At 53.1% G+C, this 57671-nt stretch carries 53 protein-coding genes and 2 pseudogenes (1 of these 55 running past the window's edge); 45 read left to right on the forward strand and 10 right to left on the reverse strand.

Annotated features, from left to right (window positions below; genetic code table 11):
• Positions 1-295, reverse strand: a pseudogene (locus tag IT084_RS13715) (CO dehydrogenase/CO-methylating acetyl-CoA synthase complex subunit beta); the annotation flags it as partial.
• 27 nt (positions 296-322) lie between these two features.
• Positions 323-2344, reverse strand: coding sequence for an anaerobic carbon-monoxide dehydrogenase catalytic subunit (gene cooS, locus IT084_RS13720; protein ID WP_195713468.1), 2022 nt, complete (start codon positions 2342-2344; stop codon positions 323-325).
• Between the two features lie 316 nt (positions 2345-2660).
• Between cooS and mtaB the strand changes: the two genes are divergently transcribed.
• Positions 2661-4088: a tRNA (N(6)-L-threonylcarbamoyladenosine(37)-C(2))-methylthiotransferase MtaB gene (mtaB, locus tag IT084_RS13725; RefSeq protein WP_195713469.1), complete on the forward strand. Its 1428-nt coding sequence runs from the start codon at positions 2661-2663 to the stop codon at positions 4086-4088.
• A gap of 66 nt (positions 4089-4154) precedes the next feature.
• The gene (locus IT084_RS13730) at positions 4155-4505 is read left to right on the forward strand and encodes a hypothetical protein (protein ID WP_195713470.1); all 351 of its coding nucleotides are present in this window, start codon (positions 4155-4157) and stop codon (positions 4503-4505) included.
• A 67-nt stretch (positions 4506-4572) separates the two neighbouring features.
• On the opposite strand, the gene yyaC is transcribed toward IT084_RS13730, so the two are convergent.
• Complete coding sequence (gene yyaC, locus IT084_RS13735) at positions 4573-5172, reverse strand: spore protease YyaC (RefSeq protein WP_195713471.1); 600 nt, start codon at positions 5170-5172, stop codon at positions 4573-4575.
• Between the two features lie 281 nt (positions 5173-5453).
• Here yyaC and IT084_RS13740 point away from each other — a divergent pair, with 281 nt between their 5' ends.
• Positions 5454-5735 carry a DUF503 domain-containing protein gene (locus tag IT084_RS13740; protein ID WP_195713472.1) on the forward strand — a complete coding sequence of 94 codons (282 nt, stop codon included), beginning with the start codon at positions 5454-5456 and terminating at the stop codon, positions 5733-5735.
• A 169-nt stretch (positions 5736-5904) separates the two neighbouring features.
• Here IT084_RS13740 and IT084_RS13745 read toward each other — a convergent pair whose 3' ends face one another.
• Entirely contained in the window at positions 5905-6807 is a 903-nt protein-coding gene (locus IT084_RS13745) for a DMT family transporter (protein ID WP_195713473.1), read from the reverse strand.
• 267 nt (positions 6808-7074) lie between these two features.
• On the opposite strand from IT084_RS13745, the gene IT084_RS13750 reads away from it, so the two are divergent.
• The 3 genes and pseudogenes from IT084_RS13750 (at position 7075) to IT084_RS13760 (ending at position 9193) form a co-directional block, all read left to right on the forward strand.
• Positions 7075-7917 carry a basic amino acid ABC transporter substrate-binding protein gene (locus IT084_RS13750; RefSeq protein ID WP_195713474.1) on the forward strand — a complete coding sequence of 281 codons (843 nt, stop codon included), beginning with the start codon at positions 7075-7077 and terminating at the stop codon, positions 7915-7917.
• A gap of 80 nt (positions 7918-7997) precedes the next feature.
• Positions 7998-8478 (forward strand): annotated as a pseudogene (locus tag IT084_RS13755) (amino acid ABC transporter permease).
• Positions 8471-9193, forward strand: a complete 723-nt coding sequence (locus IT084_RS13760) for an amino acid ABC transporter ATP-binding protein (protein ID WP_195713475.1) — start codon at positions 8471-8473, stop codon at positions 9191-9193. Before IT084_RS13755 ends, IT084_RS13760 begins: the two are co-directional and overlap by 8 nt.
• Positions 9194-9323: 130 nt before the next feature.
• On the opposite strand, the gene IT084_RS13765 is transcribed toward IT084_RS13760, so the two are convergent.
• Both IT084_RS13765 and IT084_RS13770 read right to left on the reverse strand, forming a co-directional pair.
• A complete protein-coding gene (locus IT084_RS13765) occupies positions 9324-9947 on the reverse strand; it encodes a GNAT family N-acetyltransferase (protein ID WP_195713476.1) in 624 nt (207 codons plus the stop codon).
• A gap of 148 nt (positions 9948-10095) precedes the next feature.
• A complete protein-coding gene (locus IT084_RS13770) occupies positions 10096-10473 on the reverse strand; it encodes a hypothetical protein (protein ID WP_195713477.1) in 378 nt (125 codons plus the stop codon).
• Positions 10474-10991: 518 nt separating this feature from the next.
• Between IT084_RS13770 and IT084_RS13775 the strand changes: the two genes are divergently transcribed.
• Positions 10992-11837, forward strand: coding sequence for a YkgJ family cysteine cluster protein (locus IT084_RS13775; protein WP_313885488.1), 846 nt, complete (start codon positions 10992-10994; stop codon positions 11835-11837).
• Between the two features lie 3 nt (positions 11838-11840).
• Here IT084_RS13775 and IT084_RS13780 read toward each other — a convergent pair whose 3' ends face one another.
• A complete protein-coding gene (locus tag IT084_RS13780) occupies positions 11841-12953 on the reverse strand; it encodes a hypothetical protein (RefSeq protein WP_195713479.1) in 1113 nt (370 codons plus the stop codon).
• Positions 12954-13137: 184 nt separating this feature from the next.
• Here IT084_RS13780 and IT084_RS13785 point away from each other — a divergent pair, with 184 nt between their 5' ends.
• On the forward strand, positions 13138-13461 hold the full coding sequence (locus IT084_RS13785) for a MoaD/ThiS family protein (protein ID WP_195713480.1): 324 nt from the start codon (positions 13138-13140) through the stop codon (positions 13459-13461).
• A gap of 21 nt (positions 13462-13482) precedes the next feature.
• Here the strand turns inward: IT084_RS13785 and hemZ are convergent, their stop codons facing one another.
• On the reverse strand, positions 13483-14964 hold the full coding sequence (gene hemZ, locus IT084_RS13790; RefSeq protein ID WP_195713481.1) for a coproporphyrinogen dehydrogenase HemZ: 1482 nt from the start codon (positions 14962-14964) through the stop codon (positions 13483-13485).
• Positions 14965-15163: 199 nt separating this feature from the next.
• Here hemZ and IT084_RS13795 point away from each other — a divergent pair, with 199 nt between their 5' ends.
• The 3 genes from IT084_RS13795 (at position 15164) to IT084_RS13805 (ending at position 18609) form a co-directional block, all read left to right on the forward strand.
• Positions 15164-15343: a hypothetical protein gene (locus tag IT084_RS13795; RefSeq protein ID WP_195713482.1), complete on the forward strand. Its 180-nt coding sequence runs from the start codon at positions 15164-15166 to the stop codon at positions 15341-15343.
• 11 nt (positions 15344-15354) lie between these two features.
• A complete protein-coding gene (glp, locus tag IT084_RS13800; protein ID WP_195713483.1) occupies positions 15355-16590 on the forward strand; it encodes a gephyrin-like molybdotransferase Glp in 1236 nt (411 codons plus the stop codon).
• A gap of 90 nt (positions 16591-16680) precedes the next feature.
• Positions 16681-18609, forward strand: coding sequence for a molybdopterin biosynthesis protein (locus IT084_RS13805; protein ID WP_195713484.1), 1929 nt, complete (start codon positions 16681-16683; stop codon positions 18607-18609).
• A 74-nt stretch (positions 18610-18683) separates the two neighbouring features.
• On the opposite strand, the gene fdhD is transcribed toward IT084_RS13805, so the two are convergent.
• Positions 18684-19475, reverse strand: a complete 792-nt coding sequence (gene fdhD / locus IT084_RS13810) for a formate dehydrogenase accessory sulfurtransferase FdhD (RefSeq protein ID WP_195713485.1) — start codon at positions 19473-19475, stop codon at positions 18684-18686.
• A gap of 134 nt (positions 19476-19609) precedes the next feature.
• On the opposite strand from fdhD, the gene IT084_RS13815 reads away from it, so the two are divergent.
• The 28 genes from IT084_RS13815 (at position 19610) to IT084_RS13950 (ending at position 51717) form a co-directional block, all read left to right on the forward strand.
• Positions 19610-20095, forward strand: a complete 486-nt coding sequence (locus IT084_RS13815) for a molybdenum cofactor biosynthesis protein B (RefSeq protein ID WP_195713519.1) — start codon at positions 19610-19612, stop codon at positions 20093-20095.
• Positions 20096-20381: 286 nt separating this feature from the next.
• The gene (gene groES / locus IT084_RS13820) at positions 20382-20666 is read left to right on the forward strand and encodes a co-chaperone GroES (protein WP_195713486.1); all 285 of its coding nucleotides are present in this window, start codon (positions 20382-20384) and stop codon (positions 20664-20666) included.
• A 38-nt stretch (positions 20667-20704) separates the two neighbouring features.
• Positions 20705-22336: a chaperonin GroEL gene (groL, locus tag IT084_RS13825; protein WP_195713487.1), complete on the forward strand. Its 1632-nt coding sequence runs from the start codon at positions 20705-20707 to the stop codon at positions 22334-22336.
• Between the two features lie 125 nt (positions 22337-22461).
• Positions 22462-23397: a cysteine synthase A gene (gene cysK / locus IT084_RS13830; RefSeq protein ID WP_195713488.1), complete on the forward strand. Its 936-nt coding sequence runs from the start codon at positions 22462-22464 to the stop codon at positions 23395-23397.
• Positions 23398-23607: 210 nt separating this feature from the next.
• Positions 23608-24624: an alpha-hydroxy-acid oxidizing protein gene (locus tag IT084_RS13835; protein ID WP_195713489.1), complete on the forward strand. Its 1017-nt coding sequence runs from the start codon at positions 23608-23610 to the stop codon at positions 24622-24624.
• Positions 24625-24857: 233 nt separating this feature from the next.
• A complete protein-coding gene (locus IT084_RS13840) occupies positions 24858-26540 on the forward strand; it encodes an L-lactate permease (RefSeq protein ID WP_195713490.1) in 1683 nt (560 codons plus the stop codon).
• Between the two features lie 90 nt (positions 26541-26630).
• A complete protein-coding gene (locus IT084_RS13845; protein WP_195713491.1) occupies positions 26631-27203 on the forward strand; it encodes a lactate utilization protein in 573 nt (190 codons plus the stop codon).
• A complete protein-coding gene (gene ldhH, locus IT084_RS13850) occupies positions 27196-29388 on the forward strand; it encodes an L-lactate dehydrogenase (quinone) large subunit LdhH (RefSeq protein WP_195713492.1) in 2193 nt (730 codons plus the stop codon). The genes IT084_RS13845 and ldhH overlap by 8 nt, the downstream gene beginning before the upstream one ends.
• Positions 29389-29583: 195 nt before the next feature.
• Positions 29584-30297, forward strand: a complete 714-nt coding sequence (locus IT084_RS13855; RefSeq protein WP_195713493.1) for a FadR/GntR family transcriptional regulator — start codon at positions 29584-29586, stop codon at positions 30295-30297.
• Between the two features lie 129 nt (positions 30298-30426).
• Positions 30427-31215 (forward strand): electron transfer flavoprotein subunit beta/FixA family protein, encoded by a 789-nt coding sequence (locus IT084_RS13860; protein WP_195713494.1) that lies wholly within the window; start codon positions 30427-30429, stop codon positions 31213-31215.
• 12 nt (positions 31216-31227) lie between these two features.
• A complete protein-coding gene (locus tag IT084_RS13865; protein WP_195713495.1) occupies positions 31228-32235 on the forward strand; it encodes an electron transfer flavoprotein subunit alpha/FixB family protein in 1008 nt (335 codons plus the stop codon).
• A 17-nt stretch (positions 32236-32252) separates the two neighbouring features.
• Positions 32253-33668 (forward strand): FAD-binding oxidoreductase, encoded by a 1416-nt coding sequence (locus IT084_RS13870; RefSeq protein ID WP_195713496.1) that lies wholly within the window; start codon positions 32253-32255, stop codon positions 33666-33668.
• Positions 33669-34040: 372 nt separating this feature from the next.
• A complete protein-coding gene (locus IT084_RS13875; protein WP_195713497.1) occupies positions 34041-34475 on the forward strand; it encodes a DUF3842 family protein in 435 nt (144 codons plus the stop codon).
• A gap of 361 nt (positions 34476-34836) precedes the next feature.
• On the forward strand, positions 34837-35790 hold the full coding sequence (locus tag IT084_RS13880; RefSeq protein ID WP_195713498.1) for an FmdE family protein: 954 nt from the start codon (positions 34837-34839) through the stop codon (positions 35788-35790).
• Positions 35791-36097: 307 nt separating this feature from the next.
• Positions 36098-36850: a DUF4198 domain-containing protein gene (locus tag IT084_RS13885; protein WP_195713499.1), complete on the forward strand. Its 753-nt coding sequence runs from the start codon at positions 36098-36100 to the stop codon at positions 36848-36850.
• A 960-nt stretch (positions 36851-37810) separates the two neighbouring features.
• Complete coding sequence (locus tag IT084_RS13890; protein ID WP_195713500.1) at positions 37811-38620, forward strand: IclR family transcriptional regulator; 810 nt, start codon at positions 37811-37813, stop codon at positions 38618-38620.
• A 90-nt stretch (positions 38621-38710) separates the two neighbouring features.
• On the forward strand, positions 38711-39559 hold the full coding sequence (gene panB, locus IT084_RS13895; protein WP_195713501.1) for a 3-methyl-2-oxobutanoate hydroxymethyltransferase: 849 nt from the start codon (positions 38711-38713) through the stop codon (positions 39557-39559).
• A gap of 22 nt (positions 39560-39581) precedes the next feature.
• Positions 39582-40613: a TRAP transporter substrate-binding protein gene (locus IT084_RS13900; RefSeq protein ID WP_243276980.1), complete on the forward strand. Its 1032-nt coding sequence runs from the start codon at positions 39582-39584 to the stop codon at positions 40611-40613.
• 193 nt (positions 40614-40806) lie between these two features.
• Positions 40807-41202 carry a TRAP transporter small permease gene (locus IT084_RS13905; RefSeq protein ID WP_195713503.1) on the forward strand — a complete coding sequence of 132 codons (396 nt, stop codon included), beginning with the start codon at positions 40807-40809 and terminating at the stop codon, positions 41200-41202.
• A gap of 23 nt (positions 41203-41225) precedes the next feature.
• A complete protein-coding gene (locus IT084_RS13910) occupies positions 41226-42506 on the forward strand; it encodes a TRAP transporter large permease (RefSeq protein WP_195713504.1) in 1281 nt (426 codons plus the stop codon).
• Positions 42507-42539: 33 nt separating this feature from the next.
• Positions 42540-43940 carry an FAD-binding oxidoreductase gene (locus IT084_RS13915; protein ID WP_195713505.1) on the forward strand — a complete coding sequence of 467 codons (1401 nt, stop codon included), beginning with the start codon at positions 42540-42542 and terminating at the stop codon, positions 43938-43940.
• A gap of 33 nt (positions 43941-43973) precedes the next feature.
• Entirely contained in the window at positions 43974-45062 is a 1089-nt protein-coding gene (locus tag IT084_RS13920) for an FAD-binding oxidoreductase (protein ID WP_195713506.1), read from the forward strand.
• Positions 45055-46284 (forward strand): (Fe-S)-binding protein, encoded by a 1230-nt coding sequence (locus IT084_RS13925; RefSeq protein ID WP_195713507.1) that lies wholly within the window; start codon positions 45055-45057, stop codon positions 46282-46284. The genes IT084_RS13920 and IT084_RS13925 overlap by 8 nt, the downstream gene beginning before the upstream one ends.
• Entirely contained in the window at positions 46281-47525 is a 1245-nt protein-coding gene (locus tag IT084_RS13930; protein WP_195713508.1) for a DUF2088 domain-containing protein, read from the forward strand. Before IT084_RS13925 ends, IT084_RS13930 begins: the two co-directional genes overlap by 4 nt.
• Positions 47526-47567: 42 nt before the next feature.
• Positions 47568-49268: a dihydroxy-acid dehydratase gene (ilvD, locus tag IT084_RS13935; protein ID WP_195713520.1), complete on the forward strand. Its 1701-nt coding sequence runs from the start codon at positions 47568-47570 to the stop codon at positions 49266-49268.
• A gap of 56 nt (positions 49269-49324) precedes the next feature.
• The gene (locus IT084_RS13940; protein ID WP_195713509.1) at positions 49325-49633 is read left to right on the forward strand and encodes a UxaA family hydrolase; all 309 of its coding nucleotides are present in this window, start codon (positions 49325-49327) and stop codon (positions 49631-49633) included.
• Positions 49623-50780 carry a UxaA family hydrolase gene (locus tag IT084_RS13945; protein ID WP_195713510.1) on the forward strand — a complete coding sequence of 386 codons (1158 nt, stop codon included), beginning with the start codon at positions 49623-49625 and terminating at the stop codon, positions 50778-50780. Before IT084_RS13940 ends, IT084_RS13945 begins: the two co-directional genes overlap by 11 nt.
• 634 nt (positions 50781-51414) lie before the next feature.
• On the forward strand, positions 51415-51717 hold the full coding sequence (locus IT084_RS13950) for a hypothetical protein (protein WP_195713511.1): 303 nt from the start codon (positions 51415-51417) through the stop codon (positions 51715-51717).
• 64 nt (positions 51718-51781) lie between these two features.
• Here the strand turns inward: IT084_RS13950 and IT084_RS13955 are convergent, their stop codons facing one another.
• Positions 51782-51925, reverse strand: a complete 144-nt coding sequence (locus IT084_RS13955) for a Mu transposase C-terminal domain-containing protein (protein ID WP_207744600.1) — start codon at positions 51923-51925, stop codon at positions 51782-51784.
• A 256-nt stretch (positions 51926-52181) separates the two neighbouring features.
• On the opposite strand from IT084_RS13955, the gene IT084_RS13960 reads away from it, so the two are divergent.
• From IT084_RS13960 to IT084_RS13985, 6 genes are all read left to right on the forward strand, one after another.
• Complete coding sequence (locus IT084_RS13960) at positions 52182-52769, forward strand: FmdE family protein (protein WP_195713512.1); 588 nt, start codon at positions 52182-52184, stop codon at positions 52767-52769.
• A gap of 25 nt (positions 52770-52794) precedes the next feature.
• Positions 52795-53739 carry a nickel ABC transporter permease gene (gene nikB / locus IT084_RS13965; protein ID WP_195713513.1) on the forward strand — a complete coding sequence of 315 codons (945 nt, stop codon included), beginning with the start codon at positions 52795-52797 and terminating at the stop codon, positions 53737-53739.
• Positions 53740-53813: 74 nt separating this feature from the next.
• Positions 53814-54686, forward strand: coding sequence for a nickel ABC transporter permease subunit NikC (gene nikC / locus IT084_RS13970; RefSeq protein ID WP_195713514.1), 873 nt, complete (start codon positions 53814-53816; stop codon positions 54684-54686).
• Positions 54687-54696: 10 nt separating this feature from the next.
• Positions 54697-55755, forward strand: a complete 1059-nt coding sequence (locus IT084_RS13975; protein WP_243276981.1) for an ABC transporter ATP-binding protein — start codon at positions 54697-54699, stop codon at positions 55753-55755.
• Complete coding sequence (locus tag IT084_RS13980; protein WP_195713515.1) at positions 55742-56707, forward strand: ABC transporter ATP-binding protein; 966 nt, start codon at positions 55742-55744, stop codon at positions 56705-56707. Before IT084_RS13975 ends, IT084_RS13980 begins: the two co-directional genes overlap by 14 nt.
• A 71-nt stretch (positions 56708-56778) precedes the next feature.
• Positions 56779-57671, forward strand: the 5' portion of a protein-coding gene (locus tag IT084_RS13985; protein ID WP_195713516.1) for a methyltransferase domain-containing protein. It continues 43 nt past the right edge of the window; the window shows 893 of its 936 coding nt (coding positions 1-893); its start codon is at positions 56779-56781; the stop codon falls past the right edge of the window.

Consider the following 57671-nt stretch of genomic DNA (forward strand, 5'->3'; position numbering starts at 1 on the left):
AGGTTTTCTCTTCCTTGACGGCATTGCGGGCGCGGTTCAATACCGGCACCATGTCGCCCAGGGTCTTAATCTCTTCGCCGCTCAAGCAGCGGATGACCGGCAGGTAGTAGGCGGTGTCGGGGTAGCCTACGGGGTGGTTCTTGCCGTACCTGCGGATGGCCTGGTTCAGCAGTATTTCCGCGTAGCTCAGGGCGGTGATGGTTCCTTCGTAGGCTTCCTTGAACAGTTTCTTGGGCTCCCGGCCCGGTTCTATGGCGCCTTCGAAAATTTGATCAAAGTTGATCTGTTCGGTCAAGATTTTTCCCTCCCTTCCTCCGGTGGTTTACCAGTTCTGGCACAGCGCGGTTTCCAGGTCTTCGGCCACCCGGCGATGTACACCCAGTTTCCAGGTCCTGTATTCCAGGGCATTCAGCAATTTTTGAATGGCTGTATCAATGTCCGGTTCCAGGATGAAGTAGCCGCCGAAGACGTCTCCGGCAATCTGGGTGAGGATGCTGTAAATCAGGTCGCAGCCCTCAACCGGGGGCATGGTGCCGACATGGGTGGGCAGTCCGATGGTCACGGCCCATGTGCCGATACTGGTGGCCTTGCCGCTCATAGCTTCCGGGGCGGAGGCGACAAACGGCACTTTGGGGGTATCCACGCCGAGGTCGTCCGCCATCAGCATCAGCAGTTCGGCCGCCCGGGAGTTGTCTACGCAGGAACCGATATGGAACACCGGAGGCAGGCCGTACTTGAGGTTGGCCTTTTCGCTGATCCGCCGGTAGAATTTTTTCAATCCCTCGCCGCAGTATTCGTCCACCATGGCGGGGTCCATCAGGCCCATCTTGGCGCAGGCCTGGGCGTTGCAGCCTGTGGAAATTACGAAGACGTCGTTTTTCAGCATGGCCTTGGTGATTTCCAGGTGAGCCTGGTCCTGGAAGGTTTTCAGGTTATTGCAACCCGCCATTAGGATGACGCCTTTCAGCTCGCCGCTTAAAATGGCGTCGTTGAGCACTCGCACGGGGTTGTCCGGGTTGACGGTTTTGAACAGTTCGAAAATGGCTTCCAGGCTCCAGCCTGCCACCACCTTGTTCTTGACGTTGGGGATGTGCACCGGTCGGTTGCCGCGTTCCTTGTAGGCGGCAATGGCCTCGCGGATGACTTCCCTGGCGTTTTCCATGGCCGTTGCTTCCTGGTAGTCGATGTGCATGGTGCCGGGATTCTTGACGATGTCGGAAGTGGTGATCAGCCTGGTCCCGAAGCACTGGGCCACGGTATTCAGGGCAGGCATGATGCACTGCACGTCCACCACCATGCAGTCCACGGCGCCGGTGCAGATGGCCAGTTCCTGGGATGAGAAGGAAGTGACGATGGGTACGCCCTGGCGCATAAGCACTTCGTTGCCGGTGCAGCAGATGCCGGACAACTGGATGCCCTCGGCGCCGGCTGCTTTGGCTTCGCCTTCCAGCTCGCGGGCTGCGGCGACGATCATTTCGCTGAGCAGCGGGTTATGGCCATGCAGGATGATGTTGACCTTTTTGGGATCGAGCACTCCCATGTTGGCCTCACTGGCCACGGGCTGGGGGGTGCCGAAGATAATGTCGGACAGGTCGGTGGCGATCCACTTGCCGGCCAGGTCGGCCAGGCCGACGCGCACCGCGCTGAAGACCAGGTTGACGGGGTCATTGTCCATGCCCACATGGGCCTGGGTGACCAGGTCGGAAATGGTGGCATGGATACCGTGGGGCATGACATAGTGACTTCTATATTTCTCATTTCGGTCTTTAGTGACCATTTTAGTGATCCAGGTGGCTTCTCCCTCGCCCTTCAAGCGCTTGAAGTCTTCCAGGGCCAGTTCCGACAGCTCCCTGGCCAGGGTGTTATTGTCCTTGCCCTCGGTGTCAATGCCTACTTTCTTGCAGATTCGACGGAGTTTGTCGGGGTCTTTGATGGAGTAATCCGGTGCGTGGCCCTCGGAAACCATGTGCAGTACGTGGGCGATATGGTTGCCGTGCTGGGCGTGGGATGCGCAGCCGGTAAGAATCATCAGGCCGACGCTGCGGGCCACAATGGTCCAGGCGTTGGCGCCGCAAATACCCCTGCTGGCCGGTCCTTCGTCGGCTTTGATCCGGCAGGGGCCCATCATGCAGAAACGGCAGCAGATGCCCTTGTAACCGAACTGACACTGCGGCTGCTGGGCCAGCACCCGGTCAAAGGCGGTGGTTACGCCCTGTTCTTTGGCCACATCAATCATTTCCAGGACCGCGGGGTCAACCGAACGCTTAACGTTTTTGGGATCGATCACCCGGGGTGTTTTGGCGGATGGCCGGCAGGTCAGGTTTGGGTCTCTAAACCTTGGCATTAATTCGACCTCCTCAATTAATCAAATCTCATTTCCTGGTTGATCAACCGTTGTTTTTGGGGCATCACCTGCCTTATTTCCGGGTTAAAAAGATAACATGGCCAAGAATAATATCTTAAACTAATATACTAAATAATTACTATTATGATCAAATGTCTAAAACAAAGCAAAGAGAAGAAAACATGGCATCTTTTGTGGACAATCGTTCTAAACTGGATTTTTAAACATAATTTCATATCTTTCATATACTGGTTGCGGGAGCCATTGGCCTCGCTCCGTACTTTTGCGATAGATTAAAAACCTTGCCGGCCCATTGTTGAACAGGCGCAAAAATGGCATAATTATAAGGTACTCGATCATTTTTCAAAAGGGGTGTTTTTCGCTGGTTCCGCAAGCTGGTGAAAGCGGCAACGGGGAGCTGACCTTCAAGGTGATCACTTTTGGCTGCCCCGTCAACCAGTACGAAAGCGCGGCCATCGAATCGGCCATGTTGGAGCGGGGTTTTGTCAAAGCAAAGGGGCGGGCGCGCATCAATATTATTAACAGCTGCGTGGTTACAGGCGCCGCCGCTGCCGAGGCCCGGCGGGTGGCCAGGAAAATAAAACGGGACGACCCGCGGGCGCTGGTGGTGCTGTGCGGGTGTTATCCCCAGGTATATTACCGGGAACTACAACAAGAGCTGCCCGAAGTTGACATCATCACCGGCACCAGGGGCCGGTCGGCTCTGCCCGGGATTATCAGCCGTTATTTGAAAGATGAGGGAAGCGCACCTGAGGTGCTGGTTCAGGAGCACGGTAAAAACGGCGGTTTTGAAGAAATGCCGCCGGTGTCCGAATACGGCCGGGCCAGGCCGGTGGTCAAGATCCAGGAAGGCTGCAATGAATTTTGCACCTATTGCATTGTCAGGCAGGCCCGGGGAAAATCCAGGAGTTTGCCGGCGGCAAAGGTCCTGGATCAGGTGCGGCGGTTGCTGGAGGCCGGGTACAGGGAGATTGTGCTGGCGGGAAACCAGCTTGGCTTATACGGGTACGACTTGGGGGATCACGACCTGCCGTGGCTGATCGAGGAAATCAGCAATTTGCCCTACGATTTTCGCATCAGGTTAAATTACGTGGAGCCGGTGAATGTGACCGGGCGGCTTTTGGAAGTAGTGGCCGGCAATCCCAGGGTGTGCGATCACCTGTATATTCCCGTGCAAAGCTGTTCCGACCGGGTCTTGAAAAGGATGGGCAGGAGATACCGGGCGGCGGATTTTGCGGCAATCGTTAACCGGGCCAGGGAACTGGCCCCGGGCATTTCCATTTGGACCGATCTGATCGTAGGCTTTCCGGGGGAGGAAGAATCTGACCACGTGACCACCATGGAGATAATCCGGTCCCTGGAGTTGGCCCACCTGCACGTGTTTCCGTACTCGCCGCGGCCCGGTACGCCGGCGGCCCGGCTGGCGGACAGCGTACGCCCCGATGTGAAAAGGCGGCGGGCTGAAGAAATGCAGGAGCTGGACCGGCAGCTGGTATACAATTATAACCGGTCCATGCTGGGCAAAGAATTGAGGGTGCTGGTGGAAAAAGTGGAACTTGACGGGACTGACTGTTTCGGCGAGGGATACGCCGGCAACTACGTCAGGGTTAAAACGCTGCTGAAAAACAATTTGCCGGGCGGGGATCAACCCGGGGGGCATTTCGTGACGGTCATGGTGGATGCTGCGCACCCCCATGGGGTGGTTGGCAGGCAAATTTTATAAAATTGACTTATGTCACCGGGAATTGTAAAATAGTGATAAAAATCACATTTATTGCGGGTGGGATCCATGTTAAATAAAGTGTGTATTTTGTATAAAGACCACCTCCGCCTGACGTTGCTCGTGGCCGGGGGGGAGGCCAGAAAAACTTATATCTACTGGTTTAAGAAGCCCCCGGTGGAGATGAGGGATTACGAAAGCTTTGAAGGAAAGTGGGTGGAGGGAAGCGTAGACGAACCTGTAATTATGCTGGATAATTCCCCGTACGGCGGCGAAAAGATCAACCTGGCGCCGTACATCAATGATATCGAGGTGATTTACCAGGTTATCGCGGTTTCAAAATCGGGCAAATTAAGCTGGAAAAACGTTACGGAACAGGAATTTGACGAATTCATGAAAAGTTTGGATTATCAACTATAGACTTAAGGCGGTCGAAGGATGTGTTGACTTGCTGTAATATGCACGTTATATTCCGGTTGGTAGTGGTTTAGATCAATTTGCCGGTTCCGGGAAGCGGCCGGCCGCATGGATTGATGGATGAACATTTAGGCGCGCGCAGTTTGTTTCTTCTGTACGCAACAATGTTAATGGCCCGGGCCAACAAGTTGGAAGCTTGCCAAACCTTGTTTAAACTGGCGCAGCCCAGTACCCAAAAATTGGCAATTCCGTAAGGCGCTACGTTGAATACCACGGATGCATCCCCCACGGGCGGAAGTTTTCTGTCAAAAGCGGCGCCGGGCCGGACCGGCCCGTCAATAAAACTCAAAGTACCGACCTTTTTATAATGCCCCATGGTAGCGTCGATGGCTACGATGAAGTGTTCTTTGGGTAATTGCTGTAAACAGGCTTCAAGGTTTTTGGCGTGCACCGTGGCGTCCAGCGTGCCCACCACGTTTTGAAAGCCTGTTCTTTTTAACAGCGTTCCCGTCAGGGGCCCAAAACAGTCCCCGGTGCTGAGGTCGGAACCGATGCACAGGTATGTTGTTTCAACTTCGGGCCCCGGTAATATTCGCTCCAGGCAGGATACCGCTTTAATCAGGCCGTACCGGTCCGCAAAATGAACCTCGTTTGTAAATTCCTTATCCATAACAACCCCGCGTTTAAAACATTGATAGTTGGATATTACCAGATTTGCCGGTTTATACATAGTATGCGCAGGTAGTAAAAATGAACCAATTTATGAACGCATGCGGAGTTTAAATCATACTTCGGGATGAAAAAAGAGGATGTTACCTTGAATGGCATTGCCGGGATGATATACCTGCTAGAACAGTGTGTGCGGCAGTTCGGTGTATATTGCTCCGCCGGCGTTAATATGTTATTTTAACTGTGAAAAGCGCTGTTTTCTTTGGATAAGGGGGGAATACCATGGTGGTGGGAGTGTTGACCCTGGAACTTTTTCTGGGGGAGGCCGATTCGCTCAAGGGGAAGCGTAAAGTGTTGAAGAGCCTGCTGGAAAGGCTGAAACATCGCTTTAATATATCCGTGGCGGAAGTCGGCCGGCAGGATAGTTGGAAATATTCCACGGTTGGCATTTCCGCCGTCAGCGGCGACATGTCCCACATGGATCAAATACTTAGCACGGTGGTGCGTTTTGTGGAAAATCATAACGGGGTGGAGATAATCAATTTGCAGAAGGAGGTATATTAGGGCGCATCTGGAGTAACATTGCAAATAGAAAGGAGCGAAACCACCGGAGTGCCCTATAGACAACCATGCCGCGCCGGATCGCCGGATGCAAGTACCGGGTACTATTTTTCAAAAAATAGTATAAAAAGCCGGAAGGTGAATAAATATCCCTGCCGGCTAAATTTTTTGTTTATGATATTTCCGCGTTGAGGCTTTCCGGCGTTTCGGCACTGCCTTTTAGTTCCGCCACCAGCATTCCGGCCAAAATCAACGCGCACCCGGCAACCTGCGATAAAGTCAGGATTTCCCGCCCCAGAACGTGGGCGGTGACGGCTGCGAACACGGGCTCCATAGTAAAAATAATGGCGGTGTGGGTGGGCGAGGTATAGCGCTGCACCTTGTTTTGGATCAAAAAGGCCAGGGAGGTGGCGGGTATGGCCGTGATCAGAAATGCCACCCACACCGGGGTGGTCAAGTGCCCGGGCATTTTTTCCAATCCCAGGGCAAACAGGAAACTAACGGCGGAAACGGTGGCAATTTGGATGATGGCCAGCAAAACCGGGTCATGGTACCAGGCATAGCGGCCAACCATGATAATATGCAACCCGTAACAAACGGCGCATAGAAAAATGAGCAAATCCCCCGGGTTGATGCTGAACCTGCCGCCCTGCAGGGTCAGCAGCCCGAGGCCCAGCGTGGCGCAGGCAACGCCGGCCAGCACGTAAAAACCCTGCAGGCGGCGATAAATTGCGGCAGTCAAAAAAGGTACCAGCACCACGGCCAGCCCGGTGATAAAACCCGCCGTGGCCGGGCCGGTGTACTGTAGTCCCACCGTTTGAAACGCGTACCCGCCGAACAGGAACAGGCCGATAAAGGCGCCTGCCTGCAACGTGGCGCGGTTTAACCCCGCCAGGTGGCGCCAGTAAACAGCGGCCAGAAAGAGCAAGGCCAGCAGGAAACGCAGGGTGACAAAATAAAAAGGCCCGATGCCCGAAAGGGCGTCTTTTACCACCACAAAGGTAAGCCCCCAGGAAAAAGCGACAAATAACAGGGCCAGGTCGGCCTTAACCTGTCTTTTTTTAACCGCATCCATTGAAAATTTCCCTTCCGGTTACGCTCGTAATTGTGCGTGATGTACGAACGCTGTAATTGTCCCACGGGACGCCATCCTTGTCAAGCAGTGGAAAGGAAGATTAAATGGTATCGACGTAGTTCCGCCGAAAGTAAATTTAAATTGAAAATTTAGCAGGATTTTGGCGCCTGTAAGCGAGTTTCTACAATTCATTGAGATTCCAAAAGGATGTGCCGCAGGGAGGATTAGTGCTGTTTTAATCATGTAGATTTTTGATTAAAAGGAGGAATGGTTTTGAAAAAGTGGTTTAACATTGGTCTTGTGTTACTGACGGTCCTGGCATTCATGGTCGTGGTGGCCGGCTGCGGCGGCGGCGACCAGGCCAAAGAAACCGCCGGCGGGAGCGAACAGCAACAGGCTGCGGATGCGCCTCAAAAGCTGGTTTTCGGGTCGAATACGTCCTACGCGCCCTTTGAATTCTATAACGACAACGGTGAATTGGAAGGGTTTGATGTTGATTTAATCAAGGCGATCAATGAAGTGGCCAATGTGGATATTGAAATTAAAACATACGATTTTAAAGGCCTGATCCCGGCTTTGGAAACGGCCAGTATTGACGGCGCCATTTCGGCCATGACCATTACCGACGACCGGAAAAAGAAAGTGGATTTCTCCGTTCCCTACTACCTTTCCGAACAGAGCGTGGCCGTGCGCTCCAATAATGAAACCATCAAGGGTTTTGACGACCTGGAAGGCAAGAAGATCGGCGTGCAGACCGGCACAACCGGTGAGATTGAGGCCAACAAAGTGCCCAATGCCGAAGCAATCTCTTACGATACCATTGACGGCGCGTTCATGGACCTCAACAACGGGGCCATAGAAGCGGTTGTATGCGACTATCCCGTTGTCGCCTATTATATTAATCAGGGCAACAAAGGCGTGAAGATCGTTGGTGACATGACCACCAGTGAACACTATGGAATTGCCGTTCCCAAGCAAAAGCCCGAAGTGTTGAAGATGATCAACGACGCCCTGGCCACGCTGAAAGAAAACGGCAAGTATGCCGAAATTTATAAAAAATGGTTTGGCGTTGAACCTCCCGATTACCTCCCCGGTGAACCCCAGAGCTAGCACATGTTAACCAAATACCGGTCAGGAAATATGCGTAATGCCCCGGGTATTTACGCATATTTCCTGTGACGGTTGAGAGGGTGAAATTATTGGAAACAGCCATTCAGAGCCTCCCAAGGTTACTGGACGGGGCGCTCCTGACACTGTTGATTACAATAGGATCGGTAGCCATCGGCTGTGTACTCGGCCTGATCGCCGGGCTTTCCCGCCTTTCCGGGAACCGGGTATTGCGTATCCTGGCCACCGCTTATGTTGATTTCTTCCGCGGCACGCTCTCTTGGTATGACACACGCGCAAGCCATGCGGTACATCATCCTGCCCCAGGCGTTCAAAAGGGTTATTCCGCCCCTGGGAAATGAGTTCATTGCGATGCTCAAGGATACGTCCCTGCTTTCCGTTATCGGCATTATTGAATTAACCAAGAGCGGCATGCTGATTGTCGCCCGGACTTATGAAGCGTTTGCCATCTATATTACGGTTGCACTTTTCTATCTGGTCATAACCTTTAGCCTTTCACGCTATATTGATTACCTGGAGAGGAGGCTGAAAACCGGTGATTGAGGTAAGAAAGCTGTATAAAAATTTTGGCAAGTTGGAAGTGCTGAAGGATATCAATTGCCGGGTCGCCCTTCAGGAAGTGGTTTGCGTGATCGGGCCCAGCGGTTCGGGCAAAAGCACCTTTTTGCGCTGTTTAAATTTACTGGAACAACCGACTTCCGGGGAAATTTACATTGACGGGGTCAATTTGCTGGGAAAGGACACCAATATCAACAAGGTGCGCCAGGATGTGGGGATGGTGTTTCAGCGGTTTAACCTGTTCCCCCACAAGACGGCGCTGGAAAACGTTTCCCTGGCGCCGATGAAGGTTAGAAATCTCTCCCGGGAAGAGGCGGAAAAAATCGCCCGGGATCTGCTGAACAAGGTGGGCCTGTCGGACAAGGCCGGCGTTTACCCGGACCAGCTTTCCGGCGGTCAGCAACAGCGGGTGGCCATCGCCAGGGCGCTGGCCATGCGGCCGAAGGTGATGCTTTTTGACGAGCCCACTTCCGCCCTTGACCCCGAAATGGTGGGGGAAGTGCTGGCGGTGATGAAGGACCTGGCCCGGGAGGGCATGACCATGGTGGTGGTTACCCACGAGATGGGCTTTGCCCGCGAGGTTGGCGACCGGGTAATTTTTATGGATGAAGGGCGCCTGGTGGAGGAGGGTACACCGGAACAGGTTTTCGGCAACCCCCGTAACGAGCGTACTAGGGCATTCCTCAGCAAGATTTTATGAATAATGGAATAAAGTAGCAAAGGGGCGCGCTAAGAGAACAGATTTAAGCGCGCTTTTCTTGCTGGAAGCAATATAAAACCCCTCCATAGGGAGAGGTTGCCGGTTAAGTGCCTTAATAAACACTATATCGCTATAAAAAGTTAATGGCAGCACCGAATCGCTGGAATTTCAAACTTTCAAAAAGAGCCACGTCACTGGTGGACACGTTTTTACCGATGCGGGTCATTAACACGTTGGCCGGGTGCTCGATAATATCGGGGTCGTCGGTGGGAGTGCGTTCCATTCCCACGGATCCGAAAAGGTCCGTTAGAACCCGCTGGTAGGCCCAGATATCCAGCTTGGTGTTTCGGGTATCCCAGTGCCAGCACATTTCCATGGTGATGACGATATAGTCTTCAAAAACGGGGTTGCTAAAGCTTACTTGTAAAATTTTCTGGGCAATGCCGCACCTGCGCCAATCGGCGCTAATTTCTATCCCGCCCAGTTCCAGCACCTTTGGGTGTTTAATCCAGCGGGAACATTCATCGGGCGGGTGGAAAGTGACATAGCCCACTATTTCCTTCTCATGCCGGGCGATATACATCATCCCTTTCGGCATGTTTGCGATCATTATGAGTGCCTCTTTTTGCTTGTCCGGAGGGCGGAAGTTGGTCAGCTTTTCGTTCATTTCCAGTTTTGCCAGGTAATCACCGGGGCATGGACCTTCGATATGCACAACCCCTTTGGGTGTTTGGTGGGCAACCCGTTGCATCATGAACAAACATCACCTGCCGGTCCGAAATACGTGTTGTTGCCGTTTAACCCGGTTTTTTAACCGTTAAATTATTATAACTGCCGTTCAGCGTAATTTGCAATGGCTGGAAAACAAGTGTTTATATTAAAAATATTCAGTTCACGTTTTGCTATACCCAGTACTCGTAAAACCTGAGTTTCAGTTCTTTAAGTCTGATCGGCCGGGTGGAGATTTTATTCAATATCTTGGCGGCTGTGTCAAGGGCATAAACGCTTACCCCGATGCTCCGGGGATCAATTTCATCCAGGTCGAGTTCGTGGCCACCCCGGCCCGCCGAGCGAATTCGGCCCCACAGGCTTGGTAAAATGACGCCGACGTAAGGCCTGTCCACCGGCACCAGGATTACTTCGTAAACCTTTTTACGAACTCCTTCGAATTCGAATTCTTCTTTCATCACCGGATCCACCTTGGACTCATAATTATCCCAGTCGATAATATCGTCATAAACGAGCAGGCCAACACCGAAATGTCTTACCATTCCTACCATAGCCGGTCTCCTTTAATTTGTTTTATGTAATTGTAGCACACCCGGGGTGTTGTTTCTATAGAAGCTTTGTGAAAACCAGTTATAGTTTCCGCTGTTTTACGCGCGATCATTTACCTGGTTATTAAAAATTCGGCTTTTTTCCCGCTGAAAAAGACGCGGCTGATCAATTTCTGAACCTGGCAGGGTGCCGCGACTTGATTGGCAAGCTGGCCGGCATGGTGGGAAAAGACCGGACGGAACCGTCATAGCCCCGGAGCTTGACCCTGAAAGGGCGAAAAGTATTGCTCCAGTAAGGTTTTGCAAGCGTTAACAAGCAGTAACTTTAGCCACTACGAAGATAATTGCGAAGTGAGCGATTGATGCCACCGGATCGCCAGATACAAGTATAGGTTTTTGCGAAATTATTGGTGCCGCGTTGGTTGAAACGGATATTTTATGATTTTGCAAACAGTATGTCAACGAATGTGATAAAATAAGATGTAAAATTTTATAGCCTGCTGAATAAGGAGATGACAACCGTGGCTGATATAAAACCGTACGATCGGGCGGTTGCCCTTGGCGAAACGCCGGTGGCCTGTGATAATACCCTATACCGACGCCCGACGCCCGGCGACCGGCGACCAATTCAGGGCAGGCATACCGAGTTTGCAGGGGATCAAAAGTTCAGGTTCCTGTGCCATGAAAAACTGGAGTGTTTTAACCGCTGTTGCAGAGACATCAACATTTTTCTCTCCCCTTACGATGTTTTACGCTTGAGTAGAAAGCTGGGATTGAGTACCGAAGCGTTCCTGGAACGGTACACGGTCAGGCTGCAGCCCGGGGCGGCGCGGTTTCCCGTGCTTATAATCAAAATGAGGGATGACGCTGACCTCGTATGCCCCTTCGTCACCGGCCGGGGGTGTTCGGTATACGATGAGCGGCCCTGGTCTTGCCGCATGGCCCCGGTGGAAATCAGGGGCGAGAACAGGTACGGTTTCGCGTTTGATAGCGACCATTGCCACGGCTTGCTTGAAGACAGGGAGTGGACCGTGGCCGAATGGATGAAAAGCCAGGGCAACGAAAATTACGCGCAGTTGGAGCTGGGTTTCGATCAAATCCCCCAAAAACTTAAATTTACCGGTTTGCCCGCTTTGGACCGGCATATCCGGGACATGTTTTTTATGGCCTGTTACAATTTGGACAGGTTTCGCCGGTACGTCTTTGAAGGCGGCTTTTTTATGCGGGCTTTTGAAGTGCCGCGAAGCACGGCTGAAAAAATAAGGCATGACGATATTGCACTGTTGCAATTCGGTATTAACTGGCTGATCAACGATTTCGAACTGCGCAAATCCATGGAAATCAGGGACGAGGTGTTCGGGCGTTGAAGTTTATATGCTTTTTAGCGAAATGATCATTTTGCCGTCGCCTGTTACCAGCCTGGTTACTTTAAATTGAGATAAATTTTTAGCAATATCCCAGGACAAATGATTGCTGGTTGAGATATAATTTAAAACGTCGCCTTCCAGCGTGTAATCGTCAACGACAAAGCTGCCGGGCACAAAGATTATTTCCCTGCCTTCCGGCGCTATTTGAAAGTCACCTTTTACGGCAAAGGGAGTTCCCGTGTGCAGGGTTTTTCCTGAAATCGTTGTTTCGCCCGGCTTGATGCCGATACTGACTGTCCCGGTGAATTTGTTTTTTGTTTTCGAGATGGCACTGTTGATGGTTGTTTCCGAAAGCTCAACTTGCAACCCCTGCAGGCCCAAATTGACCCGGTCGGGCCTAAATGCGTCAGGCGGCAACGAGCTCAGTAACTCCAACGCTGAGACAATCGTGGAGTTTACTTCGGACCACCGATCCGCCATCAATGTTAACCGTGCTTCGAGGTCTGCGGATTGCTTTCTTAAACCGGCCAGAAATTGCGTGCGCTCGGCCTTGGCATTTTGCAGCCGGGCCAGGGTTGCGGCAATTTTAGCCCGGTCCGCTATAATTGATTCTTTAATCCGGTTGAGATTGTTTAAGCATGATTCCTTTTGGTTTTTCAGGGCAACGGCGTCGCTGATGATTTTCGCGTACCGTTCCACTAGGATTGACAGCAGAAAGGACCGGTATAGCAGGTCACTGAAATCCCCGGCGGACACCAGAGCGCCTATAAAACCTGTAAATCCGAAGCGATAAGCAAATGAAATGACTGGTCCCAATTTCCGGCGCTGTTCCTTTAATTTCTTTTCGGCCCGGGCCAGTTCTTGCCCCGCCTGTTTCGCCCGGCGGAGGTTTTCCTCCAGCTTCCGCTCCAGCTGTTGTTTTTCCCGGGCTGCGGCGTCAATTCGCAAGTTCAAGGTGATCAGTTCGGCGAGAATTTCCTTTTCTCTTGCTTGCAAATGTTCCCGGTCCTGGTACGCCGGTGCATCGCGGGCGCAAATTAATGGGCCGGACCCAAGTACGAATACAAAAACTAGCAGCAGGATCAGGCTCGCCGGCTGCTTCCGGGGATGGGCCATGAGTTTCACTCCACCATGGTATTTTAATGATATAATTTTATTCTGTTCCGGCTGTGTTTTTCCTTCCAGCGCGATATTACATTGTGGCCGGTGGTCGGGATGATTGCCATTGCTTTCGGCTATGTTATAATGTTGCCATGGAAACACTAACTTTGGCTTGTACTGCGGCAAATGGGGTGATCGATTGGCGGCGCAAAACGGCGAAGTGGAAGTCAGGGCATTTTCTTTTCTTAAACTGGAATTTGATCGACGCGGGTGGCCTTTTCCAATGACGGTGAAGCTTGAAAGGGAATGCACCGCCCTGGAGCTGGCGGAAAAGCTGGAATTGCCCCGGGATAAAATAGAGGCGGTGTTCATTAACGGTATTGCCGGGCCGCTTGACCGCGTTGTGCGCCCCGGCGACCGGGTAGCCTTCGTGCCTCCGGGCACTCCGGGGCCGTACCGCGTTATCCTGGGCATGGTGAATCCCTCCGGCGGCAAGGGGCCGGAGGAACCACGTAAAAAGTGATTAACCCATTGCCAGCGGGGACTAGGCCCGGTTCAGGGCGGCAATACCCCGTTTTTTCTTTTGGATGATCTCTTCCAGGCGCTCCACGTAAAGCCGGGGGTCTTTGGGGTTATAACGGTTGTACAGCATTCCGCCGGGCATGACATATTTGGATCCTGCCCCCGCGCCCAGCCCGATGATGGAGTGCCTTTCCTCCATGATCATGATGTTGTACAAGCATTCCCGCCCGGGCAGCGCGTATCCGATATTCTCCAGGTTGCCCAGCATATTCTTCTGGCGGTACATGTAGTAGGGCACCATGCCCATCAGTCCGGCCCGGCGGCGGGCTTCCTCCAGCATGGCGCCGGTGCTCCCGGGGGAAGGCAGCGGGTATTGGTCTATTTCCCGGCTCAGCCGGGCGGCCCTTTTCACCGCCAGCGTGTGCACACTAAGGTTTTCGGGCCGCAGCGCCGCAATTCTCCCCAGGGTGTCCCGCATGTCGCCCGCAGTTTCTCCGGGCAGCCCGGCGATGATGTCCATGTTGATGGTCTCCAGGCCGGCAGACCGGGCCCGCTCCATGGCGTCCATAACATCCCTGACGGTATGGTGGCGCCCGATGACCCGCAGGGTGCGCTCCTGCATGGTTTGGGGGTTGATGCTGAGCCTTGTCGCTCCGGCGGCGCGGATAATGTCAATTACCTCCGCGGACAGGGTTTCCGGGCGCCCCCCCTCCACGGTGAGTTCACGGTCCGCTGTAACGGGCAGGTTTTGGTTCAATGCTTCCAGTACCGCGGCCAGTTGGGCGGGTTCCAGGCACGTGGGGGTGCCGCCGCCCAAATAAATGCAGCGCACGTTCAAAGACGCGGCTTTTACGGCCTCGCCGACCGCTTTGATTTCCTGCAGCAGCGCGTTCACATAGGGCGCAACCCAGTGCCGGTATTTTTCCCTGGGGTAGGCTGGAAACGAGCAGTACAGGCACCGGGAGGGGCAAAATGGAATGCCCGCGTAAACGCCGATTTCCCGGCTTGTGCCGGGGTGGGCGGGCAGAAAAGGGCGCTGGTGCAGGGCAATTTCCGTAATTAAAGCCGCCTTTTCGGGCGTAACGGCAAATTTTTCGGTTAAAGCCTTGATCACGCCTTCAGGCGCCAGCCCGCCGTCCATGATCCGGTGCACGACCTTGGTGGGGCGGATGCCGGTCATAATTCCCCAGGGGGTTGGGCACCCGGCTTTGACCCCTTCCAGCAGCCGGTATACCGCCAGCCGGGCCAGGCGCTTGCTCTCATTTTCCAGGTCGGAACCGGGGATGACCGGCTCCTTTTCCATGTGGGTCCGTTCCAGATTGGCGGATTGTATTCCGGCTGCGGCAAGTAAATAACCGTCACTTTGCTCCAGTGACAGGGTAATTTCAATATCGTGGCCGGCCCCGGGGGCGGCGGGCTTAATTTCGAACCCCCGGTAGAAAACCCTGATTATATCTTCGATGCCGGGGCGGCAGGCGTCGGGGGCGTTGATGCCGATAATCATTTTTATCACCGTTTTCAGTCGAGTATGACACTTAGCCTGATATCACTTTTACAAATATAAAGTAAACTTGGGTGTTGCACAATATACAAAAACAGGATATCTTAAAAGGGCAATATGTTTTTTTGAACAGAACGCCTGAATAATTTTTCAGATCAGGGTTTTTGGGAAAAATAAGCTTTAAATTGGGAGTGATGGTTGGATGACCAAGAGTACCGAAGAAATTAAAAACGCGGTGCTAAAAGCCGCCACGGACGGCAGGTTGAGCTGCACCGCGGCCAGGAAGCTGGCCGCCGAGCTGGGGGTGTCGCCGCGGGAAATCGGCCTGGCTGCGGACGAGCTGAAAATTAAAATTTTTGCCTGCGAACTGGGCTGTTTTTAGGGGGTGAACCAATGGCCGAACTATTTCAGGCCCGGACGGTAAGGGAGGCCCGGGAACTGCTGGGCACGCACCTCAAAGGGGGTTGCTCCGTGGAGTGGGTGCCGCTGTTGGAGGCGCTGGGCCGGCGGCTGGCGCAGGATGTTACGGCCGCGGACGCCGTACCGGGGTTTGACCGCTCCACCGTGGACGGTTTTGCGGTGCGGGCCCGGGACACTTTCGGCGCGTCGGAAAGCCTTCCGGCCTACCTTGACGTCACCGGCGAGGTGTTGATGGGCCGGGAGGCCGCGGGTCATCTCGGGACGGGACAGGCCTGGCGCATTCCCACCGGGGGTATGCTGCCGCCGGGCGCCGACGCGGTGGTGATGGTGGAATACACGGAAGAACTGGACGACCGGACCATTGGTGTGACCAGGCCGGTGGCGCCGGGCGACCACGTGGTGCGCGCGGGAGAAGACATCGCTCCCGGGGCGAAGGTGCTGCCGGCGGGGCACGTGCTACGCCCGCAGGACCTGGGGCTATTGTCCGCCGTTGGCCTGACCGGGGTGCCTGTGACGGCCCCGGTACGCGTTGGCATTATTTCCACCGGTGACGAGGTGGTGGAACCCCATTGCCGGCCCGCCCCGGGCCAGGTGCGGGACATCAATTCCTATGCACTGTACGGCCAGGCGGCCGCCGCCGGGGCCAGGCCCCGCCTTTACGGCATCGTACGGGATAATTTTGAACTTCTGCTGGCCAGACTCCGGCAGGCGCTGGAAGAGTGCGACCTGGTGCTGCTGTCGGGGGGCAGTTCGGTCGGGGTGCGGGACGTTGCCGCAAAAGTGCTGGATTCCCTGGGCTCGCCCGGCGTGTTGTTTCACGGCATATCCATCAAGCCGGGCAAGCCCACGGTGGGGGCGGTGGTGGACGGCAAGCCGGTATTCGGCCTGCCCGGCCACCCCGTGTCCGCCATGGTGGTATTCGAACTGCTGGTGACGCCGCTCTTGAAGTATGGCTCCTACGTGGACAACCAGCTTGAATTTCCCGTCCGGGCCCGCCTGGCCAGAAACATGCGCTCGGCTGCCGGCCGGGAAGATTATATCCGGGTGCGGCTCCGCCGGGAGGGGGCGGAAATAGTGGCCGACCCCGTACTGGGCAAGTCCGGGCTCATCAGCACCATGACCCGGGCCAACGGATTGGCGGTGATACCGGCGGAAAAGGAAGGAGTTGAAGTGGGAGAATACATTTGGTGCCAGGTGTTGAAAGGTTGAAAGTTGATCAATTTTCGGAATAAGTTTTGTGCCGGGTGTTGAAAGGTTGAAAGCTGCTTAACCTGGTAAAAGGTGGAATGGAGGAGATCGATGAAACGTAATGTCTACCTGGAGGATAAGCCGCTGGAGGAGGCGCTGGAGGAATATATGGCCCACCTGGCCCGGGTGGGGGCGCTGGCGCCCGGGGAAAGCGAGACGATTCCGGTGGAGGATGCCGTGGGCCGGGTAACGGCCGCGCCGGTGTACGCCCGGATTTCCTCGCCTCATTACCACGCCGCGGCCATGGACGGAGTGGCGGTGCGGGCCGCGGACACTTTCGGCGCGTCCGACGCCATTCCCAAAAGGTTGACCCTGGGGGCGCAGGCCGCCGTGGTGGATACCGGGGACCCTTTGCCCGAGGGCTGCGACGCCGTGATCATGATTGAAGACGTTCAGTTTATCGACGACCATGTCTTTGAAATTACCGCCGGGGCGGTGCCCTGGCAGCACGTGCGGGTGCTCGGTGAGGACGTGGTGGCCACGGAAATGATTGTGCCCGCCAACCACCGCCTGCGGCCCGTGGACCTGGGGGGCATCCTGGCCGGCGGCGTGACCGAGGTTGCGGTGCACCCCAAACCCCGGGTGGCGCTTTTGCCTACGGGAACAGAGCTGGTGCAGCCCGGCGCTGCGCTGAAGCCGGGCGATATCATCGAGTACAATACCAGGGTGCTGGGGGCGATGGTGGCGGAGTGGGGCGGCCTGCCCCTGCGCCGGGAAATCACAGCCGATGATTATGACGCGCTGAAGGCGCGGCTGCGGGAAGCACTGGCGGAATGTGAAGTGGTCCTGATCAATGCCGGTTCGTCGGCGGGCCGGGAGGACTTTACCACCCATCTTATCGGTGAGTTGGGCCGGGTGCTGACCCACGGTGTGGCCATCAAGCCGGGCAAGCCCGTGATTCTGGGTGAAGTTGAGGGTAAGCCCGTGGTGGGAGTGCCCGGCTACCCGGTTTCCGCGGTGCTGGCGGCGGAACTTTTTGTCAAACCCATCATTTACAGCAAGCTGGGGTCGGTGCCCCCGGCGAAGGAAAAAACCGAGGCCATTGTGTCCCGCAAGATCGTTTCACCCATGGGTACCGAGGAATTCGTGCGGGTCAAGCTGGGCCAGGTGGGGGAAAAAATCATCTGCACGCCCATATCCCGGGGTGCCGGGGTGATCATGTCCATGGTGCGGGCCGACGGCATGCTCCGGGTGCCCAGGCTGTCGGAGGGGTTCAACGCCGGGCAGGCGGTGCCGGTGGAGTTGATGCGCCCGCTGGAGGAGGTGCGGGAGACCACCGTAATCACCGGCAGCCACGATATCGCCCTGGACGTGCTGGCCAATCACCTGCGCAAAAAGTACCCCAATGCCACGCTGTCCTCGGCGCACGTGGGCAGCCTGGGGGGCCTGAGCGCCCTGAAAAGGGGGGAAGCGCACTGTGCCGGAACCCACCTGCTGGACGAGGAAACCGGCGATTACAACGTATCATACATAAAAAGGCTGTTGGCCGGCCGGCCCGTGGTACTGGTCAACCTGGTTTACCGGGAACAAGGGCTGATCGTGGCGCCCGGCAACCCGCATCATATTCGCGGGGTGGAAGACCTGGCGGCCAAGGGGCTTGGCTACATCAACAGGCAGCGGGGGGCCGGCACGCGGATTCTGTTCGACTTCAAGCTTAAGCAGCAGGGCATTGACCCGGGGGATATCCGGGGCTACGAGCGGGAGGAATACACCCATATGGCCGTGGCCGCGGCGGTGGCCTCCGGTTCCGCCGATGCGGGAATGGGCATCCGGGCCGCCGCCCTGGCGCTGGGTCTGGACTTTGTACCGGTGGTGGAGGAACGCTACGACCTCTGCATTCCGGGAGAATACTTCGACACGCCGTATATCCAAAGACTGCTGGAAATTATGACCGAGCCCGCCTTCCGGGAAGATGTGCGTGCCCTGGGCGGTTACGACCTGCGGGACTGCGGCACAATCATGTTCGACAGTCGGGGGTAGGAACCGCCGTTACCGGGCACATGGATTGCCCGCATGGTATTAAATAGTTCCCATGAACAAGGCCGTTTCAGACCTTAAATAATCCGCTCGCACCGGGTGTATACGTTCATCCGGTTTTCCCGGGCGAAGCCCACCACGGTAATGCCGAGCTGCTCGGCCAGTTCCAGGGCCAGGTCCGTGGGGGCGGAGCGGGACACAATCACCGGAACGCCCATTCTGGCTGTTTTGATCACGATTTCCGAGGATACCCGCCCGGAAAAGAACAGGATCTTGTCCCGGGCCGGTATCCCCTGCAGCAGGCACCAGCCGGCCAGCTTGTCTACGGTATTGTGCCGCCCCACGTCCTCAAAAAAGGCCAGAATATCATTGCCGTCGCTTAGAGCGGCCCCGTGGGCGCCTCCGGTGGCGGCAAACAGCACGGCCCGGCGCTCCGTTTCACCGCGCAGGGCGGTGATGGCGGCAGGGGAAATACGCAAGTTGGAAGCGACAGGCTCGATGTCGGCGTCGTTGATGAAATAGAAGGATGCTCTGCTTCGCCCGCAGCAGGAGGCGACATGGCGCCTGAGAAAGTTGGCCCCGGCCGGTGCCGGCTCGCGTGTTTCGACCCAGACGAGCCCGTCCGAAGCGCTGATGGAAAAACCGGCCACATCGCCGGGTTCGGTGATGATGCCCTCGGCAAAGAGAAAACCATAGCACAGTTCCTGCAGGTTGGTGGGCGAGCAAACCAGGGTGACCAATTCGGTATCGTTCAGGTACAGGGTTACGGCCGTTTCCCGGACTACCACGTCACGCTGCGTGACTCTCCCGGCGGCCGTTATTTTTTTCACAGTGACTGCTGTTTTATTTTTGTAGCTGTTATCCGTCAAGTTGCATTCCTCCCGGCGCTAACGTTAAAAATATTGTAACCTGCCGGGGTAACGGCTGCAAGAATAGCTACAAAGCAAGCGGTGCGGGGTACATGAAAACCAGTAGGTTGATCCATTACAGGAGGTGAAGTATGTTGTTCAAAGTGGCCATAGTAACCATGAGTGACAAGGGAGCCCGGGGGGAGCGGGAGGACCGCAGTGCCGGCGTAATCCGGGAACTGGTGGAACAACAGGGCTGGGTTGTGGCGGATTACCGGGTGATACCCGATGATTTTGATATCATCAAGGAAACGCTGATTGACCTGGTGGACCACGGCAGGCACGACCTTGTTTTAACCACGGGCGGCACCGGCCTGAGCCCCCGGGATAATACGCCCGAGGCCACACTGGCGGTGATTCAGCGGGAGGTGCCCGGCCTGGGCGAGGCCATGCGCCTGGAGAGCATGAAAAAAACCAACCGGGCCATGCTTTCCCGGGCGGTGGCGGGCATTCGCAACCGGACCCTGATTGTTAATCTGCCCGGCAGCCCCCGGGGAGCGCGGGAATGCCTGGAAGTTATTCTCCCGGCGTTGCCGCATGGCCTGGAGATTCTCACGGGGCGGGCCGGGGAATGCGGGTAAGGAAAAAATATACTTGCCATGTATAAAGGAAAATTTTTAGTGGGAAAATATTTCTAGAACATAAATAGGCGGTTTATGTAAAGCAAGAAAAATATAGAAAGAGAAATCAAAAGCTAAATCCATATAATTTGCTTTTTTAGACAAGATATAGCATATTTTTTTTGAAAAAGTGCTTGCTTTTGGTTTACTCGTTCTATATTATATTACTTGGATGTTAGCACTCGGTTAGGGTGAGTGCTAACAAAATTAAACCGCCAAATTATCCAAGTACCAAGGAGGGGTTTGTGTGATTAGACCATTAGGCGATCGGGTGGTTGTCAAACCACTGCCCAGCGAAGAGGTAACAAAAGGCGGTATCGTTTTACCTGATACGGCCAAGGAGAAGCCGCAGCAAGGCGAAGTTGTGGCCGTAGGTTCGGGCAGGCTGCTTGACAACGGTCAGCGCGTGCCCATTGACCTGAAGGTGGGGGACAAGATTCTGTTCTCCAAGTACGCAGGCAACGAAGTTAAAATTGATGATGTGGAATACCTGATTTTAAGGGAAATGGATATTCTCGGTGTTATTGAATAACCGGGACGGGTATATTTATCAAGAAGGAGGTAATTTAATTGGCAGGTAAAGAAATTATTTTCCGCGAAGAAGCCCGCAAAAAGCTGGAAAAGGGCGTCAACGCCCTGGCTGAAGCGGTTAAGGTTACGTTGGGACCCAAAGGTCGCAATGTCGTTTTGGAGAAAAAATTCGGTTCTCCCATGATTACCAACGACGGCGTTACTATTGCCAGGGAAATCGAGCTGGAAGATCCGTTTGAAAACATGGGTGCCCAGCTGGTGAAAGAAGTGGCCACCAAGACCAACGACGTGGCCGGCGACGGCACCACCACAGCCACCGTGCTGGCACAGGCCATCGTACGGGAAGGCTTGAAGAACGTAGCCGCGGGTGCGAACCCCATGATTATCAAGCGCGGTATTGAAAAGGCCGTGGAAAAGGCTGTGGACGCCATCAAGTCCAGCGCCAAGACCGTGGAGAGCAAGTCCGCCATCGCCCAGGTTGCGTCCATCTCAGCCAACGATGAATCCATCGGCAATCTGATTGCCGACGCCATGGAAAAGGTGGGCAAGGATGGCGTTATCACTGTTGAAGAGTCCAAGGGTATCGGAACCACCCTGGAAGTAGTGGAAGGTATGAACTTCGACCGGGGCTACATATCCCCGTACATGATTACCGATACCGATAAAATGGAGGCCAACCTGGACGACCCGTTCATCCTGATTACCGACCGCAAGATTTCCGCGGTTGCGGACATCCTGCCCATCCTGGAAAAAGTGGTGCAGTCCGGCAAGCCATTGCTGATTATCGCCGAGGACGTTGAGGGCGAAGCCCTGGCCACCCTGGTGCTGAACAAACTGCGCGGCACATTTACCTGCGTGGCCGTCAAGGCGCCCGGATTCGGCGACCGCCGCAAGGCCATGCTGCAGGATATCGCTATTCTTACCGGCGGTACCGTGATTTCCGAGGAAGTCGGCCTGAAGCTCGACAAGGCTGAAATGTCCATGCTGGGCCGCGCTTCCAAGGTGCGCGTCAAGAAAGAGGAAACCATTATTGTGGGCGGCGCCGGCAAGGCCGATGATATTACCGCCAGGGTTGCCCAAATCAAGAAACAGATTGAAGAAACCACTTCCGACTTTGACCGGGAGAAACTCCAGGAGCGCCTGGCCAAGCTGGCCGGCGGCGTAGCCGTAATCCAGGTGGGTGCCGCTACTGAAACCGAAATGAAGGAGAAGAAGCTCCGCATTGAGGACGCCTTGAACGCCACCCGCGCCGCGGTGGAAGAGGGCATCGTGGCCGGCGGCGGCGTGGCCTACGTGCAGGCCATCAGCGCGCTGAATGACATCACTTCGGATAATATGGACGAAAGAGTCGGTATTGATATCGTTCGCCGGGCTCTGGAAGAGCCCTTGCGCCAGATTGCCAGCAATGCCGGCGTGGAAGGCTCCATAGTGGTGGAGAAGGTTAAGACCGTTGAACCCGGCGTAGGCTTCAATGCCCTGAACGGGGAATACGTGAACATGATTGAAGCCGGTATCGTTGACCCGGCCAAAGTTACCCGCTCCGCTCTCCAAAATGCCGCCAGCATCGCGGCCATGATCCTGACCACCGAAACCCTGGTGGCCGAGAAGCCTGAAGAAAATAAAGGCGGCGGCATGCCCCCGGGAATGGGCGGCATGGGCGGCATGATGTAATAATAATTAGAAACGGCTTGAGAGATCCCGCCAGTGTGGCGGGGTTTCTTTTTTTAATTGACATGCATGGACGCCGGTGATAATGTTAATAATATCCGTAAAATTCAGGTTATGGGTGTGATACTGTGTTTTTCCCAGGTAATATCTTGGAGTTAATCGGCAATACACCGCTTTATGAATTGAAAAAATTTAGTTCCGGGAAACCCGCGCGCATTCTGGCCAAGCTTGAATTTTTCAACCCCGGCGGCAGTATCAAGGACCGGATTGCCGCGGCCATGATTGAACACGCCGAGAAAAGCGGCATCCTCCGGCCGGGCAGCGTGGTGATCGAGCCCACCAGCGGCAACACGGGCATCGGTTTGGCCATGGTTTGCGCGGCGAAGGGATACCGCTGCATTATCACCATGCCCGAGACCATGAGCGTGGAAAGGCGCAACCTGCTCCGGGCCCTGGGGGCCGAGGTGGTGCTCACGCCCGGCGGCGAGGGTATACCGGGCGCCATCCGCCGGGCCGGGGAACTGGCGAAAGAAATTCCCGGCGCCATAATCCCCGGCCAGTTCGACAACCCGGCCAACCCTGCTGCACACCGGCATACCACCGCGGAGGAAATCTGGCGGGACACCGGCGGGCGGGTGGATTTCCTGGTGGCGGGTGTGGGCACCGGGGGCACCATCACCGGGGTGGGTGAGGTGTTGAAGGAAAGGCGTCCCGGCCTTCGGGTGGTGGCTGTGGAGCCGGCCGAGTCACCCGTGCTTTCGGGGGGAAAACCCGGGCCCCATAAAATTCAGGGCATCGGCGCCGGTTTTATTCCCGGGGTGCTAAACACTGCAATTATCGATGAAGTGGTCCGGGTTACCGGCGATGCGGCCATGGAGGCCGCCAGGCGTCTGGCCCGGGAGGAGGGCCTGCTGGTGGGCATTTCCTCGGGAGCCGCGGCGCACGCGGCCCTGGAACTGGCCGGCCGGGAAGAAAACCTGGGTAAAACTGTGGTGGTTATTTTACCCGATACCGGGGAACGATACCTGTCGACGGAATTATTTCAATTTGAGCAGGGAATTTAAATACTTTGCGGAGGAGCGCATACCAGGTGAGTTTCCACCGCCGGAAAGCAATAACGATGGATTGATTGTTACGATCAGGAGTGCCAAATATTGGTATATATTTAGACAAATTTTTTTGTTTTACATAAATAATTGAACATTTTTTTAAATAGTTGTATACTGGTCTTACCAGCAATACTTCAGCTCTGTGTGATGCGGGAGGGAGAAAATATGGATTTGGCTGCGTTACGGGAAGAGGCAAGGAAAAAGCTAAAGGGTTATTGCAGAGTTTGCCCGGTTTGCGACGGCCGGGCTTGTTCCGGTGAAGTTCCCGGTATGGGCGGTATTGGCACGGGCGAGGCGTTTCGCGCCAACCTGCAGGCGCTCAAGCAATGCCGGTTGAACATGCGCACGTTGCACAACGCCAAGGCCCCTTCCACCGCCTGCCGGCTGTTTGGCCTGTTGCTAAAAACGCCGGTTTTGGCTGCGCCCATGACCGGTGCCTCCTATAATATGGGCGGGGCCCTTACCGAACGCCAGTTTATCGGCATGATCATTTCCGGCAGCAAGGCCGCCGGCAGCCTGGGGTTTTCCGGCGACGGAGCGGATCCAGCCATGTACGATTCCGGCCTGGAGGCCGTGGCGGCGGAAGGCGGGTGGGGCGTGCCCATTGTCAAGCCGCGGGAGCAGAGCGAGGTTTTGGCCAGGATCCGCCGCGCCGAAGCCGCGGGGGCCGTAGCCGTGGGCATGGATATCGACGGCGCCGGCCTTGTGACGATGGCACTGAAAGGGCAGCCCGTGGGCCCCAAAACCCCGCTGGAGCTGCGGGAAATCATAGCGGCTACCAAGTTGCCCTTTATTGTCAAGGGCGTTATGACTGTGGATGAAGCCAAAATCGCCGCGGATGCGGGGGCGGCTGCCATCGTGGTTTCCAATCACGGCGGGCGCATTCTGGATCATACCCCCGGGGCCGCCGAAGTTTTACCGGAAATTGCCGCCGAGGTTAAGGGTGGGGTGACCATTCTCGCCGACGGTGGAGTGCGGTCCGGCGTGGACGTGTTGAAGCTCCTGGCCCTGGGTGCCGACGGTGTACTGGTTGGGCGGCCGCTGGTGGTGGGCGCCTTTGGCGGAGGCGTTGGGGGCGTGCGGTTTATTATCGACAAACTCACCGCGGAACTGGAGCAGGCTATGATTCTCACCGGCTGCGCTACGCTGGACGAGGTGGCGGATAACAGGGTCATTCGATAGCTATTATTCCGGGCCTGCCCCCGGGTCAGGCCCGGCAATTATATCCGTACTGGTCATGCCACCAGGAGGATTGATTATATGTTGAACCGGTTAACATGACGGGGGTGATGCCAAAAAAGATTTCCAATAGTAAAAACATACAGATAAATATTTTTATTGCAAGGTTTTTGCCGATTAAAAGTTGGAGTGAAATAAGCCTTCAAAAGGAAACAACACTAAGGAGGTTTAATGTTATGGAAATAATCGGCATGGCACTGGTTGCTTTCATCCCCATCCTGTTCACCATTGTCATGATGACCGTCTGTTCCTGGCCGGCCAAGAAGGTAATGCCCGTGGCCTGGGTGCTGGCCGCGCTCATTGCGCTGTTCGTATGGGGCATGGAGCCCCTGCGGGTGATGGCTTCCACCGTATACGGATTCCTGTCGGCTTTTAACATCCTGGTGATCATCTTTGGCGCCATCCTCATTCTTAATACCATGAAAAAGAGCGGTGCCATGGCCGCCATCAACCGCGGCTTTTACGGCATTACCCCCGACCGGCGCATCCAGGCCATTATTATCGGGTGGGTGTTCGGCTCCTTCATCGAAGGCGCAGCCGGTTTCGGCACACCGGCGGCGCTGGCGGGCCCGCTGATGGTGGGACTGGGTTTTCCGCCCTTGGCGGCGGCCATGGTGGCACTCATCTTCGACAGCACCTCGGTCAGCTTCGGCGCCGTGGGCACGCCGGTCATCGGCGGCATCGGCTCGGTGATGAAATCCACGGTGATGGAGCGGCTGGGCGACGGCTCCTTCCTGCCCTTTCTCAAGCAGGTGGGCTTGTGGAGTGCCATCCCCCACGCTATTGTGGGCACCTTTTTGCCCCTGCTGGCCATCTGCATGCTCACCGCCTTCTTCGGGCCCAAAGAAAAACGCTCTTTCAAGTACGGCCTGGCGGCGGCCCCCTTCGCCATCTTCGCCGGCCTGTGCTTCACCGTGCCCTACATAATTACCGCGGCCTGGCTGGGACCCGAGTTCCCGTCCCTGGTGGGCGCCCTCATCGGCCTGCCGCTGGTGCTGATGACGGCTTCCAGGGGCTTTCTGGTGCCCAGGGACAGGTGGGAGTTCCCCGCCAAAGAGCAATGGGAGGAAAACTGGAAGGGCATGGCCGGGCCGGGCGCCGGCGAACAGAGCAACATGCCCCAGTGGCTGGCTTGGACGCCCTACGTGCTCATCGCCCTTATCCTGGTGCTGACCAGGATACCTGAATTCGGCCTGAAAGAAATCCTCAGCGCACAGGAAATCGCTTGGAAGAACATCCTGGGTTCCAATATCAACTACTCCCTGCAGTACCTGTACCTGCCGGGCACCATTCCATTCATGCTGGTTGCCGTCATTACTATATTCTTGCATAAAATGCCTGGCGACAGGGTGAGGGAAGCCTGGGGCGCCACCTTCAGGCAAGTGACCGGCCCGGCCATCGCGCTGTTTTTCGCCGTGGCCATGGTGCAGGTGATGGTGCAATCCAGCGTCAACCTAAAGGGCATTGACGGCATGATGATCACCATGTCCAAGGCCACCGCCATGGTGGTGGGGGGGGCCTGGCCGCTGGTATCGCCCTTTGTGGGCATCCTGGGGGCTTTTATGTCCGGCTCCAACACCGTTTCCAACATCCTGTTCGCACAGTTCCAGTTCGGGGTAGCCGGACAACTCGGCCACCCTGGTGTGGTGATGCTGGCCCTGCAGAACGTGGGCGGCGCCGTGGGCAATATGATTTGCGTGCACAACGTGGTTGCGGCCTGTGCCACGGTGGGCCTGACGGGCGTGGAAGGAGTCATCATCCGCCGCAATTTCATCCCCACCGTCATTTATGCCGTGGCCGTGGGTATTTTCGGACTGATCGTCGTTTACGGCGGTTTGGCTTTGAACGCCATGATTTGATTTGCTTGGCTTGGCGGGGTAAATATTTTCTCAAACTGAAGAGTTTTAAGCGTTCGTTTCTTTGGGGAACGGGGTGAAAGGGGTTTGATAATGGACAACCTGGACATTGACGGAATTTACGCCAACTTTAAGGAGCAGGCGGAGTTAATTGCCGCCCGGGTGTACCGGGCGACCGATCCCACCGAGGCCGGCGGGCTTTTGGCGCGGATAATTTTGGAACTTCAGGCGCAAAAGGTGGTGGCGGCGTCTTCCCGGCTGGTGGACCTGTGCCTGGAGGCCGCGGGGGATTGCGGTACAACGGTGCACCGGGAAAACCTGCGCCTGCGCGCCGAGGATGCTGACCTGGGCATAACAGAAATGGACCTGGCCATCGCCGAGACCGGCACCCTGGTGCAGGACAGCACGGATCCGGGGCAGCGGCTGGCGGCCACCCTGCCCGCGGTCCACGTGGCGCTGGTGCGCACCGACCGGCTGGTGCCGCTGTTTGGCGACGCCATTGCCTGGCTGAACGAAAAGAGAACCCGCCTCCCGGGATACGTATCGTTCATATCGGGGCCCAGCCGCACCGCTGACATAGAGAGGGTTTTAACCATCGGCGTGCACGGGCCCAAACAACTGCACGTCATATTCGTGGACAGGGAAGGGGGTGCCAGTGGTGAGTAGCGAGCGCTCCATCAAGGAAAATATCGGCCGGGCGCTGGCCAACGAAAACCTGCGCGGCGCTCTGGGCCGTTTCGGCGACACCTACGTGGAGTCCAGGGAAAGGGCTTACGCCGGCAAGGACTTCGAAGCGTTGCGCGAGCAAATTGCCGCCATCAAGCGCGGGGCGGCGGAAAAGATGGAGGAACTGGCGCGGCGGTTCCAACAGGCGGCCCAGGAACGCGGCGCCCACGTATTCAGGGCCCGTGACGCCCGGGAGGCCAGGGACTATATAAAGAACCTGGCTTTGGAAAAGGGCGTGCGCAAGATTGTCAAGTCCAAGTCCATGGCCAGCGAGGAGATTCACCTGAACGAGTTTCTGCATAAACACGGTCTGGAGGCGGTGGAAACCGACCTGGGCGAGTGGATTCTGCAGCTTTCGGGACAAAAGCCCTCCCACATGGTAATGCCGGCCATCCACATGCTGCGGGGGGAAGTGGCGGAGGTATTCTCCCGGGAAACCGGGCGGCAACTATCCCCCGAAATTCCGCAACTGGTCGGGGTGGCCCGGGAACAGCTACGCAGGAAGTTCCTGGCTGCAGGCATGGGCATTTCCGGTGCCAATATCGCCGTGGCCGAAACCGGCACACTGGTGATCGTCACCAACGAGGGCAACGGCCGCCTTACCACCACCTTGCCCCCGGTGCACGTAGCGGTGGTGGGCCTGGAAAAGCTGGTGGAGAACTTCGCCCACGTGCAGCCCATCCTGGAGGCGCTGCCACGCAGTGCCACGGCCCAAAAAATCACCAGTTACGTCACCATGATCACCGGGCCTACGCCGGTGGCTTACCCCGACGGCACCGTGCGGGACAAGGATTTGCATATCGTGCTGGTGGACAACGGCCGTACCGTTATGCAGGCCGACCCCGTTTTCAAGGAAGCGCTGCAATGCATCCGCTGTGCTTCCTGCCTCAACGTGTGCCCGGTGTTCCAACTGGTGGGCGGGCACGTCTACGGCTACATCTACACCGGCGGCATCGGTACCATTCTTACTGCGTTTTTCAATGAATTTAAAAACGCTGCCGGCATTCAAAACCTGTGCTTGGGCTGTGAGCGGTGCAAGCGATTCTGCCCGGCCAAAATCGACATACCCAAGTTGATCCGCGAACTGCGCCGGCGGGTGGCGGAGCAGCAGGGCCGTCCTGCGGTGCAGAGGTTCATGTTGGAAAAGGTGCTGCCCAACCGGAGCCTTTTCCACCGGCTGATCAAGACCGCCCGGCTGGCCCAGAAACCTTTCCAAAAGGGGCCGGTGGTGCGCCACCTGCCGTTGTTCCTGGCCGGCCTCACCGAGGGGCGCAGCCTGCCTGCCATTGCCGATAAGCCGCTCAGGGAACGGCTTGGCGCGTGGGACGGGGAGGACGCAAAAGCCAATCCTTCCCAGAACAGGGTGGGCTTTTTTGCCGGGTGTCTCACCGATTTTGTGTACCCGCAACTGGGGGAAGCGGCCTGCAAGGTATTGCGCCGGATGAGCTCGGAGGTGGTTTTTCCCGCCCAACAAACCTGCTGCGGCGTGCCCGCAATGTACATGGGCTCCCGGGAAACGGCCTCCGAACTGGCTCGTCAGAATATTGAAGCGTTCGAACGGGCCGGGGTGGACCACGTGGTCACCGCCTGTCCTACCTGCGCCCACGCTCTCAAGCACCAGTACCTGGAACTACTGGGGGAGGATCCATCTTGGAGGGAGCGGACCCGGCAGTTTGCCGGCCGGGTGCAGCACTTCACCGCCTTCGTGGCGGACCGCTCCAGCGATGGTAGCGGGCTGAAGCTGAAGCAGGGCGGGCCCAGTGTAACCTATCACGATTCCTGCCACATGAAGGGCTGCCTGGGCCTGGTGGAGGAGCCGCGCCGGCTGCTGGGCGCTGCGGGCCTGCAGCTGAAGGAAATGGAGGGCTCGGATCGCTGTTGCGGCTTCGGCGGTTCCTATTCCATGAAATTCCCCGAACTGTCCCGGCACATGCTGGAGAAAAAACTGGGGGCCATCGAGGCTGCGGGCGCCGATATGGTGGCGCTGGACTGCCCGGGGTGCCTGTTGCAGATCAGCGGAGGACTTGACAGCCGAGGCGCCTGTTGCAGATCAGCGGAGGACTTGACAGCCGAGGCGCTGCCGTACCGGTCAGGCACACGGCTGAAATTCTTGCTGAGCGGATAAAGGAGGATTAAATTGTGATTTAACTGCTGTGGGCATAATAAATCCCGGTAGCTGTGTTTTATGCGCGGTAATTAGACCGCAGGGCCAAGTTTCCTGTAATTTAATTGTTCAGCCTAATATAAACTCCATGTGATATGATATAATTGTTATGGTTGTATAGTAGCAAGCAGATTCAACAAGCACAGGAGGACTACTGTGGATTTTAAGCCCATAAAGACCAAGAAAATTTACGAAGAAATAATTGAACAAATCAGGGTCATGATCAGCAATGGTACACTGCGCCCCGGCGACAGGCTGATGTCCGAACGGGAACTTGCGGAAAAGTTCCAGGTGGGTCGTTCGGCCGTGCGCGAAGCTTTTCGTGTTATGGAGGCAATGGGTGTAATCAAGGTGAAGCCCGGGGAGGGCACCTTCATCAACGAAACCACTGCCGATTCACTGGTAAGCGCCTTTTCCTCGGTGATGATAGTGGATGAAAAAACGCTTCGGGAGATGATGGAATTACGGAAAATCCTGGAGGTGGAGTCCGCCGGGCTGGCGGCGCAGCGCCATGACCAGCAGCAACTCAACGTCATCAGGCTGGCGCTGCAGCAGATGCAGCACGACCTGGAAGCGGGCAACCTGGGCGAAGAGGCGGATATGAAATTTCACTATGCCATTGCTGAAGCAGCCGGCAATTCGTTGTTGCTCAGGCTGATGAACAGCATAGCCGACACTATGAGCAGGGTTCTGGCGGCGGCCCGCCACCGGCTGTACCGTAACCCCGCCAATCCGCACAAACTGGTGCGGGAACACGAGGCTATTTACAAGGCCATCGAAAACGACGATCCTGCCGCCGCCCGGCGTGCCATGTTGGATCACCTTGTGGGTGTGGAGAGTTACATTTTCGACAAGGCCCGGCAAGGATAAACCGGTTCAGGGAAACAATAACTATTTTTAGTGGAAAGGAATTTTAATATTAAGTGGTTTTATGTACCAACATTGGTCTGACCATCATATTAACATGCTATTAGTCCGACAAGTCTTGGAGGTGGAACGATGAAAATCATGGTTTTCATCAAGCAGGTTCCGGGAACCGACAACGTTAAAATGAACCCGGAAACCGGCACTATGGTGAGGACGGGGAGCAACAACGTAATCAACCCCCTGGATGAGAATGCGTTGGAGGAAGCGCTGAGCATCAAGCGGCAGGTGCAGGATGCCGTAGTTACGGCAATTTCCATGGGACCGCTCTCGGCCCGGAAGGCGTTGAATGAGGCCATTGCTCTGGGGGCGGATGCGGGAGTGCTTCTTTCCTCCCGGGCCTTTGCCGGCTCCGATACCATTGCCACCGCCAGGGTGCTGTCTGCTGCTGTGCGGAAGCTGGGCGGCGCGGACCTGGTTTTGTGCGGTGAAAGGGCCACCGACGGTGAGACGGGGCAAACCGGCCCTATGATTGCCGAGATGCTTGGTCTCCCTGTAATCACTTTCGTCAAGCGCATCCAAATGAACGGCGACCGGGCCGTGGTTGAGAGGATGGTGGAGAATGGGTTTGAAAGGGTGGAGGTGCCCTTCCCCTTCCTGGCCACGGTGATTAAGGACATCAACGAACCAAGCTTTCCAACTTTGGCCGGCAAGCTACGGGCGGGCAAAGCCGAGGTGCCCGTGTGGGGACCCGTGGAACTGGGTCTGGACAATGGCAAATTGGGGCTGGCCGGCTCGCCTACTAGGGTGGTCAAGGTTTTCAGCCCCAAGCTGGCCAGGAACACACGACTTCTTAAGCAGGACGGCTCGGGGCAAGCTGTGCGGGAATTGTTGAAGGTACTGCGGGAAAAGGAAGTCATATAAGGGAGTGTTGACATGAGCTTGCAAGAGTACAGGGGAGTTATGGTAGTTGCCGAACAGAAGAATAACAAAATTCACAGTACCACTTACGAGCTGTTGAACTGGGGGCGCGGTCTGGCTGACAAGCTGGACTGTGGGCTGTACTGTGCCGTGTTGGGTAACAATGTGCAGGAACTGGACGAGCTTATCTTCAGGGGGGCCGACAGAGTATACCACGTCAGCTCGCCCTGCCTGGAGAACTTCCTGGCCAGGCCGTACGCCGCCGCCCTGGCCAGGCTGGTAGAGGAGGAAAAACCAGAGATTGTGGTGGCGGCGGCCACCACCACCGGGCGTACCATCATGCCGATGGCGGCGGCCAGGCTCGAGACCGGGTTGACGGCGGACTGTACGGGTTTGGACATCGATCCGGTGGAAAGAATCCTGCTCCAGACCCGGCCGGCCATCGGCGGGAACATCATGGCCACAATCAAAACGCCTTTCACCAGGCCGCAGATGGCCACCGTCAGACCCCGGTCGGCCAGGCAGGCCGCCAGGGACACGGCCCGGCGTGGGGAGATCGTGGCCAAGCATTATGACGGGGCGCTGTTCTCAACGCCGGAAAATTTCCTGGCTTTTGTTAAGGATACCACCCAGGACGTAAATATCCAGGACGCCGACATTATCGTGGCCGGCGGCAAGGGCATGAAAAACAGGGAAGGGTTTAAGCTGGTGGAGGAACTGGCCAGCCTGTTGGGGGCCGGCGTGGGAGCTTCCAGGGACGCTGTGGACCTGGGCTGGGTGCCCTATTCGCACCAGGTCGGCCTGAGCGGTAAAACGGTGGCTCCCAAGATTTACATTGCCCTGGGCATTTCCGGTAAAATTCAGCATCTGGCCGGCATGCAGACCTCGGAATACATTGTGGCCGTAAACAAGGACCCCGAGGCCCAGATTTTCAAGGTGGCCGACCTGGGGATTGTGGGGGACGCCCTGGAAGTGGTGCCCCAGTTGATCGACCAGTTGAAAAGCATTAAAGCCAACGCTTGAGCGAGGAGGTTAGGCGGTTGCGATACAACAGGGTAACGGAAGAAATCGTGCAAAGACTGGTGGACATAGTTGGGCCGGGCAACGTCGTCACTGACCCGGAAAAGCTGGAAGTTTATGCCGGTGACGAGGTGCCCGAGTCAGAGTGGAAACACCTGCCTGAAGTGGTGGTAAAGCCGGAAAACACGGGGCAGGTGTCTGAAATCATCAAGCTGGCCAACCGGGAGCTGGTCCCGGTGACGCCCCGGGGCGCCGGCACCGGACTGGCTGCGGGCGCCGTGCCCATGCTGGGCGGGATCGTGCTCTCGCTGGAGAACATGAACCGAATTCTGGAAGTGGACCGGGAAAACCTGTTCATGGTTGTGGAACCGGGAGTCACCACCGGCGAGGTGCAGAAACGCGCCCAGGAGGAAGGATACTTTTACGCGGGCGACCCGTGCAGCGCCGACAGTTCATTCATTGGCGGCAACGTGGCCACCAACGCCGGGGGTAACAAGGCGGTGAAATACGGTACCACTTCCCGCCATATCTACGGCTTGGAGCTTGTGCTGCCCACCGGGGAAATTACCACCCTGGGCGGTAAATGCGTCAAGGACGTTACCGGTTATGACCTGATTCATTTGATGGTTGGTTCCGAGGGTACCCTGGGCGTAGTAACCAAGATTTACTTGAAACTGCTGCCCCGGCCCCTGCACAACGCGGTGCTGTTGGTGCCCTTCGCCGGCATGCAGGCCGCCATTGATATCGTACCCAAAATAATGACCAACGGTGGCATCATTCCCACATCCATCGAATTCATGGACAAGCTGTGCATCAAGTCGGCGGAAAATTACCTTAACCGCAGCCTCCCGTACGGAGATGCCGGCGCCTACATCATCATCGAGGTGGAGGCTTACACCGAGTCCCAACTGGAGGCGGACTATGAAACCATCGGCAACATCTGCCTGGAAAACGGCGGCCTGGAAGTGTTCGTGGGAGACAACAAATCCAGTCAGGAAAAAATCTGGAAATCCAGGCGGTACCTGGCCGAGGCTCTGAGGGTTACCAGTCCGGTATACTGCATGGAGGATATCGTGGTGCCGGTGAGCAATATCCCCAAAGTGCTGGCTGAAATTGAAAAGATTGCCCGGAAATATGAGATCAAGATACCCTGCTTCGGCCATGCCGGTGACGGCAACATCCACGCCACCTTGCTGAAGGAAGACATGGATGAGGCCACCTGGCACGATAAGAAGGAGAAGGTGCTGGAGGAAATGTACTCCGTCACCTATGCCCATGGAGGCAAGCTGTCGGGCGAACACGGTATAGGGGCCAAAAGGAAGCGGGCTATGGCCAAATTCATGGACCCGGTGCAATTGAAAATGATTGCAGCCATCAAAAAGGCTCTGGATCCCAATTTGATCCTCAACCCGGACAAGCTGGTGAACGTTCAGTAGCGTCGCCAGCTCACCGGGAAAGCCGGCCGGATAACCCGGCCGGTAAAAGCCTCCTTGTAATAGGGGTTTTGCGAGTAGCGGCCAGTTATTGCGATCTCGGGTGTAGAAAAAAAATAATATAGACATTAAAGAAAAAATAGCAGGGATTTTTCACGTAAACTAGAATAATAACCGTAAAGGATGGTAAGAACCATCCGCCAGGCTTTTGTGTAAGTACATGATTTTTGGTATAACAATTTTAGCGTAAAAGCTATATGAAAAGTTAAACCATGGAGGTTATTGGCTTCACACGAAGTGAAGGCGGTCTTTCATGGTTTTGTTTTTTAGCCCAAAACATATCCTGTTGTAGATTTACCTTGTGAGGTAAAGTAAATGAGTAAAAAGAATTTATTTCGTATAGCTGTCATTGACGGCCAGGGGGGCGGTATAGGTGCCCAGATCGTGGAAAAGTTAGCCATGGCGCTACCGTCTACGAAAGTTGAAATCATTGCCCTGGGTACCAACGCCCTGGCGGCCAGCCGCATGTATAAAGCCGGGGCCAATGAACTGGCCAGCGGCGAAAGTGCCATTGTATATAATGCGCAGCGTGCCGACCTGCTGGTGGGTACAGTGGGAATGATCATGCCCTTCGGTTTCGGCGGGGAAATGACGACCGTTGCGGCGGAAGCGGTGGCCCTTGCGCCGGTGCCCAAATATGTTTTACACTTGAACCGCTCCGGAGTTGAAATTATCGGTGGCGCATCCGAACCGTTACCCCATCTGGTAGATATGTTAGTACAACGGGTGCGTGATCTATTGGATTTGTAACAACCCCAAGTTGAACCATCAAAAACCATGCCATGAAGGTATGTTCCCTTGCAGAAGCGGGTGCAAATTTTCATGGCTTTTTAATTTTGGCAAAGGCTTACCTTGGCAGGGCCTTTGACCTCCTTCAATATATTTCTGCTACCGGGTTTGACATGGACCGGCAGTAGAATAATTTCCTCCTTTTGACCGGCGTATGGGGTTGGCACTCCTAAACCAATCCCATGCGCCCGGGTGCTTTTTTTAAACTAACATAGATATTCCATTTTTGATTCCGGCTTATCCGGGTCAGGAGAGAAAACACCCCGAATGGTTGCCAACGGTGATAAAAGCCTTTCAAGAGTCCATGAGAGGAGATGATGAATTGGAAAAGGCGGAAGTCATGCGGAAAATTGAACAGGAAGAAATAGTTTTCATTCAAGAAGAAGTGAAAGTAGATTTTGATAATCGCCAGCAATCACCTCTTGGTTTCCAGTGGCGCAACCAGCGTTATGAGGTTTTGGAAGTACTAATGATGAGTAAAGATTTATGGGAAAATTTTAATTTTCTGGTGCTCACGAATAAAGGAATTTTTAATCTGATATTGGTAAAAGATAATAAACAGTTAACTATTTCTAAGAGCAAGTGGGTATTAAATTACAAAGTGTTGGATGATGTCGAAGTTGAACATCAGCACTTGAGAAGTAGTTTTATGCTAACCACGGAGCAATTTAAGGACATAATTAACTATCACGGCCACTTTTGCCCGGAGCTGGCAATCGGTTGCCGGGTGGGTTTAATAGCTCGCAGAGAATTGGGAATTAATAAACAAAATTGCGGCGGGTTTTTTGGAATTTCTGAAAATATGTCTTCTGCTATAGATGCCGTCCAGCATTTAACTGGCTGTACAATCGGCAATAAGAACTTTATTGCTTATGACCGGGGTAAGCATGTTTATTACTTTATGAAAATTTCAAGGGAACAAAAGACCCAAGAGGCACTTCGCATAGCTTTAATGAGTCCTGTAATTAATACCCAATTCGAGCCGGACATTGAGAAGAAAATTGTTTCCGGCAGTGCAAGTTGGCAGGAAATCAATAAATACCGGGAAAAAATCTATAGATCAGTGCAAAAGATTTTAAGCCTTCCTGAGGATTCATTATTTAAAAAGACGATAACTGTTTTAGAATGTCCGTCTGAACCGTTTACTGAGAAATACGTAAATTGCGCTTTGTGTGGGGAAATCGTTGCGGTCAACAAGACCGAGTCGACCGAAGCGGGATCTATCTGTTTTTTCTGTGCCTATCCAAATCAGAGGGTCAATGTTGTCATTCAGTGAAAAAAGTTGTTATAAAAGTATGTGCTTTTTAAATAAAAAATTTTAGAAGCTGCAGGAATTAGATCAGTAATTAACGAAAGTTACAAAAATGGGTGGTAAGAACCATCTATGTTGGCCGCCGGAGAACGGCCATACTTTATAAAATAACTATGCCATGAAGGTGTGTTACCTGCAGAAGTAGGTGCAAACTGTCATGGCTTTTTAATTTTGGCAAATGTTTTACCTTGGCAGACCTTTGACATCCTTGTTGCTAATTATTATGGCGGTGCATTCTGGGGGCAAAAATCTTTTTTGGAGGAATGATCAAATGAAACAAAAAACAAGCGCTTTTTTCAAGGACACCACCCACCTGATGGTTTACGGTCACGAATCGTGGTTGGAACTGGCCGGAAGTCACGGCCACGTGGGTGAAAACGTAACGATTTATCTCAAATGGGGCCATAATATGCAAGTCGACGGGCTGGCCGGGAAAGAGAAGATGAAAGCCTTGGTGGTTCACCCGAACGGTGATAAAAAAGACATACAAGTCGCTGGCGGTGGGCCCGAGTATTATGTCCTAAACTTTAATGCACAGGTAACCGGCTTATATCATGTAATCAGTAACATTACCGGTAATTATGTGATAGATAATGAAGGAAAGTTTCAAAAGGGTACCCGGAAAGATTACCCGGATGCCGCGAAGGCCACCTTTTACAACCAATTTGCCCAGGTTATTGTGCCGGTGGGACACGACCTGGAAGGAACACCCCCAAAAGCGGACATACCGCTGGAAATACAGCCGGAGATGTGGAAACAGTGGCGCTTGGGAGATGAAATCAATTTCCAGATCATTTTCCGCGGCGAGCCCCTGGATGGTACAGCGGTGGACGTGGCTTACAGCGGCCCTGGCGGATACCGGCAGTGGCAGGAAATGACGGGAAGAGATGGGCGGCTCGCCCTGCAGGCCAGGGAGCCCGGCCGTTACCTGCTGATTGCCCGCTGCCGGGTGCCCGAAGGGGAAGAAGGGGTATACGATGAGCTTTCACTAACCGCCACCTTTGCGCTTATGGTAACAAAATAAGATCCAGTGAAAAGGTAGGGGATGAGGGGTGCAGGTTATTTTCGAAGTACTACCTGGTGCCCTGAAGTTATGGATAAATGTGTTACCTTCCATGCAGTGATGAGCATGATTGCCGGCATCGGTACCCTAGGGCCGATCCTGCAGGCCGGATTGGTAACTCCTTGGCGCTGTTGTTTTTAGGAGAAAAGTTCAGCTGGTATAAGCTTGTGGGAACTTTTTTGATTATAACAGGTATTTTTTTTGATAAAAAAATAATTAAGAAAAAAAAGATATTGCCTTATTCACAAGGGTTAACATGACACCCCTTTAAAAGGATTTTCTCACCATGTTTCTAAAGCATCTTTACCGGTTAGAAATCAATATCCGGGAAATCGACGAAAAAATTGAGGAGGTCACTAGCTAGAAGCACTATGAAAAAACACAGATATTGAAACCGCTGGTGTAATAAAGAGGGTATTTGGGGTTGGAATGATAATTTTAAGGCCGTTCTTGCCGAAAGGCTTGGGCGGCCTTTTATTTACGGCTTAGCCGGCTTCAACACAGCCCCGTCTATTTTATAATCTTCGCGTACCTCTTGCATGTTTCGGTATAGTTTTGAGCATGTATGCCCGGAAACCGTTTACGTACGTCCTCCTCGATCCGATCACAGAGGACTTGTAAATTTCTGCTTTAGAACATCACGGATCAACCTTCCTTTACTTCAGGCAGACAGACATCCAAAATACTGCGTGTGGATGATACGCCCGACATGGGCGTTTGTATTGGTATCCAAGAGCTACGACCCCAAGTGGAAATAATAACAGGTTCACTTATAGTTTCTAATTTTTAGAGGTAAAAAATTTTTTTTCGAATTTTAAATTTTTCAACAGGAAACGACAAATTAATAGCGAATATAACTATTGTGTTTATTGTGTGATCATAAATCTCATATATTGAGACGAAAGTTGGGCGATAACTTTAATGGAGTTAGAACATAAGTCCGAAAAACGCAGTTACACCAATCAATCGGTTGAAAAAACCATATCCATTCTCAATGCCTTCCGCCTTGACCGGCCGGAGATGACCTTTGCCGAACTGCAGAGAATTACCGGTCTCAATCGCAGCACATTACACCGCTATCTGGTTACATTAATGGACCATGGTTACATGGATTACAATCCGGGGGCCGGATTGTACCGGTTGGGTATCAGGTTTTTTGAATTAGGTGCCATTGTTATGAAGAACATGGACCTAAAAAGGGTGGCAGTACCGTTCCTAAAGGAGTTGGCCGAGAAATTAAACGAAACGGTACATATTGTAGTACGGGAAGGCATCGAAGGTATTTATGTTGAAAAATTCGAACCGCCGGGGGCTATGGTCACCTTTTCGCTGGTCGGCAAAAGGCTGCCTTTGTACTGCACAGCAGTAGGTAAAGTTTTACTTGCTTTTTTGGACGAGACCGAACGGGCCGATTTGCTGACGCATTTAACGTTAGAACGGCGTACCCGCAAAACCATAACAGATAAGGAACAACTGAAGGCGCACCTGGAGGAGGTTTATAATCTGGGTTATGCCGTAGATGATGAAGAATTAGAAGAAGGCTTGATCTGCGTGGCAGTACCTATTTTTGGTCAGGCCCAAAAGATAGTGGCCGCCTTGAGTGTGTCGGGTGCAGCGCACAGGATAAAAGCCAAGTTGGTTTCAGCCGACAGTAGTTTGATAACTTTGTTACAAAAAGTAGCTGTCGCCATTTCGCGCCAGCTAGGTTATATGCCAGAACATAAGGCTTAATCAGGGAGGTGAGATACCGGTTAATCAGCCAGCACAACCGAACGGGACGGATTACTTTACAACATTTCACATTACAGAGGTGGTAACAGAATGCGCAAAAAAATTATGATCCCCGATCTATATGCCAAATACGAAAAAGGCGAACCAATTACCATGCTGACAGCCTATGACTACCCCATGGCTATGTTGGAAGAAAAAGCCGGGGTGGAAATTATCCTGGTGGGCGATTCCATGGGTATGACGGTGTACGGGCTTGATACTACCTTGCCGGTCACTCTGGATATGATCATTCGCCATGCCCAGGCCGTGCGCCGGGGTGCGCCCACAGCTTTCATTGTTGGTGATATGCCCTACATGACCTATCAGGTAAACAAGGATGAGGCGATCCGTAATGCCGGCCGGCTGATGGCTGAAGCCGGGGTAGACTGCATTAAGCTGGAAGGCGGCCAGGAAATGGCGGAAACCATTGCGGCCATAGTTAAAGCTACTATTCCCGTAATGGGGCACATTGGCTTAACACCGCAGTCAATTTCTCAACTTGGTGGTTTTAAAGCTCAGGGCAGAAGTGCCGAATCGGCGCTCAAGCTGGTTGAAGATGCAAAAGCTTTAGAAGCCGCGGGCTGCTTTAGTATCTTGGTGGAGGCTGTGCCGCCGGAAGTTAATAAAGTGATTGTCGAAACAGTTAAAGTGCCTATCATAAGCTTGGGTTCCGGTGTTTATGGCGCCGGGCAGTGCCTGATCGTTCACGATATGTTGGGCTTCTTCGATCGCTTTACACCCAAATTTGTTAAGAAGTACGCCAATTTGAACGCCGAAATAGTTAAGGCCTTGGAAGCGTATGTGACAGACGTTAAGGAAAAAGGTTTCCCCGGGCCTGAGCATGTTTACCCCATGAGCCAGGAGGAAGTGGAGAATTTCCTGGCCCAACTGAAAAGGTAAAACGGAATATGGAGGAATGGTTATGATTAAACATAAGAAGCTCATTGCCATGCTATTAGTGTTGGTCATGTTAGCGCTGACTTTGGCAGGCTGCGGCGGCGGTGCCAATACCGGCGCCAATTCAGATGCAGCAAAAAGCAGTGATAGTGGTACCATCACGCTGAAAGTGGGCCACGTGTTGGCTCCTGACCATCCCTACAACGTGGGACTTGAAAAATTTGCCGAGTTGGTAGACCAAAAGACCCAGGGTAAAGTTAAAGTAGACGTTTTCCACAGCTCGCAGCTGGGTAACGAGCGGGAAATGATTGAAGGCTTGCAGATGGGTACCGTGGACATGGCTCTGGTTTCTACCGCTCCTCTGATGGGGTTCACCAAAAAGTTCATGGTCTTCGACCTGCCCTATATATTTGAAAGCCGGGAACATGCTTATAAAGTGCTAGACGGTGAGATTGGCCAGGAATTGCTCAAGTCTCTGGAGGAAAAAGGTATTGTGGGTCTGGCCTACTGGGAGAATGGCTTCCGCCACTTAACCAACTCCGTCCGGCCGGTAGTACACCCCGCTGACGCTAAAGGTCTAAAGATCCGGACGATGGAAAACAAGGTGCACATGGAATCCTTCCGGGTTATAGGTGCCGACCCTACGCCGATGGCATATGGCGAGTTGTTTACCGCCTTACAGCAAAAGACCGTTGATGGCCAGGAGAACCCCTTGGGCCAAATTGAAACTTCAAAGTTTTATGAAGTGCAAGATTACTTGTCTATGACCGGTCACTTCTATGCTCCGGCGGTGCTGTTAATCAGCAAACAAAAATGGGATTCGTTACCGGCTGATTTGCAGGAACAGATTAAGAGCGCAGCAGAGGAAGGTAAAGATTACGAGCGGGGCCTCATTCGCCAAGCTGACATTGACTTGAAGGAGAAGCTTAAGTCCCGCGGTATGCAAGTAATTGATGTTGACGTTGAAGAGTGGCGTGAAGCCATGGCACCAGTCTACAAAACCTTCGAAGCAGAAATTGGTAAGGACTTAATTGAAAGAGTAAAAAATTATAAATAATTTGGGCCAGAATTTAATGGTTTGAAAAATAGGGCACCGGGGTACGATTGTACCCCGGCCAGCTCTTATTTGGAATGCGATAGACAGGTTAAAGAGGTTTTAAAGAGGTGACTTTATGTTTGAAAAATTAGACCGGGTTTTTAAAAACAGCGGGTCCTTTGCTGCCGGCTTGTGCCTGGCGGTAATGACAATCGTGGTTTTTCTGCAGGTATTTTTCCGCTTTGTCGTTAAAGGTTCCTTGCCCTGGTCGGAAGAATTGGCGCGCTACCTGATGGTATGGGCCACCTTCATAGGCGCCGGTTTAGCTGCGGCTGATAATGCTCATATTGGTGTGGAATTTTTTGTAAAGCTTTTTGGTCCCAAAGCCAGTAAATTCTTTTTAACTATAGCTTATCTTATTGTTTTGTTTACCTCCCTGGCCCTGTTAAACTATTCTTTTATTATCATACAATACCAATTTGCAACAGGCCAACTTTCACCGGCAATGGCCATTCCAATGACAATACCTTACCTGGCCTTACCAGTTGGGTTTATTTATATGGCAATCTGCTTTACTATAGCTTACTGGCGCAATATGAAAAGTCTTTAAATTGTAGGATAGGAGGATAAAAAGTGGGTTGGCTGATATTTACCAGCTTTGCAATACTTGTTTTACTGAATGTACCCATCGCCTACAGTTTGATTTTATCTTCTATTATCTACATCTTGGTAACGAATTCGGTACCCATACACGTTGTAGCCCAAAAAATGTTTACGGCAGTGGATACGTTCACTATTATGGCGGTACCTTTTTTTATGATTGCTGGCAACCTTATGGACAAGGGCGGCATCTCCCGGCGCTTGATTAACTTTGCCAGTAAACTGGTCGGTTCGCTTCCCGGCGGTTTAGGGATGGTAACCATTCTGGCGTCGATGTTTTTTGCTGCCATTTCCGGCTCAGGTCCGGCCACGGTGGCGGCTATCGGTGCCATTATGGTTCCGGCCATGATTAAGGCTAAGTACGATGAGGGCTTTGCTACCGCCCTCCAGGCTACAGCCGGTTATATCGGTGTAGTTATTCCGCCCAGTATTCCGATGGTTACCTTTGGAGTGGTGACGGGTGTTTCCATCGGGGCGCTGTTTTTATCAGGATTCTTGCCGGGGCTTATAGTTGGGTTATGCTTAATGGCAGTTACTTATGTGGTTGCGAAAAAAAATGGTTATGTTGAGCGGCAAAGCAGTGTATCGTTTAAGGAAGTCTTAGTCGCTTTTAAAGAGGCTTTTCTGGCCTTATTGATGCCGGTTATCATTTTGGGTGGTATTTATGGTGGTGTTTTTACCCCTACGGAAGCGGCCAATGTGGCGGTAGTTTATGCTATTGTCATTGGCGTTTTTATCTATAAGGAACTGACCTGGAGAGAAGTATTTGAAATTTTTTGCCGTTCGTCCATCAGTTCAGCGATTGTGTTGCTGATCATTTCTACCGCCGCGGTCTTTGGTTTGATTTTGACCCGGGAGATGATCCCCAACCAGGTAGCCAGTTGGATGCTTGACATAGCCGGGAATAAATATGTGTTGCTGCTGTTAATTAACCTAATGTTGTTGATCGTTGGTACCTTTATGGAAACCAACGCGGCGATTATTATTTTAGCGCCTATCCTTTTCCCGGTCGTTACCCAAATGGGAATTGACCCCATCCACTTTGGTTTAATGATGGTGCTTAACCTGGCCATCGGAATGATCACACCGCCCTTGGGCGTGAACCTATTTGTTGCTTCCAGCATGACCAAACTGTCGATTGAAAGGATTGCCAAGGCTAACTGGGGCTTCTTAATTGCTTCACTTATAGCTTTACTGCTTATTACCTTTATACCGTCCATCAGCCTGCTCTTACCCAAGCTCTTTATGAAATAGAATGAATAGGCAATGGAGAAAGAAGGAATAGTTATGCCCAGTAATGTTGAATTGTTTTTACGCGCCTTGGGCCGGCATTTTCGGGCTGACCAGCTACTGGTAAACAAACAGGCGCTCAGCCTGTACAGTTTTGATGCTTCGCCCTACTTTGGTCAACCTGCCGCGGTTTTTTTTCCCGAGAGTACGCAAGAGGTAGCAAATTTTTTAAGTATGGCAGCAAAGTTTAAGGTGGAAACATTACCCCGCGGTGCGGGGACCAACCTGAGCGGTGGGACTGTTCCCAAACGCGGACAGGTGATTATCTGCCTCAGCCGTATGCGGCATATTTTGGCCATTGATTGGGAACGGGAATATGCCGTGGTCGAACCGGGGGTAACTAATTTGGAGTTGCAAAGGGCGGTCGAAGCCAAAGGCTATATGTTTGCACCCGATCCCGGCAGCATGAACGTAGCTACGATCGGCGGACATGTGGCCGAAAATGCCGGTGGCATGCGTTGTGTTAAATACGGCGTTACCAGAGACCACATTTTAGGCCTTGAATTGGTTACGGCCGAAGGTAAAATATTCCGGCTTGGCAAATTGGCCCTGTTAGATGGTAAATATGCCATTAACAGCCGGGTCAATACTGCTAACCTGGTCGATCTAATTGTAGGCTCGGAAGGAACATTAGGTGTTGTTACCCAGGTTATGGTAAAGCTGCTAAAAAAACCGGCAGCCTACAAAACCCTTTTATGTAGTTTCAATGATCTGCGGCAGGCTGGAGATGCGGTAAGCGGGGTAATAAAAGCTGGAATCGTGCCGGCGGCCATGGAAATAATTGACCAGAAACTTACCCGCGCCATTGATGATTTTGTTGGCCTGGGCCTGCCGCGGGACACTCAGGCCCTGCTCTTGATCGAACTGGATGGTTGGGAAGCAGATTTAAGTGTTCAAATGGAGCATTTAATGCAGATATTGCACGCCAATGGGGTGACGCGGGTTGATCTTGCCACTGATAGCAAGGAGCGGGAGCAAATCTGGCTGGCCCGGCGCTCGGTAAACGGTGCCCTGGGCCGGATTAAACCATATTACATGGTGCAGGATGTGACTGTGCCTCGCCATAAAGTGGCGACCATGATCCAAAAAGTGGAAGAGATTGGTAAAAAATATGGTGTTACAATTGGCCTCTTAGCCCACGCGGGGGATGGTAACTTGCACCCCCACCTGTTGTATAGTGACCGGGAGCGGGAACTGCCGCAAATCGAAGCGGCAGCTGAGGAGATTTTTCAGGCCACGGTTAAGCTGGAAGGAACCCTTTCGGGTGAACACGGGATTGGCATTGAAAAACGCCCCTATCTTAACCTGGTGTTTAGACCGGCTGAATTGGAATTTTTACAGGCGGTTAAAGATGCTTTTGACCCGTGCCGGTTATTAAACTTGGACAAAGCTATCTAAACATCATTCCAAACGTGATTGCAGGTGAAAGTAATGAAGGCAACCATACCGGCAGCCCAGGTATTTAACCTGTCTGAAGGTTTACAAGTTCCAATTTATTACCCTCAACATGATAAGGAATTGCAAGAGCTGATTGCAATGGCTCAAAATACCGGCTATAAAATCTGTCCGGTAGGTAATGTTACCAAGTTACCGGGTTTTATCTCACCCGCAAAGTTAAAGTCTGGCCGGTATATATTGGTCAGCATGAGCAAATTTAACCGGATTCTAAGCTATATTCCGGAGAATTTGGCCCTAACAGTAGAAGCTGGTGTAACTTTAACACAAATCTTAGAGCTAACGAGACCAAAACGGCAGTTTTGTCCTGCTTTATTGTTTCAGCCGGTACAAGCTACACTGGGCGGCACGGTGGCATCCAATCAAAAACATCTGCTGGAACAAGCCTATGGCAGCATCAGCAATTATATAGGAGGAGTAGAACTGGTTTCAGCCTCCGGGACACTTAATTTTGGCGGAACTAATGTAAAAAACGTAACCGGCTATGAGATTGGCCGCTTTCTGGCCGGATCCCTGGGCCTATATGGAATTATCAGTAAGGTGACGTTGTTTTTAAAGCCATTCCCCGATCAAGATGCTTATATCCTCTGGAATGTTGACGATACAAAAACCTTATTCAACAAATTGGCTGAACTTAAACAAAAATTATTCACCCTTAAAGGCTGCTGGATTTGGCCGGAAGAAACGCGGCAAAAGTTTAATGTACTGTTCGCCCTGTACGGTACCGCCAACCAGGTGGAAAGCGAACATAAGCTAATAAAACAAGCTCTGGCACCCGGTGCTTTGTCTGTGGCGGCAGCTGAAATTGAGGAGAAATTATTTCACTTGAACCGGGAGAAACAGCAAGCCAGGGCAGTTATATGGGACAGGCAGCAAGCAGTTGAAGTGGTTAACCGGCATGATTTCGTTTTATATGATTATTTAAGCGGCGAGGTATTTACCAATAGTTTTCCCTCCAGTGGAATACCCGGGATTGAACTTGATGATACAGTCACCCTGATCCGGCTGCTGAAAGCCAGATTGGATCCGGCGCAGGTTTTTATTGGAGATGAATTCTATGCTTAACAAAGAGCAAATTTACCATGAGCTGTCTCGTTGTAACAAATGCGGCACTTGCCAGGTTATTTGCCCCACTTATAAGGCCACCTTTCATGAGGGCAACGTGGCCCGGGGGAGACTTTTTTTAGTAAGAAAATACCTTGAGCAAGGCGATCAGGTACTGTTGCAAGCGAAAGAAGTAATCCAAAGCTTGGACCAGTGCTTGTTGTGTGAAAGCTGCACTAAAGTGTGCCCGTCAGGGGTTCGCACGGCGGAAGTGGTATTATACTATCGCCAGCAGTTATTGGCGGCGCAAACGGCAAAAAGTAAGTGGAAGGAAAAGCTCTACCGTCTAGCCTTCCTAAATAAAGCTTTTATTCCTTTTGCCGGTAAGATGGCCTATTATTACAAGAATATTGGTATACTGCCTGACCCATACCAGTTCCGGACTTTTTTGAGCAAATATATTGACGGTCAGGTCCTGAAGAATAATCCCGGTACGGGCATAGTACTGCGTGCTACCGGCCGGCGCAAATACAAAATCAGCTTTTTTGTGGGTTGTGCCATTAACACCTTTTACCACCGGGCGGCGCTGGCCTCCATCAATCTGCTCCGCCGGTGGGCTGACGTTACTTTGTTGGATAATTATTGTTGCGGGGCACCGTTTTTAAGTTTGGGTGACGTAGACAGCTTTAAAGAAGTAGCCGGCCGCAATTTAGACCTTTTCAACCGGGAAAAGACTGATTTTATCGTCACCGACTGTTCCACCTGTGCCAGCGTTTTAAAGCAGTACCCGGCCCGGCTGGGCGTTAGTGCGCCGGTGCTGGCACAGCTTAAGGACCTGGTTGAAATCCTGCTCCTGGAGCAGGAGGAATTGCCCCGGGTTAAAGATAGCGGAGGGCAAAAGTTTACTTTCCATTACCCCTGTCACTTAGTTAGAGGGCAAAACTTAAAAGAGCCAACCCAACGCCTGCTGAGCAACCTGTTTGGGTCATACTACCGGCCTCACCTGGAAGATGATAGTTGTTGCGGTGGAGCAGGCACCTATAGCATTTTGCACAGGCAGCTGGCGCAAAAGATTACGGCAGCCAAGTTGGCCAATATCCAAAACAGCGGTGCAACGCAGGTAGTAAGTTCCTGCCCGGCCTGCTTAATGCAGTTGGATGCCGTGGTAAAGAGATTGTCACTACCACTGGAAGTAAAACCTCTAGCCGTTTTTTTACAGAAAGCATTGGAGGAAAGCAAATGAAACTTGTATTTTACCGCGTGCAGGATTTAGATGTGCCGTCCAGTTTATCACCAGCGGCAATCCAGACTAATATTAGCCAGGGTCTCAAGCAGTACATGGGGGAGCGAGATTTTACGGGTCAAAAAATCGGCCTTTTGGTAGGGAGCCGGGGAATCTGCAATCTTGCTCTCATTGTAACCACAGTTGCAAAATACTTTCAAACTATGGGGGCCAAAGTTTATCTTATACCGGCCATGGGTAGTCATGGCGGGGCTACGTCCCAAGGCCAGAGGCAATTGCTGGAGCATTACGGTGTCACGGAAGCGGCCACGGGAGCAGAGTTTGTTTCGTCCATGGAAACAGTGTGCTTGAGGGAAGTTGACGGTTTCCCGGTGTACGCGGCTAAAGATGCCCTGGCTATGGACGGGCTTGTGGCAATTAACAGAATCAAGCCGCACACCGATTATCATGCCCGGCACGAAAGCGGTCTGGTTAAAATACTGGCTATTGGCCTGGGGAAGCACAAGGGCGCGGAAACCATCCACCGGTACGGGATGCGCGGTTTGACCGAGTTAATTCCTTTAGCGGCCCGTGTCATCTGGGAAGAGCTACCGTTGTTGGGTGGTATCGCAATTGTGGAAAACAAACTGGATCAGACGGCACTGGTGGAAGTGGTGCCCCGGGATGCTTATTTTGCCCGCGACGCAGAATTGCTGTCCATGGCGCGCGCAATGATGCCCCGGTTGCCCGTGGCTGACCTGGACGTGCTGGTAGTTCGGGAAATGGGCAAAAATATAAGCGGTGTGGGTATTGACCCCAATGTCAGCGGCCGTTTCCGGATTGCTGAATACGGTGAACAGACCGGTTTGGCCCGCAGGCTGGTTGTGCTTGACCTTACCACCGCCAGTGGGGGTAACGCTTTAGGTATGGGAATTGCCGATGTTATAACCGACCGGCTGTATCAGAAAATCGACTTCAAAAAAACATACATTAATACCATCACTTCTACCTTTCTCCAGCGGGCATTTATGCCGATTGTGGCGCCGGATGACCGGACCGCTATTAAAATTGCCATCGATACCTGCGGGCGTTATGTGGAACCCGAGCAAGCACGAATGGCGGTAATTAAAAACACCCTGGAACTTAAAGAGCTTTATATAACTCAAGCTCTACGCTCCGAATTGCCTGCAGGCTATGACGTAGCGGCAGGTCCGCTAACGGACGTGTTTGATCCAGATGGAAATTTGCTCTTACCGTTCTAGTTTAATCGTTTGGAGGTTGGCAAAGTGGAACTCAAAAGTCAAATGCTGCGGCAAGTTAATTTCCAGGGTGATGGCCTGCGCATGGGAACGCTCTGGAATGAAAAAGATTTGTCTAAACCACAGATCTTAATTGATAGCGCCTTTGGTGACAGCCATCCCGGCAGCAAACATTTAGATAAGCTGGTCGAAGCGGCCAAGATCAGTGTCTATGAACATCAAGGTAAGCCAATGTGTTATACGGTAACCGATATATGTGACGGCATCGCCATGGCGCATGACGGCATGAATTACTCTCTGGCTTCTCGGGACATTATGGCCTTCATGTATGAGATTCATGCCCTGGCCAGCCCTATTGACGGAGCAATTTTTATTGCCAGTTGCGATAAATCCGTTCCCGCCCAATTGATGGCAATGCTGCGGCTTAATTTGCCTGCCATCCAGGTGCCCGGCGGCTCAATGCTGAGCGGGCCGAGTTATATGTCGTCCGAAATACTGTATGGCTGCGGTGACCGGGTTCTTACCGGCAAAATGGGTTTAAAAGAACTCGGCTACTACACCCGTAACTGCTGCCCAAGTGCCGGGGCCTGCCAGTTCATGGGGACGGCCAGCACCATGCAGTCCATGAGCGAGGCGCTGGGGCTGGCTCTGCCCGGAAATGCTCTAGCACCGGCATATTCAAATCTAATATTGCAGTATGCGAGGCAAGCCGGCCGCCAATTAATGGAGCTGGTTAAACAAAACTTAAAGCCGCGGGACATTGTAACTTATAAGAATTTCGAAAATGCCATTATTGTGCACGCGGCTCTCGGGGGGTCTACCAATGCCTTACTGCACTTACCGGCCATAGCTAAAGAGGTAGGCATTAAAATTGACCCCGGCCTATTTGACCGGATCAACCGGGAAGTTCCAATCTTAGTCAGTTTAAAAACTGGTGGTCAGTGGCCTACTGAGCTCTTCTGGTATGCGGGTGGTATCCCCGCCATCATGCGTGAATTAAAAGATCTTTTACATTTAGACGCTTTAACTGTGACAGGGAAGTCAGTAGGCGAAAATCTCCGTGATCTGGAAGAAAGCGGCTTTTTCAACGAGGTAAACAGTTATTTGGCCAACTATAATTTAACACCGGAGCAGATCATAAAAACCCGTACCAATCCGGTAAAACCACAGGGCAACATAATCATTTTACAAGGGAACCTGGCTCCTGAGGGGGCGGTAATTAAAACGTCCGGGCTGGCACCGGAGATGTATTGCTTTACCGGCCAGGCCCGGGTATTTGATAGCGAAGAGGCTGCTGTCGCTGCCCTGCTGGCTGATCAGATTGTTCAGGGAGATGTCATTGTCATCCGATTTGAAGGGCCGCAGGGATCCGGTATGCCTGAAATGCTCCGGATGACAGAGGCATTGTATACCAGACCTGAATTAGCGCGGCAGGTTTTGCTTATCACCGATGGCCGTTTTTCGGGTGCGACCCGCGGCCCCGCTGTCGGTCATGTAACACCGGAAGCTTATACAGGCGGCCCCCTGGCTTATCTCAAAGACGGTGATTTAATCCGCATGGATATAGCAGCCCGCCGGTTAGAGGTAATTGGCATTGGCGGCCAGGCAAAAGAGCCGGCGGAAGTCGAGGCCGTCTTTGCTGAACGAAGGAAAAATACTGTCTTGCCGCAAAAAGAAAGTACGGGCGTATTACGTTTGTACCGCCGCCTGGCGACATCGGTGGCTGAGGGAGCGACGATTGGCTAATAAAAACTGTGGTCTACATGATGGAACAACAGTTTCTACGTCGAGGTGAATAGATAATGCCTACCCAAGCAGTTGTAATTGACGAAAAAGATAATGTTGCCACTGCCACAACTAATCTTAAACAAGGTTCTCGCGTGAAAATATTTTTAGGCAGCCGGGAAATTGATCTTGCAGTCAACGCTGATATTCCTTTTGGTCATAAATTTGCCATTAGAGAAATTGGTTATCACGAGCATGTAATTAAATATGGCGAGCCGATGGGCAGAGCGACGCAGGTCATTAGGGCCGGCGATCACGTACATGTGCACAATGTGGAAAGTGAAAGATGCCGGGGCGACTGGGAGGATGCAAAAAATGAAATTTAAGGGATACCGGCGGCCTGATGGCAAAGTAGGGATTAGAAATTATGTGCTCTTATTACCCACCAGTATTTGCGCCAATCATGTGGCTAGCGAAATAGCCAGAACAATTCAAGGTTGCACCGTAATTAATAATTTTCACGGCTGCTGCCAGGTAGGTGCGGATGCCAAATTAACTTTCACCACCTTAGTTAATGCCGGCGCTAACCCTAATGTAGGCGCGGTGATCTTGGTCGGTTTAGGGTGTGAAGGTATTCAACCGCCCAAAGTAGTGCAAGCATTAGAGAAAAACGGCAAGCCGGTGGAATGCGTAATTATCCAGGAAGAGGGAGGAAGCCTTAAGTCCATAGCCAAGGGCTGTGCCATCGCGACTAGATTGGCCCGGCAATTATCACTGCAGCCCCGGGAAGAAGCTGATATAAGCGAACTTATCCTGGGCATTGAATGTGGGGGATCCGATACAACCTCAGGCTTAGTCGCTAACCCTGCCTGTGGCGTGGCTGCTGATAAGCTGGTGGCATTGGGCGGTACAAGCATTCTCTCCGAAACAACCGAATTAATCGGTGCCGAGCATATCCTTGCCCGGCGGGCCATAAACGGGAAAGTTAAAAACAAGTTGCTGCAGATCGTGGCAGAATGCGAAGCACGTGCTAAAGCCATGGGTGAAGACATCCGCGGCAGTCAACCTACCCCGGGCAACATCGCCGGTGGTTTAACCACCATCGAAGAAAAGTCCTTGGGGTGTATAAAAAAGGCCGGCTCGTCGCCTATCCAGGGTGTGCTGAATTACGCTGAAATGCCAACCGAAAAAGGCTTATACATCATGGACACTCCCGGCCAGGATATAGAATCCATGTCCGGTATGGTAGCAGGTGGAGCCCAGGTACTAATTTTCACCACCGGCCGGGGCACACCCGCCGGGAACCCAATAGCACCGGTGATAAAAATTACTGCCAATAAAAAGACTTACGATAAAATGCGCGACAATATTGATCTGGATTTATCTGGAGTAATAGATGGTAACCAAACTATTAAAGAAGCTGGCCAGCTAATATTTGATGAAATCATCCAGGTAGCCAACGGTAAGACCACCAAGGCTGAACAACTGGGTCATAACGAGTTTTCCATCTACCGGATTGGCCCTACCTTCTAAGTTCAGCTACATGAACCAATCAACTATTGTGTGGATTGCTGAGAATAAATAAACGGGGGGTAAACCCGTTTTTTTTTCTTCAAATGTCTCAAATACCGGGCTCTTCAATTTCTATGTAATACAACTTAAAATTAAAAAAACTTTGATTTAACTGCAAAAACACCACAGCGGCAGGCGATCCGGCGGATTTCTGGAGTGAGTGGAGCACTGGAAGCGGTCCCTAGCCCGTCATATCCCAAAAGTCATGACCCCTTAGGGCGTGAAGAAGTAGTTCGGCAGTTTACGGCAAGCGTTGACTAAGAGCTACTCCAGCCAAAAAGGTAAAATTGCGAAACGAACGATTGATACCGCCGGAGCGCCAGTTACTAGTACCGGTTTTTGTAAAAAAAATTACTTTGGTATTTTGTAAAACTAAAGGTTAAACTGGTAAACCATGACAGAGATTCCATTTTTACCAAGGCGGCCCAGGCGCCGTCGCTGGTGGTCACCTTTTACCGGATCAGCTTGACGGTGTTGCTGCTGGCGCCGGTTACTCTGGCAACCGGCCGGCATGAACTACGGACCATGGGACGGCGGGACATTGCCATGGCCTGTTTGTCGGGGTTTATGCTGGCCCTGCATTTCGGCGGGGTACATGCTGGTAGGCCGGGGCCTGAGGAGCCGGCTTTCGTTGTTGCCCTATATCGTAATTGTTTACGCTGTTTCCGCGGCTACCCTGCTGCTGGCTGTTCTGCTATACAACCTGCCGCTTTACCCGTACCCGCCCGGCAAATGGTTGATGTTCTTCTTACTGGCGCTGGTGCCCACCATTATGGGCCATATTTCACCTCATGCTTCTTGCAGGCGGCATTATACAATGCCTGGGTACATAAAACTATTAGATTCTCTTCTGCACTCTTTGGGTATGATGCGGGCATCTTCGCTTGGATACCTTTAACCTTGTTGTGACGCAGCTTTTCCAGGTCAAGGAGTATGGCATTGGCATAGCACTTTTGCCGCCATCAAACCTGGATTTGGGTAAGATCAAAGGGATCATAATGCAGCAAAACCCTTTGGCCCACCAGTTCCAAGTCCACCTCGTAAGTATTGCCGGTCAGGCTTATACAACCCGTTGTCCACTGTACGTTGCGGGTTTTCAGGGGCACATCTCTATAAAAAAATAATTTATGTTCGAAAAAGCAGCAGGAACCAGGTTAGTAATTATAGAAATAATAAAATAAAAGGGTGGTAAGAACCATCCATTGGCCGCAGAAGTTCGGCCAAAAGTTTTTAAGTACTTGTATTTTTCAAAGTTAAAACCACAAAACCCATGCCATGGAGGCCTTAGCCCGCTGAAGCGGGTGTAAGCTTTTCATGGCATTTTTAATTTTGTTAAAGCAAGAAAAAGAGGAGGCCATAAAATTGGATGATTGGCAAAAAGTAATCGCTTTCCATGGCCATGCCTGCTGTATCCTGGCCATAGGTTACCGGGCTGCTAAGCTGGCCTTATCTTTGATAAGGGAAACTTCGGATGAGGGAGAGCAGCCGGTGGCGTTGGTAGAAACTGTAGATTGCAGCACGGACGCAGTTCAGGTGCTTACCGGTTGCACTTTCGGAGGGCGGCGTTTAAAAGTAAAAGAGACCGGCAAGTATGCCTTTACTTTGGGATATCCCTCTACAGCCGGGGCCGTGCGAGTGGTGCTGAAGCCCGGGGTGCTCTCCCGCTCGGGAGAGGCTTTCCTGAAACTGATGGAAAAGGTAGCCAATGGTGAGGCTGGTGTTGAAGAAAAAGAGCAGTTTTATAATCAACAGGAATATCTTATGCAGTACATTCTCAATGCACCTGCTGAAGAGATATTTGATACACAGAAAGTCAAGCTGAGTCCGGTGCCTGCGGGATTCAAGTTTCAATTCACTTGTTGCGACAACTGCCGCGAAGAATTTTTAAGCGCGTACGCTTACCGTGTATATGGCAAAGTCCTTTGTCCAACGTGCGCGGGGATGTTATAACTTTTGGGGATAGTCGCAGGTAAACATGAAACAATATTTGATCAAACGCCTGTTTTATCTTATACCCGTCATGTTCGGGGTATCAATAATAACCTTCGGGCTTATTAACCTGGCCCCCGGGGACCCGGCGGAGATTATTTTAAGGTCCAGCGGGGTGGAACCCACCCTGGAGGCGGTGGACGCGCTGCGCGAAGAGCTGGGTCTTAACGATCCCGTATACATCCAGTACGGTCGCTGGTTCCGTGATGTGCTTCACCTGGACCTGGGACAGTCCTACCGTACCGGCCGGCCGGTGGCGGAGGAAATATTCTCTCGTTTTCCGGCCACCCTGGAGCTGACCGTGGCAGCGATATTTTTCATGTTGCTGATCTCGATTCCTTCGGGAATTCTGGCAGCGCTGCACCGCCACGCTTTTGTTGATCACCTCAGCCGGATTTGGGCCCTGGCCGGCGCTTCCCTGCCGGGTTTTTGGTTGGGACTCCTGCTGATTTACTATTTTTCCGTAAAACTGGGGATTTTCCCGGTGATGGGCCGTGGAGGGCTTGATCACCTGGTACTTCCGGCGGTAACCCTGGGTTTCGGGATGGCGGCCACCTATGCCCGCCTGCTGCGGGCAAGCATGCTGGAGGTTCTGGGGCAGGATTATATAAAGGTGGCCCGGGCCAGGGGATTAAAAGAAAAGCTGATTGTGGGCCGGCATGCCCTCAAGAACGCCCTTCTGCCGGTGGTGACCGCTTTCGGGATGAGTTTTGGCCACTTGCTGGGTGGCGCGGTCATCGTGGAAACCATATTTGCCTGGCCGGGGGTAGGCAAATTTTTTGTGGACGCCATTTTCAACCGGGATTATCCCGTAATCCAGGGCTACGCGCTGTTTATGGCCGTCGTTTTTGTAATAGTTAATTTACTGGTTGATATTGCTTATGTTTTCCTGGACCCGCGCATCCGCCTGGAAAGGGGCAGGCAGGTTTAATTTTTGAGCACAAACTTTCAACCTTTCAACACCCGGCACCAGGAACGGGAATGGAAACGGGGGTAAATGCTGGGATGAAGTCATTTACTTTTGGAACGGGTGAAGGACTTCTAATGTCGGCCATTTATCGCCTGGCTCGGGATAAAATGGCCCTTGTAGGTCTTGGCATAATTATTGTTATTGTCGCTGTGGGTATATTTGCACCCTACCTGGCCCCCCATGACCCGGTGCAAGTCGACCTGGGCCAAAAGCTGGCCCGGCCTTCCGCGGAATACCCTTTGGGTACGGACCACCTGGGTCGCTGTATCCTATCCCGCTTAATATATGGAACGCGGGTTTCTCTATCCACTGCAATGCTTGTATTAACGGTCATTATATTCATTAGCGTTCCTGCCGGCACCATTTCAGGCTATGTTGGGGGAAGGTTGGATAATATCGTCATGAGGATTATCGATATCCTCCTGGCTTTTCCCGGTCTGGTTCTGGCCCTGGTTATTGCCGGTATGCTGGGACCGGGGCTGCTTAACGTGATGATTGCCCTGGGCGCAGTCTGGTGGGTGGGATATGCCAGGATTATCCGGGGGATGGTTCTTTCGGTCAAGGAAAAAGAGTTCATCCTGGCCGCCAGGTCCTGCGGCACTTCCCACAGTAAAATTATTTTCCGGCACATCTTGCCGAACGTTCTATCACCGGTGATTGTACTGGCAACCCTTGACATGGGGAGCCTGATTCTGGCCATTTCCGGGCTTTCCTTTCTGGGGCTGGGCGCCCAGCCCCCCATGCCGGAGTGGGGGGCCATGCTCAATGACGGCAGGCCTTACATGCAGGCGGCGCCGCATCTGATGCTTTTCCCGGGACTGGCGATCATGCTGGTGGTACTGGCTTTTAACCTGCTGGGTGACGGTTTGCGCGATGCTTTTGATCCGAAAGGAACAATGCGGGGGTAAAACAGTATCTATGCCAGGTTCCCTGATGGTGGACTTATCCCAAACGGGAGGTGCTGATACTATTTCCAGTAAAACTATTTTAAACGTAAGGAATTTATGTACATATTTTTATACCCGGCAGGGAGTGGTCAAAGCCGTTAACGGGGTCAGTTTTGATGTTAAACCGGGCAGGACCCTGGCCATTGTCGGGGAGAGCGGTTCGGGTAAAACCGTTACCGCCCTGTCGCTTCTCGGTTTGATCGACCCGCCGGGTAAAATTGTGAGCGGGGAAATTTACCTGGACGGGCGTAATTTGCTTGGTCTTTCCCGGGAAGAACTGCGGCGGTTGCGCGGCAAAGATATGGCGCTGGTTTTCCAGGACCCCATGACCTCGTTAAACCCGGTTTTCACCATCGGAACCCAGATCACCGAAACCTTGACCTGTCACATGGGAATAGCCGGGGCAGAAGCGAAGATAAAAGCGATCGAGATGTTAAAAAGGGTCGGATTGCCCCACCCCGAGAAAATAATAAAGCGTTACCCCTTTCAGTTAAGCGGCGGGCAGCGCCAGCGGGTAATGATTGCCCTGGCCCTTTCCATGAATCCCAGGGTTTTGATTGCCGATGAGCCCACCACCGCCCTTGATGTAACGGTCCAGGCGCAAATTCTTTATGAAATGCGGCAGCTGATCAAGGACTGCCGGGCCGGGGTTATTCTCATTACCCATGATCTGGGAGTGGTGGCCGAGCTGGCGGACGAGGTGGCGGTGATGTATGCTGGTTCCATTGTGGAATACGGCGATGTATATGAAATTTTTGACAATCCCCTTCACCCTTATACCAGGGCCCTGCTCAAATCCATACCCCGTTTGGGAACGAAAGATGAAGTGTTAAGACCGGTTCAGGGGCAACCGCCAAGCCTTATTGATCTCCCCGGGCGATGCGCCTTCTTGCCCCGTTGTGAGCACGGAGCCGGAGGGTGCCGGGCCGGCGTACCCCCGCTGGAAGAAATTATCCCGGGCCACGCGGTGGCATGCCACCGGGTAATTGCGGCCAAGCCGGAGGAGGTAACACTGCGTGAGCTTGCTTGAAGTAGACGGTCTGAAAAAATATTACCGGACAGGGGGAGGGCTGTTCTCGACCGGCAGGGAGAAGGTTCACGCGGTGGATGGTATATCCTTTACCCTGGAAAGGGAAGAAACTCTTGGTCTGGTTGGAGAGAGCGGATGCGGGAAGAGCACCCTGGCGCGACTGGTGGCGAGGCTGGAAGAGCCGGACGGCGGAAGGGTTATATTCGAAGGAAAAGACATAACAGAGCTGTCCGGAAAAAAACTGCAGGAGTTAAGATGTGAGATACAGGTTATTTTCCAGGATACCTATTCTTCCTTGAACCCCCGGTTAACGGTGAGTTCTATCGTTGGTGAGCCTTTGGCCAATTTTAACATGGGAACAAGGAAGGAGCAAAAAGAAAGGGTGCGGGAGCTATTGGAAACCGTGGGCTTAAATCCTGAGCACGCTGCGAGATATCCCCATGAATTCAGCGGCGGCCAGCGCCAGCGTATCGGCATTGCCAGGGCTCTGGCCTTGCGACCGAAGCTGGTGGTATGCGACGAACCGGTTTCCAGCCTGGATGTTTCCATTCAGGCGCAAATTTTGAACTTGCTAAAAAAACTCAAGCAGGAATTCGGACTTTCATACCTGTTCATTTCCCATGACCTGGCGGCGGTCAGCTACATCAGCGACCGGGTGGCGGTGATGTATCTGGGGAGGATTGTGGAGGTGCTGAAAAGCCGGGATTTAGCCACAGAGGCCTGCCACCCTTACACGCAGGCCTTGCTGGCTGCGGTCCCGGTGTCCGACCCGCGGCTCAGGGAGGGTAAGGAGTTAATTGTTAAGGGTGAGCCTCCCGACCCGGTTAACCCGCCTGCGGGCTGCCGTTTTCACCCCCGCTGTCCCCGGGCCATAGAAAAATGCCGGTCTGTAGAACCTGTTTTGAATGAGGTGGAGGAATGGCATCAGGTGGCCTGTCACCTGTCTTGTTAAAAAGGACGGAGGTGAATACCAATAAGGTAAGTTATGCATTTCTGTGATTTACATGCGTGGGAGGTATCCAGATGCAAAAGCTGCACCGGGACGGGGATGCTCCCGTATCTTTTTTAATATACCAAATCAAGGAGCCTCGTTTTTGGGAAAAAGCCTGGATCGAGGCCTATAAAGGTTCTCTGCACACCCGGCGCCGCAGCGGGGCGGTTGCCCTGGACTACTGGAACCGCCTGGCCGGGCGGTTTGCGCGCCAGGCGGGGCAGGAGTGCACCAAAAGGCGGGTGGATAGGGTGCTGGCCTGGCTGGAACAACAGGGAATCCTCCATTCGGAAATGGAAGTGCTGGACATCGGTGCCGGTACGGGTGTCTTCACCGTTCCCCTGGCTCGCCGAGTGAAAGAGGTGGCAGCCCTGGAGCCGGCCCCGGCCATGCTGGCCGCCTTGCAGAAAAGGGTTGAAGCGGAGGGACTTGCGAATGTCCATTTTCTTGATTGGGAATGGGAGAAATTTGACCCGGCAGCCGAAGGACTGGCCGAGAGGTTCGACCTGGTCTTTGCTTCCCTCACACCCGGGGTACGGGATGTACAGACCCTTATGAAAATGACGGCTTGCTCCCGAGACTGGTGTTTTCTGTGCGACTTCGCCGGCCGGCGTCTGAGCCCGGCCCGGGAAGAATTGTGGCAGCTGATCTTCGGCGAGGAAATGCCACTGCCGGGGCACGACATCATTTTTCCCCTCAACTACCTCTACGCTTCGGGGTATTGCCCTTCCTTCCAGGTGTGGTCGGACGAGTGGGACGAAGAACTGCCGGTGGAGGAAGCGGTGGCCGGGCTACAGGACTTCTTCCGGGTCTATACCGAGATTACACCGGAAATTGATAAGATAATCGTTGATTACGTGGAGCAACGCGCAGTCAAACAAATCTTCTGCGAGAAATACAGAGTACGCTTGGGCATGATCCTCTG

Source organism: Desulfallas sp. Bu1-1, assembly GCF_015594625.1.
Classification (GTDB): Bacteria; Bacillota; Desulfotomaculia; order Desulfotomaculales; family Desulfallaceae; genus JADNRQ01.

Excerpts from the sequence above, each read along its gene's own strand:
- cooS (WP_195713468.1), bottom strand. The coding sequence starts at position 2,344 with ATGCCAAGGTTTAGAGACCCAAACCTGACCTGCCGGCCATCCGCCAAA.
- IT084_RS13730 (WP_195713470.1), top strand. The coding sequence starts at position 4,155 with ATGTTAAATAAAGTGTGTATTTTGTATAAAGACCACCTCCGCCTGACG.
- yyaC (WP_195713471.1), bottom strand. The coding sequence starts at position 5,172 with ATGGATAAGGAATTTACAAACGAGGTTCATTTTGCGGACCGGTACGGC.
- IT084_RS13740 (WP_195713472.1), top strand. The coding sequence starts at position 5,454 with ATGGTGGTGGGAGTGTTGACCCTGGAACTTTTTCTGGGGGAGGCCGAT.
- IT084_RS13745 (WP_195713473.1), bottom strand. The coding sequence starts at position 6,807 with ATGGATGCGGTTAAAAAAAGACAGGTTAAGGCCGACCTGGCCCTGTTA.
- IT084_RS13750 (WP_195713474.1), top strand. The coding sequence starts at position 7,075 with ATGGTTTTGAAAAAGTGGTTTAACATTGGTCTTGTGTTACTGACGGTC.
- IT084_RS13765 (WP_195713476.1), bottom strand. The coding sequence starts at position 9,947 with ATGATGCAACGGGTTGCCCACCAAACACCCAAAGGGGTTGTGCATATC.
- IT084_RS13770 (WP_195713477.1), bottom strand. The coding sequence starts at position 10,473 with ATGGTAGGAATGGTAAGACATTTCGGTGTTGGCCTGCTCGTTTATGAC.
- IT084_RS13780 (WP_195713479.1), bottom strand. The coding sequence starts at position 12,953 with ATGGCCCATCCCCGGAAGCAGCCGGCGAGCCTGATCCTGCTGCTAGTT.
- hemZ (WP_195713481.1), bottom strand. The coding sequence starts at position 14,964 with ATGATTATCGGCATCAACGCCCCCGACGCCTGCCGCCCCGGCATCGAA.
- IT084_RS13795 (WP_195713482.1), top strand. The coding sequence starts at position 15,164 with ATGACCAAGAGTACCGAAGAAATTAAAAACGCGGTGCTAAAAGCCGCC.
- glp (WP_195713483.1), top strand. The coding sequence starts at position 15,355 with ATGGCCGAACTATTTCAGGCCCGGACGGTAAGGGAGGCCCGGGAACTG.
- IT084_RS13805 (WP_195713484.1), top strand. The coding sequence starts at position 16,681 with ATGAAACGTAATGTCTACCTGGAGGATAAGCCGCTGGAGGAGGCGCTG.
- IT084_RS13835 (WP_195713489.1), top strand. The coding sequence starts at position 23,608 with ATGGATTTGGCTGCGTTACGGGAAGAGGCAAGGAAAAAGCTAAAGGGT.
- IT084_RS13840 (WP_195713490.1), top strand. The coding sequence starts at position 24,858 with ATGGAAATAATCGGCATGGCACTGGTTGCTTTCATCCCCATCCTGTTC.
- IT084_RS13845 (WP_195713491.1), top strand. The coding sequence starts at position 26,631 with ATGGACAACCTGGACATTGACGGAATTTACGCCAACTTTAAGGAGCAG.
- IT084_RS13860 (WP_195713494.1), top strand. The coding sequence starts at position 30,427 with ATGAAAATCATGGTTTTCATCAAGCAGGTTCCGGGAACCGACAACGTT.
- IT084_RS13865 (WP_195713495.1), top strand. The coding sequence starts at position 31,228 with ATGAGCTTGCAAGAGTACAGGGGAGTTATGGTAGTTGCCGAACAGAAG.
- IT084_RS13875 (WP_195713497.1), top strand. The coding sequence starts at position 34,041 with ATGAGTAAAAAGAATTTATTTCGTATAGCTGTCATTGACGGCCAGGGG.
- IT084_RS13885 (WP_195713499.1), top strand. The coding sequence starts at position 36,098 with ATGAAACAAAAAACAAGCGCTTTTTTCAAGGACACCACCCACCTGATG.
- IT084_RS13890 (WP_195713500.1), top strand. The coding sequence starts at position 37,811 with ATGGAGTTAGAACATAAGTCCGAAAAACGCAGTTACACCAATCAATCG.
- panB (WP_195713501.1), top strand. The coding sequence starts at position 38,711 with ATGCGCAAAAAAATTATGATCCCCGATCTATATGCCAAATACGAAAAA.
- IT084_RS13900 (WP_243276980.1), top strand. The coding sequence starts at position 39,582 with ATGATTAAACATAAGAAGCTCATTGCCATGCTATTAGTGTTGGTCATG.
- IT084_RS13915 (WP_195713505.1), top strand. The coding sequence starts at position 42,540 with ATGCCCAGTAATGTTGAATTGTTTTTACGCGCCTTGGGCCGGCATTTT.
- IT084_RS13920 (WP_195713506.1), top strand. The coding sequence starts at position 43,974 with ATGAAGGCAACCATACCGGCAGCCCAGGTATTTAACCTGTCTGAAGGT.
- IT084_RS13925 (WP_195713507.1), top strand. The coding sequence starts at position 45,055 with ATGCTTAACAAAGAGCAAATTTACCATGAGCTGTCTCGTTGTAACAAA.
- IT084_RS13930 (WP_195713508.1), top strand. The coding sequence starts at position 46,281 with ATGAAACTTGTATTTTACCGCGTGCAGGATTTAGATGTGCCGTCCAGT.
- ilvD (WP_195713520.1), top strand. The coding sequence starts at position 47,568 with ATGCTGCGGCAAGTTAATTTCCAGGGTGATGGCCTGCGCATGGGAACG.
- IT084_RS13940 (WP_195713509.1), top strand. The coding sequence starts at position 49,325 with ATGCCTACCCAAGCAGTTGTAATTGACGAAAAAGATAATGTTGCCACT.
- IT084_RS13945 (WP_195713510.1), top strand. The coding sequence starts at position 49,623 with ATGAAATTTAAGGGATACCGGCGGCCTGATGGCAAAGTAGGGATTAGA.
- IT084_RS13950 (WP_195713511.1), top strand. The coding sequence starts at position 51,415 with ATGCTGGTAGGCCGGGGCCTGAGGAGCCGGCTTTCGTTGTTGCCCTAT.
- nikB (WP_195713513.1), top strand. The coding sequence starts at position 52,795 with ATGAAACAATATTTGATCAAACGCCTGTTTTATCTTATACCCGTCATG.
- nikC (WP_195713514.1), top strand. The coding sequence starts at position 53,814 with ATGAAGTCATTTACTTTTGGAACGGGTGAAGGACTTCTAATGTCGGCC.
- IT084_RS13975 (WP_243276981.1), top strand. The coding sequence starts at position 54,697 with ATGCCAGGTTCCCTGATGGTGGACTTATCCCAAACGGGAGGTGCTGAT.